This window comes from Malonomonas rubra (assembly GCF_003247215.1).
In the GTDB taxonomy this organism is placed as follows: domain Bacteria; phylum Desulfobacterota; class Desulfuromonadia; order Desulfuromonadales; family Geopsychrobacteraceae; genus Malonomonas; species Malonomonas rubra_A.
Genome location: NZ_QKAP01000073.1, coordinates 111,034 through 165,127, shown reverse-complemented (window position 1 = coordinate 165,127; position 54,094 = coordinate 111,034). Strand labels below are relative to the sequence as shown.

Genomic DNA, 54,094 nt, shown 5'->3' with positions numbered 1-54,094 from the left:
CCTGTCGATTCCGGTGTTAGAAGCGAACTGGGGATGAAATTTTCAAGGAGCTCACCGATCTGTTTGAACGATTTTTGTTTCAGCAGCGTCAGCTTTTCAGCAAGCTTTTGTTGAGTGGAACGTGGTTTACGGCGCAGGGTCTGAAGGTGAAACCCCGGAAACATTGGCGTGGCATTTTTCATACGGCATTATGCCATTTTCAACCAATAATTTTATGTGCTTTTCTCTTGCTAAGACCCCTTAAACTAGTGCCATTCGGGGCTGTCCCCTTTATTGCTTCATCCATATCACCTAATAAAAACAGGGACTCGGCAGTTAAAGCCCAAGTCCCTGTTTTTATTATGGCGGAGAGGGGGAGATTCGAACTCCCGGTGGCTTGATCAGCAAGTTTTTCCCGAACGCACGGCCATCACGGAATAGACACATGGGAAGCAAAAACGGACGCCTTACAAGGGCGCCCGTTTTTTAGTGGCGATCTAGCCATCAATCGAGATGGGTATCATATTCGTGAGGATGTTTTTTCACTTCATCATAGTTCACCTTGAAACCATGTGTGATTTCACTACATATGCTGCGATTCCATTTTTCACGATGATCGCCAACCTCGACTTCAATCATCTCAAATTCGCAGCCAACAACACGTCCCTTGTCGTGACTGTTTTGATTTTCGACCCAGATCAGTTCGCCGTCGTTAAACAGTTCGCACATACCGTTAAATTCGGTCCCATTCATGACATCCTCCTTTGCTTCGGGCAGAACATCCTTCCAGCAAAGGCAGTTGGCAGGGAACACAATGTCTGCCCTTTTATAGTCCCTGCTCTACTTAAATTATATCGGAAAAAAACTATATAACAATGACTTGCCTATTCTAGGAGTGAGTTGCCGATTGCCTTCCCTCTTTGCTTTGTTCGGCGCAGCAAATTTGCTGCCCAAAACGCTACACCATGCCCACCACAAAAATAATAAGGGGTCAGCAAAAAATCGCTAACCCCTTATTATTTTTTGGCGGAGAGGGGGAGATTCGAACTCCCGGTCCCTTGCGGGACAACAGATTTCGAGTCTGTCACCTTCGGCCTCTCGGACACCTCTCCAAACCGTTATATTTAATTCTGTTTTTGTTGCTTTTTCTGCTCGCGCAAACTACGGAAAAAACTAGTCAGTTGTGCGCTGCATTCTTCGCGCAGCACCCCTTCTCGAACCCCCACTTTGTGGTTGAAGCGATCATCGGTTGAGAAGTTGTAGATCGAACCGACAGCACCAACACGGGGATCGCGACAACCATAGACCAAATGAGGGATACGTGCCAATATAATCCCGCCCATACACATCACACAGGGCTCAAGGGTAACGTATAAGGTGCAATCGATCAAGCGCCAAGAGCCCAGAACCTCAGCCGCCTGCCGAATAGCAATCATTTCGGCATGAGCAGTTGGATCCTGTTCTGTTTCGCGCAGGTTGTGCCCTCGGCCGAGAACCTCGCCATCTTTAACGACCAGTGCTCCAATCGGTACTTCGGCCAAAGCCTCGGCCAACGTCGCTTCCTGCATGGCCAACCGCATAAAAAAGCGATCCTGTTCTAAAAGAGAACTCATTTATGCCTCAAGCCTTGCCGAGAAACCGCCCTGCGGGGAACTGTTATTATCACGAAGAGGCTGGAAAAACAAGCGAAAAGTCACACTCAAAACAACCCAAATCCTCCGTAAATATTTAAGAAAATTAGATATTACCTCTTCTGGTTCAACAGTAAGAAATCTACATCCTCAAAATCGCGCCGGAGATAGCCGACAATAAAAAAGGCGACAAGCAATGGCGCGCCGCGGAAGATTCGAACTCCCGACCTTCTGATCCGTAGTCAGACGCTCTATCCAGCTGAGCTAGCGGCGCACAAGAAGGCAGAGTTATCGCCCAATTGGGAAAGATTGTCAACTCTTTTTTTAACGCTCCGGCTGATAATCCAACAAAACGAATTTGTAGCGAGGGTCTTCAAACTGATGCCGGTCCGGATAAAGCCCGAAAACCCACCCCCGATGCAACTCTTTTTCGCCATCTTGCACTACGATCAATATTGCCGGATTAGTTGGCTGGTTTGACATTGAAGTTGCCCGCTCACTATTGGCTGAAAAAGCCGGCATAAAACTCTTGACCATCACCCCTATACTGGTTTCAGGAATCTGAAAGCTGCCACCGATATCGACCTGGTAGATCTCTTTCGTCCCCTTCTCCTGATCGCGCACGGTCATCTTGACCGACTTCCATTTCCCTACAACCGATTCCGGGAAGATGATTTTCATTTCATGCGAAGCCGGTTTCTTGTCAGCCTGTGGTACGGCTTTTTGTTCAGAACAGGCAGTTAAAAAAGAAGCAACAATGTACAGGAACCCACCAAAATATTTATGAACACCAACCGGCTCCCTTGCGTGAAATAACAAAAGCGGAGTAGCAATTATCGCTCACTCCGCTTTTGGTTTGAATGATTTAATATAAAACTGGCGGAGAGGGGGGGATTCGAACCCCCGGTAGCGTACACTACACTCGCTTAGCAGGCGAGCACCATCGGCCTCTCGGTCACCTCTCCGCAATCAAGCTATTCAGTTTTTCGCGTTCAAGTTCGAAACTTTTTAAGTGGCGGAGGAGGTAGGATTCGAACCCACGGTACTTTCGTACAACGGTTTTCAAGACCGCCGCCTTAAACCACTCGGCCACTCCTCCAAAGCCAAACAAAACATTTGTTTTGAAAAACGCGGCGTTTGTTGTATCGAATATTACTTCAAAATGCAAGAGGAAACCACCATCGTTTCCGCTTGCCAATTACTTTTCTATTTTTTCCAGTCCCCCCATGTATGCCCGCAACACTTCCGGCACAATCACCGAACCATCTGCCTGCTGATAATTTTCGAGGATTGACAACCACGTCCGACCGATCGCCAGCCCCGAACCATTTAGAGTGTGGACCAGTTCCGGCTTTTTGGCACCTTCGCGGCGGAACCGAATCGCTGCACGACGCGCCTGAAAATCGGTGAAGGTCGAGCAGGATGAAATCTCGCGATAGCATTGCTGCCCCGGCAGCCAGACCTCGATATCAAAAGTACGGGCGGCAGAGAATCCTATATCGCCGGTACAGAGATCGACGACTCGGTACGGGAGTCCGAGCAGTTGCAACACCTTCTCGGCGTTATCCAGAAGCTTTCCCAATTCCGCGTCGGAGTCTTCCGGACGAACAAACTTGACCAGCTCAACCTTGTTGAATTGATGCTGACGGATCAGGCCGCGGGTATCCCGGCCATGCGAACCGGCCTCCTTACGGAAGCAGGGGGTGTAGGCGGTGTAGCAGAGCGGTAGATCTTTCTCGTTGAGGATCTCATCTCGGTGGATGTTGGTCACCGGCACCTCGGCAGTCGGGATCAGAAACAGGTCCACCTCCTCGGTGTGAAACAGGTCGGCCTCGAACTTCGGCAGCTGGCCGGTGCCGGTCATCGAGGCACGGTTGACCAAAAACGGCGGCAGGGTTTCCGTGTAGCCATGGTGCTCGGTGTGCAGGTCGAGCATAAAGTTGATCAGCGCCCGCTCCAACCGCGCACCCGCCCCAGTATAAAGGGCAAAACGAGCTCCTGACAGTTTGCTGGCGCGCTCGAAATCAAGGATACCGAGCCCTTCACCGATGTCCCAGTGCGCCTTCGGTTCGAAATCAAACTGTGGCTTCTCACCCCAAGTGCGAACTTCAACGTTGTCCTCCTCCGATGCGCCGATCGGAGTCTCAGTATGTGGGATATTCGGCACCCCCATCAGGATCTCGCCGAGCTGTTCCTCGACACTGCGCAATTGGTCGTCCAGTTCTTTGATCTGCACCGAGACTTCCTTCATCCGCTTGATCTCGTCCTGGACCTGACTTTTGTCCTTGGTCTTTCCGATCAGGGCTGAAACCTTATTCTTTTCCGCCTTCAGGGCTTCCCCTTCACCGAGCAATTCACGTCGCTGCTGATCGAGAGCGGTAAAACCGGACAGGTCAATGCCGCCACCGCGGTTGGACAACGCCTTTTCAGCGACCGTGAAATTCTCACGTAAATATTTAATATCGAGCATGTGTTGATTCCTCCATGCAATTTCTTCAATTAGGAACAAAAGTTGATAACACTTATGCTCCAGAGGGTCAAGGATTGCAGGCTTTCACATCAAAAATCTATTTCTCCCCCTTCACCCACCACTCCAGATCATCATCAAACCACCATTTCGTAGAATCGGTTTCCCAGATGACCTCCGCCAACTGTTTGGCGACCTCTGTTTGCAGGCGCAGCAGTGTAGCCGGCAACCATTCATCAGCATAACGGTTGCCCAAATCTTTGTACTCCTTGAGTGCCAAAATCATCTCCAACTGATCGGCATCATGGGCCAGTTGCGCCTCGCGACTTTCCTTTGCCAAAAACTCTTGCAAAGTCACCCGATAATCATCGCCGAACGGCAACTGACAAGCCAGATCTTCGACCGCCTTTTCTTCATCCGCCTTGACATACTTTTTGTTGACGTAGTTCAGATCGCCGGTCCGCGCTTCCGGAATATCGTGAAACAGACAAAGCTGCAGCACCCGTCCGACATCGGCCCTGCCATCCATTTGTGCCAAGCTATAGCCGATCATCGCCGTACGGAAGCTGTGTTCCGCCACCGACTCCGCCCCGGAACCGAGAAATTGGAACCCGGTGCGTGGTGTACGCTTGAGCATGCCGACCTCAAAAAGAAAATTGGCGATATTTTTCATATCAAACTCCTGTTCAAAACCTGCTCAACCATGCCAGACCAGCGCGACACCGGCCAAAATCATGCTTGCTGAAGTCAACCGGATTTTGCCGAACGACTCACCGAGAAACAAGAGCCCGATCAAAACACCGATCAGCAGACTGACCTGCCGCACCGGCACCGCGTAGCTGACCGGCGAGAGCTGCAACCCGTAGCGGAACGACAGAAAGGAGGCCAGCATCACCGGCCCCGACCAGAGCACCAGCAAGCGACTCTGCCGAAATTCCTCTAGAACCCGACCACGATAATTTGGCCGCAGCAGGTTGAGCGACATGATGCAAAGCATGAAAAAAACCAGCACATAGGTAAAGTGATAGGCGGAATAATCATCTACTCCGGTTTTGTCGATAATGGCCCCGATGGAGTAGATAAAACCAGCAAACAGGGCGGCTTGCACGGAGCGGTTGCCGAGTTGCGAAAACGGTCGAACGATCTCTTCCGGCGCCAAGCCACGCAGTTGGATGCAATAGGCCCCGGCGACAATCAAGACAATCCCGACCGCTCCCACCGGGCTCAACTGTTCGCCGAGCAGCATCACCCCCCAGAAGGGCACATAGAGCATTGAGGTTTGCGCTAATGGATAGGTCATCGACAGATCGCCCTCGCGGTAGGCGATACCGGTGAACCAATGATAGAGCACAAAACAGATCGCCGCGGCTAGCGCCAACAGCAGCGAACGTGGCGTAAGTTCGGGCAGACCGAACCCGGAGGTGAACATGAAAATGCTCATCATGCTCCAGGAACAGAGAAACATCCACCAGATGAAGATGGTTTTGTCCTTGCTCTGCTTGACCAGCAGGTTCCAGAGCGCGTGCATCAACGCGGAAAAAACAATCAGCGATAAAGCGATACTATCCATGGCGGGCATCATAGCCTATGGCAGGCGGGAAAGAAAGCGGCTTTGACAGCCGCCGCTGGGGCGCTATTCTTTGAAGATATGAGAACTGAATAACCGGCTTTATTGACAAGAAAGGAACCCGCGATGGATGGATATCGTATCGAACAGGATTCTTTAGGCGAAATGCAGGTTCCGGAAGACGCTCTATACGGAGCCCAGACCGCCCGCGCAATCGAAAATTTCCCCATTTCCGGCATTCCCTTGGATAAATCGATGATCAGTGCCCTGGGGCTGATCAAAAAACATGCCGCGCAAATCAATCTTGAACTGGGGCTGCTTGATGCCGATATTGCCGAAGCCATCATCCGTGCCGCCACCGAGGTGGTGGAAGGAAAATGGAACACGCAGTTCCCGGTCGATACTTTCCAGACCGGATCCGGTACCAGCAGCAACATGAACGCGAACGAGGTGATCGCCAACCGGGCGGCCCGGCTGCTCGGTCACCCGATAGGCAGCAAAGCGGTTCACCCGAACGACCAGGTCAATCTGGGGCAATCGAGCAACGACGTATTCCCCAGCGCTATCCACATTGCCTGCGCCGAACAGCTGCATCATCGGTTGCTCCCAGCCCTGGAGCAGTTATTGCAGCAATTGATGGAAAAGACCGAAGAGTTCAAAAACATCCTCAAAATTGGCCGAACCCACCTACAGGATGCGACTCCCGTCAATATGGGGCAGATTTTTTCCGGTTATGCCCGGCAGGTCGAGCTTGCTCATGAACGCTTATCCGTCAGCAGCAGTTCCCTGTACGAGCTGGCCCTCGGCGGCACCGCAGTCGGTACCGGCATTAACACCCACCCCAAATTCGGTGCAAAAACCATCGCCGCCATCGCTCGGGAGACGTGTCTGCCGTTTCGCGAGGCGAGCAATCATTTCGAAGCACAGGGTGCCAAAGATGCCTTGGTAACCACCAGCAGCAGCCTGAAAGGTTGCGCCATCAGCCTGTTCAAAATTGCCAACGACATTCGTTTTTTGGCCAGCGGTCCCCGCTGCGGGATCGGCGAACTGATCCTGCCGGCGGTACAACCGGGCAGTTCAATCATGCCTGGGAAGATCAACCCAGTGATGGCCGAATCGCTGCTGCAAGTCTGTGCTCAGGTGATCGGCAACGACGCTACCGTCGCGCTGGCCGGACTATCCGGCAACTTTGAGTTGAACGTGATGATGCCAGTGATGGCGCACAACATTCTGCAAAGCATCGAACTACTCGGTAAAGCGATTCGCGCTTTCGAGGAGAAATGCCTCGGTGGCCTACAGGCAGATGAGCAACGCTGTGCCGAACTGCTTGAACAAAGTCTGGCGCTGGTTACAGCCCTGGTCCCGGAGATCGGTTACGACCGAGCGGCAGAGCTGGCCAAGCAGGCCCATAAAACAGGGCAGACGTTAAGAGAACTAGCGCTTAAAGAAGGCGTCGCCGCCGAGGTACTGGATAAACTGCTCGATCCGGCCGCAATGACAGCGCCGAAGCAATAAACAGAGATCAGGAATAAACCAAGTAAAACAGGTGACTTAGGCAGTTCCTGCAACCTTTTCGGGCAGACAAATATAGTCTGCCCGAACTTTTCTACAGTCTCTGTAAACAAATTTCCAAACCCAGACCTTTTGCTTTGCGAATCAACCACCGCCAAGTAAGATCAGGCGTCATGAAAGAAGCCGCTCCTCACAAATCAATGCCACAGAACAAGGGCATTCATTACGGCTGGGTGATCGTCATCGTCGGCACCCTGACCATCGTCGCCTGCCTGGGGCTGGCCCGGTTTGCCTTCGGCATGCTGCTGCCGGCGATGCGCGATGCCTTATCCATGTCTTATGATGACATGGGGCTGCTCGGCACGGCAAACTTCGCCGGTTATCTGGTTGCGGTCGGGGCAACACCGCTGCTGTTGCACCGCTTCAGCCCGCGCCAGCTGATTTCCTGCGGACTGTTTCTGATCAGCGGCTGCATTCTCGCTATCGCCATCAGCCGCAGCTATATTCCGGTGCTGATCCTCTATACTCTGGTCGGCATCGGTAGCGGCTTGGCGAACATCCCGTTGATGGTTCTGGTTTCCTACTGGTTCCGTCGCGAGCGGCGTGGACAAGCGGCCGGGCTGATCGTCATCGGCAGCGGCTTCGCCATTATTTTTTCCGGTTTTGCCATCCCCTACCTCAACAATCGTTTCGGCCCGGACGGCTGGCGGGCGGGCTGGTTGCTGATCGCGTTGATCGTTTTGCTCATTGCCCTGTTTGCTACAGCACTGATCCGCAACAACCCGGCGGAAAAGGGACTGGAACCGGTGGGGAAAAAATCGCTCGACGATTATGACCCGGCGATAACCAAAGGGCGCTTCAGCAGCGTGCAGATTCTCGCCCATCTTGGCGCGCTTTATTTCGTTTTCGGCGCAACCTATGTCATTTACGGCACCTTCATCGTAACCACGATGATCGAGGAATACGCTTTTCCAGAAGCAAGCGCCGGGCATTTCTGGTCATGGGTCGGCTTTTTCAGCCTCTTTTCCGGCACCCTGTTCGGTACGCTTTCCGACCGCGTCGGGCGGAAAGGCGGTTTGATGGTGGTCTTCAGCGTCCAGACGCTGGCCTACCTGCTGGCAGGGTTAAATCTGGGGACAACGGCAGTTTTCGGTTCGGTCGTACTTTACGGTGTGGCAGCCTTCGCTATCCCCGCTATCATGGCCGCTGCGGTTGGCGACTATCTGGGTAAGGCACGGGCGGCGACTGGCTTTTCCCTGATCACCTTCTGTTTCGCCATCGGCCAAACGCTCGGACCGGCGGTAGCGGGGATGGTCGCGGAAAGCAGTGGCACCTTCACCGGCAGCTACCTCAGTTCGGCAGCGCTGACCGGCTGCGCCGTTATCCTGGCATTTTTTCTCCCCCCGCCAGGCAGCCATGGTGACGCTTAATTCAAGATTCGCAGGATCCCTTCGCCCAGCACCTTCCGTTGCCAATTCTTCAACAGATCGATCTGCGGAAAATCACCCTCGCAACGTGGCTGTTTCCGGGCCAGTTCCTCGAGCAGGGCATTGTTGATCAGCACCCCCGGATCGAGGGCCAGCTCGGCCGCAATCTTTTTTCGCCAATCCTTCAACCGGTTCAGGCGTTTATCAACCTGCAGATCTTTCTGGCGCCTCTCGCCGCGCGGGTAGACCGGCAGCTCAGCCTCGGGCAGATCGAGGGCCATGGCGACCTGATGGAGCAGTTTGCCGCCGTAACGCTCGCTCAGGCGCGGGGACAATCCTTCCACCTCTTGCAGCTTTTTCCGTCCGGTCGGTTTCAGTTTGGCCAGATGCAGCAGCGACTTGTTGCCCAGCACCTTGTAGAGCGGGCAGTCGCGCCGCCGCGCCTCCTCATCGCGCCATTGCAGCAGGTTTTCCAGCACCGCCAGCTGTCGCGGCGCGAGAGTCCCGGCCCCTTTGAAGCGGAGGAACAGCGGACCGTCATGAACGGCAAAACGGACCTTTTCCAGCAGCGAGAATTCCTCCTGCACCCATTCAAGCCGCCCCTTTTCGATCAGCTGCTGCTCGAGGATCTCGACCAGCCGGTGCAGGTGGTTGGTATCTTCGGCGGCGTAGCGGATCATTCCCTCGGTAAGGGGGCGTTTCGACCAGTCAGCTCGCTGGTACTGCTTGTCTAGCTCAACTTCGAAATACTTGCGCAACACATCTGCCAGACCGAACTTCTCTTCGCCGAGAAACTGGCAGGAAATCATGGTATCGAACAACCCGTTGATCTCGATGTTGAAATCGCGCGCCAGGCAGCGGATGTCATAATCAGCGGCGTGGAAAATTTTTCGCACTTGGGGATCGGCCAGCAGCTGCTTGAGCGGTTCCAAATTCGCCCCGGCCAAAGGATCGATCAGCACCGTTTCATTGGCCGTGGAAAACTGCAGCAGGCAAACTTTCTCCTGATAGTTGTGCATCGAATCGGCTTCCAGATCAACGGCAATTATCGTGTATTCTGCCAGCTTTTGCGCTAAATCGGCAACCTGTTCGGTACTGGTCAAAATGGGTGGTAGCGACATTTATTCTCCAGTAGCCGGGATTTTCCCGACAGCTTTTTTGTGGGCGCCATGCAGCGCCGCGTGATTAAGTTCTGCAACGGTACGCCAGTCATTTTCCACTTCCGCAACCTGCGGCCAATCGCTAATCGACAACCTATACAGCTGCAACACGAGGCGAAAATGGCTGTAGAGATGCTGGATACTACCAAGCGGTTGCAGTTCGCCACTGACCGCGAACTCATGCATCAGCAGCTGCAACTTTGCCTCTGCCGCATCCCCGTCTGCCAAGCTTACGGTCGGAAACTCCCAGAGTCCACCGAGTAAGCCGTTGGCAGGTCGTCGCCTGATCAGATAGCGACCTTCACGCTCCAGCAGCAGTGCCGTCTCATACCGGATGGGCACCGGCTTGGTTTTCTGCTTCAACGGCAACTGTTGCTCAAGACCGAGTCGCCGCGCCTGACATAGCTCGTGGAGCGGACAGCTGTCACAGAACGGCTTGCGCGGCAAACAAACGGTTGCGCCCAGATCCATAATTGCCTGGGTATAGTCATGCACTCTTGCCTGCGGGGTCAGCTCCTCCGCCCACTGCCAAAGCTGCTTTTCCGCCGCACTCGAACGAGGCGGTTCCTGCCAAGCAAACAGGCGGCAGAGAATTCGCCTCACATTGCCGTCAAGAATCGCTGCCCGTTGCTCAAACGCTAGCGCGGCAATCGCTCCAGCCGTCGATCTGCCCACCCCCGGCAACCGCTGCAGCTCTTCTGGCGATGGCGGGAAAATGCCGCCAAACTGTTCGACCACCAGCTTGGCCGCCGCGTGCAGGTTGCGGGCACGGGCATAGTAACCGAGTCCGGCCCACAGGTCGATGACCGCAGCCTGCGGCGCCGCCGCCAGATGCTCGACGCTGGGAAAGTTTTCCAGAAACCGTTGGTAGTATCCGATTACCGCTTCGACCCGGGTCTGCTGCAGCATGATCTCTGACAGCCAGATCCGGTAGGGGTTGCGGGTCTGCCGCCAAGGCAGCTCGCGTCCTTGCTTAGCGTACCAGGCCAGCAATCGCCCGGCTACGGCATCGGGTGGAAAAGGCCGTTCAACCAATCTCGCGCAACGCTGCTAGGGTTTTCTGCATCTCTTCACGCGTGCCAATCGAGATCCGCAAGCCATGCTGCAATAATGGGTCGGAAAAATAGCGCACCAGGATTTTCCGCTTAAAAAGGGCTTCGTAAACCCGCTTGCCATCCCGGTCAGTCGGCACCGCGAAAACATAGTTGGCATGCGAAGGGATCACTTGGTAGCCGAATGTTCTCAGATCATTGCTGAAGCAGTCCCGTACGTTGCGCACCCTGCCCACGTTCAGCCGCAGATACTCTTGGTCCTTGAGCGCGGCGCTGGCCGCCACCAGCGCCAACCGGTCGAGGTGGTAGTGATCGCGGATCTTGTCGAGTGCCTGAATCACTTCCGGCCGGGCGATCGCCAGGCCGAGCCGCATCCCGGCCAGCGAGTAACTCTTGGAGAAGGTGCGGGTGACGACGACGTTCTCGTACTTCTGTACCAAGCGCATGGCGCTGTCGTCGGCAAAATCAGCGTAAGCCTCATCGACCACCAGGATACCACTGCAGCGCTGGGCCAGCTTCTCAATGTAGCTGTTGTCGAAAACAAAACCGAGCGGCGCATTCGGGCTGGTGAGGAAAAACAGCTTCCCCTCGTAGCGCTCCGGGAAGTCAGCGATCTTGAAATCTTCGGTCAGACCGAAGGTGCGGATCCTGGCGCCCTGAATCTCCGCTAGGGTTGCATAGTAGGAATAGGAGGGATGGATGTAGGCAACCTCCTCCCCTTCGCCGGCAAAGGCGCGGATCAGGTTGTTGAGCAGTTCATCGGAGCCGTTGGCCATAATCACCCACTCCGGGTCGACCCGGTATAGCTCGGCAGCGATCTGACGAGCCTCTTTACTGCCCGCATCCGGATACTTGCGCAGGTTTTCGCCACCGTTGCCCATCTCCGCCACGATCGCCTCGGCCACCATCGGTGAAGGCGGATAGGGGTTCTCATTGGTGTTCAGCTTGATCCAGCCTTCTTCCTGCGGCTGAAAACCGGGTACGTAGCCAGCCATCTCGGCAATATTTTTACGCAGTGGCAACATCTTGATATTCCTCTAAAATTTGATATTCAGTGGTCCGGCGCGCGGGAACAAACCCGGTCCCGCTGGCCAAATCGATAATCTCTTCGCGCGACATGCGAAAGGAAACCCCGGCGGCGGCAACGACATTCTCTTCCAGCATAGTTCCGCCCAGATCGTTAGCGCCAAAAAACAGCGCCACCTGCGCCATCCGCGCACCTTGGGTCACCCAACTAGCCTGGATATTGTCGACGTTGTCGAGCACGATCCTTGAGAGCGCCAACACTTTCAGGTACTCGATGCCACTGGCGGTTTCGCCGCCCAGTTCGGTGTTGTCCGGCTGGAAAGTCCAGGGGATGAAGGCGGTGAAGCCGCCAGTCTTCTGCTGGATATCGCGGATGCGGAACAGGTGCTCGACGATATCCTGCGGCTTTTCCTTGCTGCCGAACATCATGGTCGCGGTGGTGCGCATCCCTAGTCGGTGCGCCTCCTCCATCACCTGCGCCCACTGCCGCCAGCCGATTTTGTTCGGTGAAATCTCCTGGCGCACATCATCTACCAGCACTTCGGCACCGCCGCCCGGCACCGAGGCCAGTCCGGCCGCTTGTAGCCGCAGCAGGCACTCCGGCATCGACAGTCCGGAAAGCTTGGCGATATGGATCACCTCAGCCGGTGACAGCGAATGAATCTGCACCTGCGGAAAGCGCTCTTTGAGCTGCCGAAACAGCTCTTCGAACCAGTCGATCTTTAAGGAGGGGTGCAGCCCACCCTGCATCAGCAGCTGGGTGCCGTCGTGATCGACCAGTTCCTGCACCTTGGCGAAGATGGCTTCATAGTCGAGGGTATAGGCGTCGCTGTCCCCCTCGTTGCGATAAAAGGCGCAAAATTTACATTTCGACTCGCAAACGTTTGTGTAATTGACATTGCGATCGATAACGAAGGTCACCCGGCCATGCGGATGCTTCTGCCGCCGGATTCCATCGGCCAGCTTGCCGATTTCCAGCAGGTCGGCTTCCGTGAGTAGAAACAACGCCTGCGCACGATCAATCCCCTGCCCTTTGGCCAGTTGCTGTTGGATCGTCGGCAGCATCAGTACACCTTCAGTTCGTTGTACAGGGTGTCCCGCTCAACCGGGGATCGCCCCGCCTTGCGGATCAGCTCGATAATTCCGTTTTTGCTGAGCGCCTGCGGCGAATCTGCACCGGCATCATGGCCGATTTTCTCCTCAACCACGGTTCCGTCCAGATCATTGACCCCGAAGCAAAGAGCGGTCTGGGCGATCTTCAAGCCGAGCATCACCCAGTAAGCTTTGACATGCTGGAAATTATCGAGGTAGAGCCGGCTGATTGCCAAGGTCTTCAGGGCATCGACACCGCCGACCCCCTTGGCGCCCGGAACCCTCGTATTGTCCGGCTGAAAGGCAAGCGGGATAAAGGTCTGGAACCCACCGGTCCGATCCTGCAGCTCACGCAGCAGGGACAGATGCTCAACCCGATCACGATACTCCTCAAGATGGCCGAACAGCATGGTGGCATTCGATTTGAGCCCGGCCCGATGGACCATTTCGGTCACTTCCAGCCAACGCACGCCGCTGATTTTTTCCGGACAGATTTTATCGCGCACTTGCTGACCGAGGATTTCCGCACCGCCACCCGGCAAAGAATCGAGTCCCGCAGCCTTAAGCTCTTCGATCACCTGTGGGATAGTCAACTCGGCCAAATGGGTGAAATAGTCAATCTCCACGGCGGTGAAGGCCTTGATGTGCAAATCGCCGGAAACCTCTTTGACGGTGCGCAGCATCTGCAAATAGAAATCGAACGGTAACTCGGGGTGCAAACCGCCGACAATATGGATTTCGGTCGCCCCGACAGCGGCTGCTTCCTGCGCCTTACTGCGCACATCCTTCAGCGCCAGGGTATACTCGCCAGATTCGCCAGATTCCTTGGAAAAGGCGCAGAATTTACATCGATTTACGCAAAGATTGGTGTAGTTGATGTGCCGGTTGACATTGAAGAAAACCCGGTCGCCGTTCTTCTTGCGGTTCGCCAAGGCAGCCAGCTCACCGATCGCCAGCAGCTCGTTCGACTCGAACAGCATCAGGGCCTCGGCATCTGTTATTCTTGTTCCGGCGTCGACTTTTTCCCGCAGACTTCTAAAAAGCTGATTCATGGTTATCCGTAGTTATTTTTCTGCTCCCCAGCGGGAAAACAGCTGATGCTCCACGCCAAGGCTATCGAGGGTTTTGCCGACCACGAAATCTACCAGGTCCTCGACCGATTCCGGTCGCTGGTAGAAAGCGGGCATGGCAGGCAGGATCTGGGCTCCGGATTGGGAGAGGCGCAGCAGGTTTTCCAGATGGATCTGGTGTAAAGGGGTTTCGCGCGGCACTAGCAGAAGCGTTTTCTGTTCCTTGAGAGCAACATCCGCCACCCTTTCGAGCAGGTTATCCGACAAACCGGCAGCAAGCCGCCCGGCGGTGCCCATGGAACAGGGACAGATCACCACCCCATCCGGGGCGCTGGAACCACTTGCCACCGGGGCGAAAAAATCCTTCAGCCCGTAGTGCGTCAGCTCTTCTTCAGCGGAAAAGTGTTGCCGTAGCTGAGCCAGACAATCCTGCGCTTCATTTGCCAACTTCAGACCGGTCTCAAAAGACAAAACCTGCTTTCCGGCATCGCTTAAAAGCAGGCAAACCTGCTTATCGGCCTTAAGCAGTTCCTCGACCAGACGCAGTCCGTAAATCGAGCCGGATGCACCGGTTATGCAAACAACTATTTTCTCCATTGCCTCAGGCTACCGCATCTGCGAGGGTAAAGACAAAGATGGTCATGCTGATGTATCCGTTCATATTGAAAAACGCAGCATCCAGCTTCGACAGATCACCCGGCCTGATCAAGCTGTGTTCGTAAAGCAGCATGCAGGCCACCACCACCACACCGACCAGATATATCGCCCCCAAGCCGCTACCGGGGTAGACCAATAGCAGGAAAAACACCATCAGAAAGTGGAACACCTCAACCAGCCAGAACGATTTTTTCATGCCCAGTTTCGCCGGGATCGAGTGCAGGCCACGCTCGACATCGAATTCATAATCCTGCAAGGCATAGAAAATGTCGAACCCGGCCACCCAGAAGAGTACGGCCAGCGCGAGCGAGACGACCGACCAGCCGAGGTCTCCACGCAGCGCAACCCAGGCACCGATCGGCGCTGCGGCCAGACAGATACCGAGTACCAGATGGGCGTAGTGGGTAAAACGTTTGCTGTAGGCGTAAAGAACAAAAAAACCGATGGCGATCGGCGCCAGATAAAAACAGAGCGGGTTGAGCATCCAGGCCGCAAACAGCAGCACCACCAGCGAAACGACGATGAAGCAGCCCGCTTCGAAAACCGAAACCTTGCCAGCGGGGATATGCCGCTCGGTGGTACGGGGGTTTTCAGCGTCGATTTTTGCATCTATTAGGCGATTTATCCCCATTGCGCCACTGCGTGCGCCGACCATGGCGACGCAGATCCAGAACACCTGCCCGAAACTCGGTAGCTCGCCGCTGGCCAGCGACGCCAACACCACCCCCATCAAGGCGAACGGAAACGCAAAGATGGTGTGAGAAAATTTAATCATTTCCAACAGCGTGGTGATTTTTTCGAAAATTGCCGCCCTGTCCATCAATTTAAAATCCTTTGCGATTGTCATTTTTGAAACGGATACTTTACACCCGGCCGGATCAGGGAACAAGGGCTTTTCCGTCATTTCCATCCGCCAGAGGCTCTGCTATCATGCAGCATGCCAGAACTACTGACCGAATACGGATTACTGTCACTGTTGCTGCTCAGCTTCTGCGCTTCGACCCTGTTGCCGCTTGGCTCGGAATGGCTGTTGGTCGCGCTGTTGCTCGATGGCTCAAGTCCACTCAACACCGTTGCAGTGGCGACCCTCGGCAACTCGCTTGGTGCCCTTTCCAGCTACCTGATCGGCCGTGGCGGCAGCGAATGGTTGATCAGCAAACTTCTGCGTATAGAACCATCCCAGCAGCAAGCGGCAGGGCGTTGGTTCAATCGCTACGGAAGCTGGACGCTGCTACTCTCCTGGCTGCCGGTTGTGGGTGATCCCCTTTGCCTGGTCAGCGGCAGTCTGAAAACACCCCTGCTGCACTTTCTACTGCTGGTAACAACCGGTAAGGGACTGCGCTACCTCAGCGTCGCTCTGCTGACCTTGCAGGGCAGCAAGATCCTTGCTTAGTTGATACGGAGCCCCGATGCTTTATACCCCGGCTTTTGCTGTTCTTTATATCGCCAATCTGTCGCTGGTTTCCAGCTACTCTGCTTTTTTCCTGTTTCCATTGTTCATCACGACTAACGGGGGCAGCAAGCAGGATATCGGTATCATTATGGGAATCTTCGCCCTGGCATCGGCTTTGTGCCGCCCCTGGGTTGCGGAAATGATCGACCGCCTTGGGCGCAAGCGCAGCTTCAGTCTCGGCTGCCTGATCATGACCTTGCTCCCGCTTCTGCACCTGCTATTGAGCGGCCCCTTGAAAAACTATTACCTGCCGCTACTGACAATGCGGATTGTACACGGCATCGGTCTGGCGATCTGTTTTACAGCGGTGTTCACCTTTATTGTCGATCTCATTCCTCATGACCGGTTAAATGAGGGAATCGGCATGTTCGGCACCTCCGGGTTGATCGGCCTGGCGGTTGGTCCTGCTGTGGCTGAGCCAGTTCTGGAAACGTTCGGCTTTCAGGCTTTTTTTCTGACCGCCACGGCGATGGCCGCGCTGGGCCTGCTGATCCATCTGCCGATCAATGACCGACACCAGTTAATTACGGACCAAGCAACTCCATCATTTTTTTCCCTGCTAAAACAGCGGAAACAACTGGTCTGTGGCGGGTTGGCAATGCTGTTCGGCTTCGGCTTGGCAGCAACCGGAAATTTTATTGCACCGCTCGCAGAAGATCGTCAGTTAAGTTACATCTCATTCTATTACCTAGCTTATTCCTGCGCTGCCGTTGGGGTTCGTTTCAGTGCAGGTCGGCTGGCGGATCGGATTGGCGAGAACCAAATTATTCCCTGGGGCTTGATCCTGGCCGCCAGCGGCTTGCTGCTGATCCCTTTAGTACATGGAGATTTGTTGCTGATCGCTGTCGGTTTTATCTTCGGCATCGGCCACGGCCTGCTGTTTCCGGCCTTAAATGCAATGGCGGTTCGCGACGAACCGTACAGCATCCGTGGCAAAGTGACAGGTATTTTTACCGGGGGAATTGACTCAGGGGCATTTTTGGGAGCCTTGATACTGGGCCAAGTTGGTGAACTGGCAGGCTATACGCCCCTGTTTATTTGTGCGGGGCTGGTTGTATCAACCGGATTAGTGCTCTTTCGAGTTCGTCCTGGTTAAGCGGAGTAGGACAATCTCACGCTAAAAACTCAGGTTGACCAACACCATGGCAAACGCCATGACTAGCATGAGCAGCGTAATCGGCAGTACATGAACCAGCAGGTTACGACGAAAATTTTTCATCAGACACCTCTTGTAGCCAAATCACGTCATATATCTACAAATGACCCTGCATCAAAGATGCCAGCCACCTAAAGTATCCAATTATCAAGGGGTTACCTGCGACAAGCCAACCCATGTTGTATTTTGTCAACTTTTTTTCATTTCCAGCGTAGCAAAAGTACCGCAGTTCCACCTTCTTACAGATCGAAAGTGGCCCATATCGGGCAGTGATCGGACGGTTGTTCCATGCCGCGGATCTGATAATCGATCCCACTATCCAGGCACAGGTCGTAGAGCGGCTGGCTGACCATGATCTGGTCGATCCGCAAACCACGCTTCGGCTCGACGCTGAAGCCTCGAGAACGATAATCGAACCAGCTGAATCGATCATCGGCAGTCGGATGATGTTTGCGGAAGGTGTCATGTAACCCCCAGGTGTACAGGTTCTCCAGCCATTCCCGCTCCTCCGGCAGAAAACTGCACTTGCCGGTGCGTAACCAACGCTTGGCATTTTCCACTCCGATGCCGACATCGGCATCGCGATGCGAGACATTGATATCGCCCAGCACCACCAGCAACTCGTCCGGGTTCGCCTTTTTTTGCAGCCAACCCCGTAGGTTGGCGTAAAAATTCCGTTTATTGGGAAACTTTTCTGGATGCTCCCGGTTTTCCCCTTGCGGGAAATATCCGTTAACCACACGCATGATCCGGCCATCGGCTAATTTATATTTGCAGATGAGCAAACGTCGCTGATGCTTCGGGTCTTCGCCAGGAAACCCCTTTTCCACATCCAGCGGTTCAAGCTTCGAGAGGGTGGCGACACCGTAATGAGCCTTCTGCCCATGATAGACAACCTGATAACCGAACGATTCAATCATCTCCAGCGGGAATTCGCTGTCATGCACTTTAGTTTCCTGAAGGCCGATGATATCAGGCTGATGCTGCTCGATTAGCGCCTGCATCTGGTGCGGCCGGGCACGTAGTCCATTAACATTGAACGAAATGATTTTCACCTGCAACTCCTTATTTCAGCGGCACAAAAAGCCGATAATTTCTTCGATGAATTCAGCACCGTAGCGATGTAACTTGGTCTGGCCAACCCCGTTAATCTGCAAAAAGCTACCTTCATCGGTCGGCAGCCTTGCCGCCATCTCGGCAAGGCTGGCGTCACCAAAAACCACGTATGGGGGCACCCCGTCGCGGTCGGCGATTTGCTTGCGCAAGACGCGCAACAGGTTGAACAGCTCCTGATCATATTCCAAACCGACGATTTTGCGCTCCGGTTTCTTTTTTTTCTCCGCTCTCAGCCGCGGCTCGGTAATCGTCAATTCAAGTTCACCGCGCAGCAGCGGACGAGCAGCCTCAGTCAGCTTCAACACCGAATAATTAGCAATATCCTGTTCGAGATACCCATGGTGGATCAGTTGCCGCAGCAGGTGTCCCCAACTTTCTTGATTTTGCTCCCGACCGATGCCATAGGTCGATAACTTATCATGCCGAAGAGACAAAATCCGCTCAGTTTTGGCTCCGCGTAACACGTCGATGACATGCGCCATTCCGAACCGCTGTCCGACCCGATAAACACAAGAAAGAGCTTTTTGCGCATCTTCTGTGGCATCGTACCGTTGTGGCGGATTCAGGCAGATGTCGCAATTGCCGCAATCGTCTCTTAATGTTTCACCGAAATACCCCAGCAGCGCCCGCCGTCGGCAGGTACCCGATTCGGCAAAGGCAACCATGGCATTGAGTTTGTGAATTTCAATCCGCTTCTGTGCAGCGTTATCACTCTTTTCAATCAGTCCACGACTGATGGCAATATCGCCGTAACCGAACAACAGCAATGCCTCTGCTGGCAAACCGTCACGACCGGCCCGTCCGGTCTCCTGATAGTAGCTTTCGATATTTTTCGGCAGGTCATAATGAACCACAAAACGGACATTCGGCTTATCGATCCCCATGCCGAAAGCAACGGTTGCCACCACAACCTGTAGATCATCGCGCAAAAAGTCTTCCTGTACCCGCTGGCGCACTTCAGCAGGGAGTCCGGCATGGTATGCCGCCGCCTCAACACCATCCTCACGCAATTTGCGCGCTACCTCTTCGACCCGCTTACGGCTTAGGCAATAAACGATTCCAGCCTCCTGCTGACGATTTTCGAGAAATGCGCTCAGTTGCTGATAAGGTTTTGCTTTATTGATCACTGTGTAACGAATATTGGGCCGGTCAAAGCTGGCGATGACCTGAAGGGGAGCATTTAACTGCAAACGTTGCAGGATATCAATACGGGTCTGCTTTTCTGCTGTTGCCGTCAAGGCCACCATCGGGACGGCAGGAAATAGCTGTCGCAGTAGACCGAGCTGTACATATTCGGGACGAAAATCATGTCCCCACTGCGAAACGCAATGCGCCTCATCAACGGCAAACAAGGCAATCGAGAGGTCTTGAAGCCGTTCAATAAAGCCATCCGAAAGCAGACGCTCCGGTGCAACATAAAGCAGGTCCAGCTCTTCAGCATGCAGCTTGGCCAACACTTGCCGTGCCTCAGCAGCAACGAGAGATGAATTGTAACAAGCGGCGCTAACACCATTAGCCCGTAACGCGTCGACTTGATCCTTCATCAGAGATATCAAAGGAGAGACAACGATCGCTATCCCCTGACGGTGCAGCGCCGGGATCTGGTAACAAAGTGACTTTCCACCACCGGTCGGCATCAACACAAAGGCATCTTTTCCGTTTATCAAATGCTCGATCACTTCTTTTTGAAAAGGTCGATAGGATTGATAACCGAAAACATTGGCCAGCGTTGTCAGGGGCGTATTTGAGGTTATTGCGGCAGACATCATCGTTTGGAGGTCAGAAGTTATATTCGCGCATACGATTTTTAAGCAGTTCCTTGGTGTGCCGATCTTCCCTTACCAAAGACTTCAGGTCGACCCCTGTAGCGTCGATGGCAATCCGCCCACGGTCCTGATAAATCTTGCTGCCATTGAGCAGATTAATGCAGCGCCACCAGCATTGTGATCTATCACCAAGTTCAATATCCTCATCCAGCAGCACTAGCAATCTGGCTTGTTTAAGCGGACTGTTATGCCATAAAGCATCAATCAGTTCTCGATTTGCGTTCTGCTCTGGATGGCGGACCGATATCAGACTAACTCCATGAAAAATTGTCTCAAGCGGCATCTGCAGATCGATAATTTGCGGGTAATCGATTTTCAGCATTTCCCCAACCAGAATTTCATTCGCTTTACCAAGATTGACATTCTCGCTCGGTGGCGGCCCGACAACGGTAATCGGCAAAATCGGTTCAGATTTTTTGGCTATCGCAGTCACCTGCAATAGTGGACAGTCCTTACGGGAAACGTATTGCCCTGTATGATTACCGAACGGACCTTCCTGGCAACGCTGACTGGGATCGATATACCCCTCAATAACAAGCTCGGCAGTGACAGGAACGACTAAGTTCTGGCTATAACAGCTGACAAATCGATTTTCTGTCCCGAATGCCGCTGCACTGAAATCGAATTCAGAATATTCAGCTGGCAGCGGTGCCGCAGCAGAGTAAAGGTAAGCCGGATCTCCACCAAGAAATAATGCCACCGGTAGATTTTTGCCCAACTTGCTTGCTGCCTGCAAATGCCTACCGGCTCCTGATTTAGGAGCAAAATTCAACGCAATCTTGTTATCAGCAACAATTTCGGCGCGATACAAACCGAGGTTTATTGCACCGCCTTCCGGATCAGCAGTTACTGTCAGCGCAAGGGTCAGGTAACGTCCCTTCTCACCTGGCCAGCTCCTTATTGCCGGCAGGTCAGTCAGTTTGATCTTATGCACCAGTGACAATTCACTCTGTGAGGCACAAACAATTTCTCTTTTACTGCCAAGCCTTACGGGAACTTGTAAGAGAGCAGATTTAAAGCGTGCAGCCAACTGGTTCGTCGATTTGCAACGAAGGATATTCAACAGACGTTTCTGCGAACCGAATAAATTAGTTACTCCAGAGATATCTGTATTCTGCAATTGTGAAAATAAAAGTGCTTTGCCACCTCCTGGTTTGCTAAATTCCAGTCGGCTGAGCGCTGCAAGTTCCAGATCACAGCTAACTGTTGCCGTAATTTGATGCAGCTCATTCTGCTGTTGAAGCAGTTCAAGAAATGCAGACAGATCCATTTTCGCAGTCTAACCGATTCTTCATTTTAAAAGACAAAAAAAGCCCTTCGGATATTCCGAAGGGCTTTTTCTACTTATCAATCTACTCGATTAGAAACCGGCCAATTTCGCCATCTCCATAAACGGCCCAGGAACCATACCCATTACCAAGACACCGACAATAGCGATGACAATGGAAATAGCGGTTGCTGCATTCATCGATACCCAACCGAAATCTTCTTCAGCATCCTTAAAGTACATGGAAACCATGACTTTCAGATAGTAGTAGAGGGACACCGCAGAGTTCAGGACACCGAGAACAGCCAGCCAAATGTAACCAGCCTTTACAGCACCAGCAAAAATGTAGAATTTACCAGCAAAACCAGCTGTTGGCGGCATACCCATCAGAGAGAAAAGGAAAATGCTGAGAGCAATTGCAAGCACTGGGCGCTTATAACCCATCCCTGCAACACCGTCAATGGTCAGGTTTTCCTCCCCTTTCTTACCAATCAGCACCAGCACAGCGAAGGCCCCCATGTTCATAAAGGTGTAGACCAACATATAGAACATGATGCCGGTCAACCCGATCTCATTCCAAGCCACAAGACCAACCAGAGCATAGCCGGCATGAGAAATTGAAGAGTAGGCAAGCATCCGCTTGATATCTTTTTGTCCTAAAGCGACAAAGTTACCAATGGTCATGGTCAGGACAGCGAGAATCCAGAACACTGCCGAAATGTCAGCCTGCATGCTATCCAGACCAATGATGGTGACGCGGATAAAAGCGGCAAAAGCTGCTGCCTTCGGTCCAGCACTCATAAAAGCGGTGATCGGAGTTGGAGCCCCCTGGTAGACATCTGGTGTCCACATATGGAACGGAGCGGCAGCAACCTTGAACAGAAATCCAGTCAACAGCAACAAGCCACCAGCAACAAACATGATGTTAGTGGTTGTTGCCGGGTTAGCCTGAACATACTCTGCAATACCAGCAATCTTGGTGGTTCCGGTCACACCGTAGAGCAGTGCGACACCATAGAGCAGGAAACCGGTCGAGAAGGCGCCAAGGAAGAAATACTTGAGACCTGCCTCGTTGGAGCGGGTTTGATCACGGAAGAAACCGGCAAGAACATACAAGGATACCGACAAAACCTCAAGACCGAGGAATATTGTCATCAGATCAGTGCCGGAGGCCATCCACATCGCACCAGCGGTGGTAAACAGAACCAAGGTATAGTATTCACCGACCGGGTAACCTTCACGCTTCAGATAGCCATCCGACATCAGAATGGTCAAACCAGCAGCGATAATACATGTCATGCTGAAGAAGGTCGCGAAGTTATCCAGCACTACGCTTCCGGCAAAGCCGGCCTGAGGGTTATTCCAGGAACCCAGCGAGACTAAAGCAGTGACGATCAGAGCAATAAAGCTCAACCAAGCAACATGAGTCGTCTTTCCACGCGGTGAAAAGACCGACACCAGCAGCAGGACCATGCCAAACCCGCTGAGAACCAGAGACGGCATGATCGCCGATAAGTTCACGTTCTGGATGGCTTCTTGTACTAGATTTGCGTCCATCAAACAGCTCCTTGGGAACCAGTGTTTACTTCCGTTAATCAGATATTAATTGTGACCATGTGCTGCCGGGGCATGCTCTACAGCATGGGCCGCCGGAATAGCAGCAGGATGGTGCACTTCAACAATTGCCGGCTTATGTCCCATTTGGGTGAGCAACTGCTCCATCGCCGGGTTCATCTTATCGAAGAAGGTGTTCGGGTAAACACCAATCCAGAAGACAAATACCAGCAGCGGCAGCATAACAACAACCTCACGAGCTGAGAGATCTTTCAAACTCTCGTTCGCCGGGTTGGTCACTGTACCCATCATGACACGTTGGTACATCCAGAGCATATACACTGCCGCAAAGATGACACCAGTTGTTGCTACAACCGCATACCAGCGCAAGCCACCCTCAAATGCACCCATTAAGGCGAGAAATTCGCCAACGAAACCGTTGGTGCCCGGCAAGCCAATGGAAGAGAAGGTAACAATCAGGAAAATGGTCGCGAAGACGGGCATCTTGTGTGCCAACCCGCCGAACTCGGTGATCATCCGTGTGTGGCGACGCTCGTAGATGAAACCGACGATAAGGAACAGCGCGCCGGTCGAAACCCCGTGGTTGATCATTTGAATCATGCCGCCGGCCATACCCTGCATATTCATTGCGAAGACACCGAGCATAACGAAGCCAAGGTGCGCAACGGAAGAGTAGGCGACCAGCTTCTTTACATCTTCCTGCATCATGGCAACCAGTGAACCATAGATGATGCCGACTACCGACAGGGTCGCCAGCAACGGGATAAAGGTCGGCAGCGCATCGGGGAACAGCGGCATGGCAAAACGCACGTAACCGTAAGTGCCCATTTTCAGCAAGACTGCAGCCAAGATGACGGAACCGGCAGTCGGTGCCTCGGTGTGTGCATCCGGTAACCAAGTGTGCAGCGGAAACATCGGCACCTTAATGGCAAAGCTGAAACCGAACGCTAGGAACAGCCAGTATTGGGCGTGGTATGGAAGATTTAGTTTATAAAATTCCTGGATACCGAAGCCGTTGATCAGCGCGCCGCTCTGCACCGCATAGTAGTAGACGAAGATAATCGCCACCAGCATCAGCAGAGAACCGACTGCGGTGTAGATGAAGAACTTAACTGCAGCGTAGATGCGGTTCTTACCGCCCCAAATACCGATCAGGAAGTACATCGGGATCAGCATTAGTTCCCAGAAAATATAGAACAGGAACAGGTCGAGAGAAACAAAAGCACCAAGCATACCGGTTTCGAGCAGCAGCAGCAACGCCATGAAACCCTTGCTGTTCTTCTCTACGGCTTTCCAAGTCGAAAGAACGGCAATCGGCATGATGAACGTGGTCAGCATCACCAGCCAGAGGCTGATGCCGTCGACACCCAAATTGTAGTTCATCTGGAAAAAGCCACCGATATTGATCCATTCATGGAATTCACGGTAGTGCATGCCGCCAGAAGTGGCAAAAACATTGTCAAATGCCAGCGGCAGACTGATTACAAAGGTAATCAGGGTGACCACCAAGGTAAAACCCTTCAGCAGTCCATCATTATCCCGGGGAATGAAGAGGACAAACAACATCCCCAACAACGGGAAGAAGGTCATTAAACTAAGTAGATTATCGGCCATGTTGAATCGCTCCTTGTAACTTTATCGTATTCTGTTAACCGAAGACGTAGTAACCGACGATCACAACGACGCCGACAACCATGGCCACTGCGTAGTTATGCAGGTAACCGGACTGAGTGTACCTGAGACCGGCCCCGATCCCCTTCGTCACCCAAGCAACACCATTGACAACGCCATCAACAACCTTCACATCGAATCCTCTCCAGAGGAAAGTACCGATTCTCTTGCACGGGTTGACAAACAGGAAGTCGTACAGCTCATCAATGAACCATTTATTGAAGATCAAGCGGTAAGCACCTGCAAACTTGGCAGTGAACTTCGCTGGCAATTCCGGGTTCTTGATGTACATCGTCCATGCTACGAAGATACCGATAATAGCGATAGCAACCGAGATCCCCATCAAGGCATATTCAGTCGCATGAGCGCCATGCGCTGCAATGTGGTGCATTTCCAGGGCCTCACCGAAAACCGGCTCAAGCCAATGCTCAAAACGATTGGAACCGCCTAGAATAGCCGGGATACCAATGTAACCACCAATGACGGCCAGAAGACCTAGAATCATCAGTGGAATGGTGATCGTTAACGGAGACTCTGGGATATGATCCTTTGCCCGTGCATCGGTCTTCTGTTCGCCAAAAAAGGTCATGAAAACCAGACGGAACATATAGAATGCAGTCATTCCTGCTGCCACTGCGCCAATAATCCAGAGCAACCAGTGACCACGGTTAGAGCCGAATGACCACCAAAGAATTTCGTCTTTGGAGAAGAAACCGGAGAACAATGGAATCCCGGAAATCGCGATGGTCGAAACCAGGAAAGTGATGAATGTAATCGGCATCTTCTTGCGCAGACCGCCCATATTACGCATGTCCTGTGGGTCATCATGCAGGTGCGCGTGATGGTATGCGTGATGCATCCCGTGAATCACCGAACCGGAACCGAGGAACAGACAGGCCTTGAAGAAGGCATGGGTCATCAGATGGAAGATACCGGCGGAAAAAGCACCAACACCCATCGCCAAAAACATGTAACCGAGCTGAGAAACAGTAGAGTATGCCAGCACCCGCTTGATGTCGTTCTGAGCCAGACCGATGGTCGCAGCGAAGAACGCCGTCGCCGCACCGACAATGGCAACGGTCATCATGGTGGTCGGCGCCATGGCGAACAGAATGTTCATCCGACCAATCATGTAGACACCAGCTGTAACCATGGTTGCAGCATGGATCAGAGCGGAGACCGGAGTCGGGCCCTCCATCGCGTCAGGCAACCAAGTATAGAGAGGAATCTGGGCCGACTTACCACAAGCACCAAGGAAGAAGCAGAGAGTTACAACCGTGACAAGCAAGCCACCAGTCTGAAGCAGATGAGCATTTTCGGTAATCTCGACGAAATTAACCGTCCAGACACCCTTGCTCCCGAGAGCCCAGAAGAGCGTAAACAAACCACAGAGGAAACCGAAGTCACCCACCCGGTTGACAACGAAAGCCTTTTTCGCAGCGTCGCCAGCACTCTTCTTTTCAAAATAGTAACCGATCAGCAGGTAAGAGCAAAGACCCACGCCTTCCCAACCGATAAACATGACCAGTGCGTTGTTCCCGAGAACCAACATCAGCATTGCACATGCAAACAGGTTCAGGTAGCTGAAGAAACGGTAGAAACCGACCTCACCATGCATATAGCCGATCGAATAGAGGTGAATCAGAGTACCAACACCGGTAACGATCATGATCATGACAGCTGACAGCGGATCGAGCAGAAAACCCCAATCGATCTGCAGATTGCCAACCGACATCCAAGAGCCGATCACTACCTGGTGGGTTTTTACGCTGTCACCCATCAGCCGGAAGAAGTTCTGACAAGCGACCAAGAATGAGCAGAACATCATCAGCGTTGCAAGTCCGCCGATCACCTTCTCATTTTTGATCTTCTTACCGAGCAGGCCATTGATAATCGACCCCACTAGCGGGAAGAACGGAATGAGCCACAGATTACTGTACATCAAACTCTCCTATTAGCTGAAATATCCGTTAAGGCGGATAACATCACCACTTAAGCATGTTGAAGTCGTCAACATCGATCGATTCTTTATTCTTAAAGAATGCGATCATCAACGCCAACCCAACAGCAGCTTCAGCTGCAGCAACCGTCATAACAAAGAACACAAACACCTGACCATCCATATTGCCAACATGCTTCGACAAGGCGATAAAAGTCAGATTGACCGAGTTGAGCATCACCTCAATGCACATGAAGATAACAATGGCATTTCTCCGGGTCAGTACCCCAAGGGTGCCGATGGAAAAGAGGATGGCGCTCAAGAGCAGGTAATGATGTACGCTAATCATGATCTATCTCCCAACCTAATACTCGGTTAAATTTTCCGCTTAGAGAGGACAACGGCGCCGATGATTGCTACTAACAGCAAAATCGAGGCGATCTCAAACGGTAGCAGGAAGTCTGTAAACATCGCTCTACCGATCAACTCAGTGTGTCCAACACTCTTGATGACTTCGCTGGTAATCTCTCCACCAGTGCCTGTAGCCTGACCATTTGCCACAAACCGATTAGTCAGGAACAGCATCAGCACTGCCAGAACCCCACCACCTGCAAGACCATGGACATAGTTACCCTTTACCGAGGTGCCAAGATTCAGCAGCATGATAACGAAGATGATCAAGACCATTATCGCACCGGCATATACCATAATCTGGATTGCTGCCATGAAAGGAGCTTCCAACATCACGTAAAGCACCGCCAGACATAAAAAGTTCGTAACCAGGCAGAGCGCACTGTTTACAGGATTTCGGCACTTGGTGACGAAGAAAGCGGCGATCACCGCGACAAACGCTGTCAAATAAAAAAGCAGTATTCCCATGGTCGCAGCTCCCTCTTAGTTCTTCAGTAGACGTTCTTTATCGAACATGAACTGCCCACGCTTGTAATTAGCCAACTCGTAAGCATCAGTCATTTCGATCGCTTCAATCGGGCAGGCCTCTACACAGTAGCCACAGAAAATGCAGCGGAGCAGATCAATTTTATAAACCTTTGGATACTTCTCCCCTTTTTCATTCTCAGCCGATTCTACGGTGATGCATTTTGCTGGGCAAACCGTCGGGCAGAGATAGCAAGCTACGCATTTCTCACGATCCGCAGTGGGAACGAGACGATGCAACCCACGGAAGCGGGGGGACATCTGGAGCTTCTCTTTCGGGTACTGTACCGTCGTGGTATTCCCCGGCAACAGATGCTTCAGTGTAATACTCAGGCCTTTGGCGAACTCTTTAAACATAACTATCCTCTACGCAACGTGTGTTTACTGCCAGAGAAGGACCGCAACACCAGTAACCACGATGTTGGCCAGTGCCAGGGGAAGCATAACTTTCCAACCCAGCGCCATCAGCTGGTCGTAACGCAGGCGGGGGAAAGTAGCCCGAATCCAGATAAAGAAGAACATGAACGCGAACACCTTAATCAGGAAGTTCATCCAACCCAGGAAAGGGCCACCCCAGCCACCGAGGAACAGGGTTGCACCAATCGCGGAGACGGTAATCATGTTCGCATATTCAGCCATGAAGAAAAGGGCGTACTTCATGGAGGAGTATTCGGTACAGAAACCAGATACCAACTCAGTTTCCGCTTCCGGCAAGTCGAACGGGGTCCGGTTAACTTCAGCCATTGAACCAACAACGAACAGCCCGAACGCCAGCGGCTGAGTGAAAATATACCAGTTGGGCAGGAAGCTGATGCTGCCCCACAACGCACCCTGCTGTGCTTCGACGATGCCCCGCATGCTCAGGGTTTCGGAAAGCATGAAGACCGCGATAATAGACAGACCGGCAGCAAGTTCGTAGGAAATCATCTGTGCTGAGGAACGGATACCACCGAGCAGAGAGTATTTGCTGTTGGAGGCCAGACCCGCCAAAACAATTCCGTAGACACCGAGGCCGGCCATAGCCAGAATGTACAGGATACCGATGTTAAGGTCAGTAATCTGTAACGGCACAATGTAGCTCACGCCATCCCAGGTCACAGTGATGTCGTTACCGAACGGGATAACAGCAACGGAAATCAAGGCCGGTGCGAGAATCATCATCGGCGCCAGAATAAATGCCGTCTTATACGCTTCCGACGGTATGATGTCCTCCTTAAAGAACAGCTTCAAACCATCCGCAATCGGCTGTAATAACCCTTTGGGGCCGGTCATTGTAGGTCCCATGCGGGTCTGCATTCCACCGATAATTTTCCGCTCACACCAAGTAGCGTAAGCAACAATCAGCATCGTCACCGCGAAAGCCACCAGAATCTTCACCAGCATAGCGATGGTGAAAAGAAGCGGGCTGTTTGAGAGTGTCAGAACTTCTGGCGTCATGACCATCCTCTTCCTTAATGTCTAAGGCATTTCTGCCGAATTTAGTCGGCTAGCTTCACCGACAAACCACAACAATAAATTACTTGACCGGCTCGACAGCGATCACAGGCTGACCACTGTAAACTCGATTCAGTTCCATATCTGAAAAATGGTACGGGGCAAAGAAAACACCCTTCGGCAAACGACGGTCGACTTTTACTTTGGCCTTCAATTCGCCACCTTCAGCCTTCAGCTTGAGCAGGTCACCCTCTTCCAGACCCAGTTCAGCGGCATCCTCACGGCAGACCTCAATGTAAGCCTCTGCAACTACTGCCGAAGGTCCCTTCGCTTTAGTAGACACAGTGCCGCTGTGATATAGGGCACTTCCAGTAAGCAACTGATATTTGCTGTCAACTGCTTTTCCACCTGCAACCGGGATTAGATTGGCTGTCTCAGGCTTAAGAATATCACCACCCCACACGTACCCTTGCGGGCCAACCATCTCGAGAGAAACCCCTTCGTAGCCCGGTGTCGCAGCAGCTAGCGCTGCAAAAGCTGCAGCCTCATCAACCGGCACATCTTTACCAGCGGCCTTTAGCAACTGCTGAAGAATCGCAAAGTCGGTCTTGGCCTCACCTTTTGACTGAATCCCCTTGCGCACCTTTTGAATGCGTCTTTCGGCATTGGTGAAAGTGCCATTCTTCTCAGCAAAGGACACCGCCGGCAACACAACGTCAGCCTTCTTCGCTGTCTCCGTCAAGAACATGTCCTGTACCACCAGGAAGGTATTCTCCAGAGCCTGCTCAACCAAACTACGGTCAGGATAAGACACAACTGGATCCTCGCCAACCATGTAGAGGGCTTTTAGCTTGCCACCTGCGGCATCCGTCAGCATCTGCTGAGCACCAAGCCCATTCGCTCCAGGCAGGATTCCGAGATCTATAGCTCCTTGGCTGTTGGCTTTTTCACCACAAAGGTAAAGACCGGAACCCTGACGTCCCGCAATACCGGTCAACAGCGACAGATTAGCAGCTGCTATCCCGAGCTCTTTGCTATATGCGGTGTAAGGCAGACCATACGCTAACAAAATCGCAGCATTTTCAGCGGCAGCCAGTTCACGTGCGGTCTGTTTGATCGCCTCGGCATCAACGCCAGTCGCTGCAGCGACTGCATCAGCCGAATAATCTTTGAGGGCATCTTTCAACGCATCGAGCCCTTCAACACCTTCAGTTTTTGCCAAACCCTCTTCGATCAAGACCGCGCTTATGGCATTGAGAAGATTCAATTCAAGACCCGGCTTATGCAGGAGAGTGCGTGCATTAGGCAGTTTGGTAAACTTGCCGAGCTTGTCCGCAATAACCGTCAGCTTGCCCTCGTTACGACGAACCGACTGGTTAACAACCATGCCAAACACCGGATGGGTCTCGTAGAAATCTGAACGGATCGAGAGGATGGCGTCACAGTTTTCGACCTGCGGGAAGGTCCCGGTCGAAGCCTGAATCCCGAGGGTTTCTTTCAATCCCTCTGTAACTCCCTTGTAGCACTCGCCACCGGAATGATCGAGATTTTCGGTGCCAAGCGCTTTACCGTAGTTCTTCAACAGGAACAGTTCCTCGTTCGTCAGCCGTGCCCCACTGATGATACCGACACTGTCACCAGCCGAGTTGAAGCCATCGGTAACGGCTTGCATCGCACCTTCCCAACTGGTCTCAACCAACTGACCGTCTCGACGTACCAACGGCTTCGTCAGCTTCTGATCACTGTTAACATAGGAGTAGCCGAAACGGCCCCGAATACAGAGGTTCCCGTCGTTTACGCCAGTCTTATCGTTGAAACGGATGGTCTGCACTTCATTATCTTTGGTACCGAGGGTAATGGTACAGCCGTTACCGCAGTAGCCACAAACGGAATCGATTTCCTTAAGCTGCCAAGGACGAGCCTTGAATTTGAAGGGGCGAGGCAAAATCGCACCTACCGGACACATCGAAACGCACTGACCACAAAACTCACAATTCAGACCACGATCGAAAGCAGTTGCGATCTTGGTTTCGAAGCCACGGTTGATGAAAGAGTAGGAACCGTAACCGACCACCTCGTCGCAAACCCGAACACACTTACCGCAAAGTACACAACGGTTCATATTTCGTTCGATCAAAGGGTTGATCTCATCTTTAGGGAGATCGAACTTTTCGCCTTCGAAGCGATTTGAGACAACTTCGTACTCGTAAGACAGATCTTGAAGATCACATTCACCGCCCTTGTCGCAAACCGGGCAATCCAAAACATGGTTGACCAGCAGGAACTCCATCACAGTCTTACGAACTTTTCTGATTTCATCAGACATGGTCGTGACGACCATCCCTTCGGTGACCGGAGTGGTGCAGGATGGGATTAAACGCCCCTTCATCTGCTCGACTTCAACCAGACAAACACGACAGGCGCCATAGGGAAGCAGCTTCTTGGCATAGCAAAGGACGGGAATATAGATGCCAGCTTCCTTAGCAGCCTCATAGATTGTGGCTGTTTTGCTGACCGTTACCTGTTTTCCGTCAATCGTAAGATTAACCATCTTAACCTCGTATCAACTCAAATCAGTGAGTGCGACTATTGGATCGCCATGAAGCGGCAAGCATCGTAACAAGATGTACACTTGGTACATTTTTCCAAATCAATCTTGGCCACTTGTCCCTTTTCCCATTCGATAGCGTCAACCGGACAGACACGCGGGCAGATACCGCATTTCTTACACTTGTCTTCGACAACCTCAAAGTGCAGCAGCGGCTTGCAGGAGTGCGCAGGACACTCGCCTTCCTTGATGTGGGTCTCGTACTCTTCACGGAAGTAACGAATGGTCGAGAGGACCGGGTTTGGAGCAGTCTGGCCGAGACCACAGAGAGAACTCTTCTTGATATCGTAGGCCATATCCTGAAGCAGCTCTATATCACCTTCGCGCCCCTTACCCTCAGTGATCCGCTCAAGGATTTCGAGCATGATTTTCAGTCCAATCCGACAGGGAATGCACTTTCCGCAAGATTCAACCCGGGTAAAGTTCAGGAAGAAGCGGGCGATATCGACCATACAGGTAGTTTCATCCATAACGACAAGACCACCGGAACCCATCATTGCACCGGCCTTGATCAAGGAGTCGTAATCTACTTCTGCATCGATTGCCTCTCCGGGAAGACAACCACCGGACGGGCCACCCGCCTGTACCGCCTTGAACTTGCGGTTATTCAGGATACCACCGCAAACGTCATAGATGACTTCCCGCATGGTGATACCGGCTGGAACTTCGACTAGACCGGTGTGCTTGACCTTACCGGTCAAAGCAAAGATCTTGGTCCCCTTGGTCCCTTCGGTACCAATGGAACTGTACCAGTCAGCGCCATTATAGAAAATGTATGAAACGTTGGCATAGGTCTCGACGTTGTTGATGTTGGTCGGCTTACCCCAAAGACCACGTACAGCTGGAAAAGGCGGACGCGGACGGGACATCCCACGTTGGCCTTCGATAGAAGCCATCAGGGCTGTTTCCTCACCGCAAACAAAGGCGCCGGCACCAGCCTTAATACGCATATCGAGCGGCATCGGCAGACCCAAAATGTTCTTTTCGCCAAGGTACCCTTTTTCATAGCAGGTATCGATCGCCAGCTGCAAACGCTTGATTGCCAGCGGATATTCGGCCCGTACATAGACATAGGCAAACTTACAACCAATGGCGTAAGCGGCGATCATCATTCCTTCGATCAGGCCATAAGGGTCACCTTCGAGGATCGAGCGGTCCATGAAAGCACCTGGATCACCCTCATCAGCATTACAGATCAGATATTTATGATTGCCAGGAGAGCCCTTGGCAAAAGACCATTTCATACCGGTCGGGAAACCACCGCCACCACGGCCTCGAAGGCCGGATTTCTTGACCTCCTCGATAACCTCATCCTGAGTCATCGAGACAGCTTTTTTGACGCCATTAAAGCCACCTGTTTCTAGGAACTGGTCCAAGCTTTCGGCGTCGATGGTACCGCAGCGAGAGAAGACAACCCGCTTCTGTTTGTCAAGGAACTCGTGGTAATACTTGCCGGCCACCTTCTTCTCAACCGGCTCACCACCAAGAATATGCTCATCGACAATCTGCGGAACCAGCTCCGGAGTCACAAAATCATAGGTGATCGGATCTTTCCCGGGCAGACAAACATCAACCAGCACGTCGTTTGCACAGAGTCCTCTACAACCAGTACCGTTAACCTCGCAACGGTCCGCAACCTTGCCAGCAACACCCTTCTTGTCAAACTCTTCCTCGAAGGCGGCTTTGACACTTGCAGCACCGGACGCCAGACCACCAGTCCCCGTACAGATCAGAATTTTTAACTTTTCAGCAGTTTCGGACATAAATCAATCCTCAATACCAGCATGGTGTATGGCAGAATTAGCCCATTGCCTTATATTTTTTGATGACCTCGTCCGTCTTCTGGACTGTGATGCTACCATAGGTCGCGTCATTAACCATGATGACCGGCGCCATACCGCAGGCCCCTATGCAGGCCACATATTCTGCGGTAAACAAAAGGTCCTCAGTCGTCTCAGCATGCCCGATCCCGAGCCTTTCCTTGATAGTGTCGCCGATCCGCCCAGCACCCTTTACGTGACAGGCCGTCCCCATACAGACTCGGATGATGTACTTGCCACGCGGTTCCAGATGAAACTGTGCGTAGAAAGTAAGGACACCATAAATCTGGCTGGGATAGACATTGAGACGCTCTGCAGTCAGATGCACGGTTTCTTCCGGAATATAACCATATTCCTCTTGAATCCCCTGCAACACCGGCATCAGGTTTCCCGACATATCGATATACTTATCGATAACCTTGTTGGCCGGCCCTAGATCGATTTCTTCTACTGTATTTTCTGCTACCTGCTCTGCGGTTTCCGTCATGATGGCCTCTTATCCGATCACTACTTGAGGGTTAACGGTCGATTTCACCGAGAACGATGTCCAAAGTTCCGATAACAGCCACAACGTCGGCCAGCATCTTCCCTTCAACCATCTGCGGCAACGCCTGCAAATTGACGAAGGAAGGCGGACGGATCTTCATCCGCAAAGGCCGAGGCGAACCGTCAGAAACCAGATAGTAGCCAAGCTCACCTTTCGGTGCCTCGACACCCTGATATATCTCACCAGGTTCCGGCTTAAAGCCTTCAGTAATGATCTTGAAGTGATGGATCAGACCCTCGATGGTGTTAACAACATCCTGCTTCGGTGGCAGACAGATTTGCGGGCAATCCGCAAGTATCGGAGCCCCCTGAAGCCCCTGAAGCTTGTCGAGTGCCTGCAGCACAAGGCGGGCCGACTGACGCATTTCTTCGAGGCGCACGTGGTAACGTGCCCAGGTATCACACTCTTCGCGAACTGGAACAACGAAATCGTAGTCTTCGTAGCCACTGTACGGATTATCGCGACGCAGGTCCCAGTCGACGCCGGAAGCGCGTAGCGAAGCACCAGTCAATCCGATGTCAATAGCAGCTTCCTTACTGATGATACCGACTCCCTGAGTCCGCTTCTGCCAGATCTTATTTCCGGTCAGCAGACCTTCGTAGGTCTCAACATGGCCATGCATAGACTCCGCAAAAGCACGAATCTCCGCCTCAATACCTTCTGGGAGATCAGCCGAGAGGCCACCAACCCGGAAATAGTTGGAGGTCATCCGGGCACCGGAAATCTTCTCATAAAAATCCATGATGTTTTCACGCTCACGGAAACAATACAAAAAGACAGTCATGGCACCGATATCGAGAGCGTGACATGCCAGCCAAACCAGGTGACTCTTCAAACGGGTCAACTCAGCCATCATGACCCGGATCACTTTTGCCCGTTCGGGAATCTGGTCGGTAATCCCAAGCAGCTTTTCAACCGCAAGGACATAACCGAGATTGTTGCTCATCGGTGCCAGGTAGTCGAGACGGTCTGTCAGCGGGATTACCTGATGATAGGTACGGTGTTCCGACAGCTTCTCTGTCCCGCGATGCAGAAAACCGATGTGCGGAGTCGCTTTTTGAACGACCTCGCCATCAAGCTCCAGGATCAGCTGCAGCACACCGTGTGTCGACGGGTGCTGGGGCCCCATGTTGATGGTCATTGTTTCGGTGTTAAAAGCCATTTTATGCCTCGTCCAGTAAAGGAATTGGTTAACGCGTCAATCAGGAAACACGACCCTGATAGGGCTCGCGATCAGGACCTTGCACCGGATAATCCTTGCGCAGCGGGTGCCCTTCCCAGTCAGCAGGCATCAGGATACGACGCAGGTCGGGATGGTTATTAAAACTGATCCCCATCAGATCCCAACACTCCCGCTCGTGCCAGTTCGCAGTCCCCCAAACACCACTAACGGTATCGACTTTCGCATCCTGCTCCTCCACCGGAACCTTGAGCCGGAAACGCTGCTTGGCATCGATGTTGTACATGTTATAAACAACCATGAAGCGCGGAGCCTGTCCCAAATAGTCAACACCACAGAGATCGGTCAGCAGGTTGTATCCACACTCATCGCGCATAAAGGTGCAAATTTCTACAATCCGCTCCTTTTCAACAGTCACGGTGGTTTCACCACGATGCTCAACAACATTCAGCACGGCCGACGAAAACTTTGCCTTTAATTTTTCAACAATTGCTTGATCGCTCATTGTCTTAATCCCTGTCCTCACCACTGAAGGCGATTAAACAACCTCGTTGTGGACTACTTCACCGACACCGATAGCAGCGCCGAAAGTATTCCGCTCAGCCCGCATTTTGTCCTGCAGCTTCATCAACCCATAGAGAAGGCCTTCTGGACGGGGCGGACAACCAGGAATATAAACATCAACCGGCAGCGCCTCATCAATCCCCTGGACAACACTGTAGGTGTCGAAAATACCGCCCGACGAAGCACAAGCGCCCATAGCGATAACGTAGCGCGGCTCTGGCATCTGCTCGTAAACGGTCTTGATAACCGGCAGCATTTTTTTGGTAACCGTCCCGGCAATGATAATAACGTCAGCTTGACGCGGCGAAGCACGGAACAGAATCCCCATACGGTCAAGGTCAAAACGGGCCGCACCAGTCGCCATCATCTCGATCGCACAGCAAGCCAGACCAAATGTCATCGGCCAGATTGAGCTGGCACGCGACCAGTTGACCAACTTGTCCAGGCTAGTGGTGATAAAACCGCTACCGAGGGTCTTGTTTTGCTCTACTCCCATTCCAGAGCTCCTTTTTTCCAAACATAGATAAAGCCGACGAGCAGGATCAGAATAAAGACGCCCATCTCGACGAAACCAAAAATCCCCAGACGCTTAAACATGACCGCCCAGGGATACAGGAACACACACTCAATATCGAAAAGGATAAACAGCATCGCGATGATGTAGAATTTGACCGAGAAACGCTCTTGAACCGAACTGAGCAACGGCATACCACACTCGTAAGGGGCCAGCTTGACCTCACTCGGCTTCTTAACACCAATCAAACCGGAGAAAATAACCGAACCGAGCGCAAAAGCGAAGGCGATGCCGATGAGAATAAGAATCGGCAAATAATTTTCCAACATAAAACCCGCTCCTTCCATTGAAGAAATTGGACCGTTTGACGTAGGTATGGCGATAATGTTTACGCCACAGCGTGTCGAAAATTAGGATAAATGGCCCTGACATGTCAAGGAAAAAATACAGTATACTGTATGCAATCAATTTGACCTAGACTGTCTTCTTTTTTATCGAAATTACTGTAGTTTTTGAATGTTACGATGAAGGCGGTGAAGCGAAATTTGTACGATATGGCATCTTTCTGAATGTACCATTATGCAATCAAACATCGTTTGATTGCATAATGGTTGAATACCTCAAGGTTTTTTGTTTTTCCCTAGCCCAAAAGTCATGTTTGATTCAAAGTTGATCGTCAGTTTAACACGTATACAGGATTGTTTATCATCAGTGCAAGAGGCAACCTTTTCGACGGTTTTTTATTAGCAATAAATAATTTTATCGATGCTGTTCCGACAAGAGCTTAATTCAATTTATCAGTCAAGGGACTCGTTCAGCCAAAAGTTGATTCGGGCAGAGTCAAACTGATACCGACTGCGGCAATATTCACAGACGACCTCGACCTGTTCCTGCTCTTTAACGAGTTGCTTGAGCTCACCAGCCCCCATCGCACGCAACATCGCTTCAATTTGCTCTTCATGGCATGGGCAATAAAATTCCAACGGCACCCGCTGTTGAATTCCAAAATCAACCTCACCAAAGACCTGAGACAGGATCTGCTCCGGAAAAGTCCCGTTGCGCAGCAAACTGGTCACTGGCGGCAGCTGTTGAAGACGCCTAATAATATGCTCCACCTGTTGCTCATCCCCGGGCGGCAACGACTGTACCAATAGGCCGCCGGCAGCGGCAACCTGCGCTTCGTTGTCCAGTTCGACCCCCAAAGAGACACTCGAAGGGATCTGCTCGGAACTGGTCAGATACCAGGCAAGGTCTTCTGCAATCTCACTGGTTTGCAGCTGCACCATGCTTTGGTAAGGGTCCTTCAGGCCCAAATCTTTCCAGACATGCAGAAAACCGGCCCGCCCGATCGCACCGGCGACATCAAAACGACCATCCTTAGGCGGCAGGCCAGCAATCGGATTACGGATTGTTCCCCGCACGCGACCGGCAGCGTCGGTCTCGACACTTAACTTACCGAGCGGACCGTTCCCTTCCACCATCACTGCCAGACGTTGCTTGCCTTTGAGCAAGCAACCGAGCAGCACACCACCGGTCAGCAGACGCCCAAGCGCAACGGTCGCGGTGATATCGGTCTGCTGCTTTTGACATACTTCTGCAACTATGCCGGTAGTAACCGCTGCCATACCGCGCAAAAGACCATCCTTACTGGTAACCCGTACTAAGTAATCCTGCATAAACCGATTATCCACCTTTTACTCATTTGTCTGTTGTGTTTCTATCGCCTTAATCTGCGCATCAATCAGCCCGGCCAAAACCTCCATACATTTCCCCTACACAGATTCGATCATCATCCGGCTCAATCCCATGCCCCTTGGTAGCGCCAAGGCAGTACTCGACTCATGAGGCACAACCGGCAGTCAGCGCAGGCCAGCCAGATCAGGATTGTGGTTTTCCTGTCCAGAACCTATTTGTCGCGTACCGCATCGTAAATCACACAGAATGCTTTGCCATTCTTCACCGACAGCATACAACAAACCGCCTTATGTTATGTCCTCAGACGGTAACCTTTGCCGATCAGCCAAGCTGCCCAGCAAAAAAGAAACAGAGCGATACTGCCACTGACGCCAAAGGCCAGCAGATAGCTGGTATCCCCAACCCCCAGAATGGCGTGCCGGAAACCGTCAATCAGATAAAACAGGGGATTCAAATAGGAAAGGGTCTCCCAGGGGGCCGGCAAAATCGATATGGGGTAAAATACTCCGCCCAGATAAATCAACGGCAGAATCAGGAAATTGTTATACATCGACAATGTATCGAAATTATGCGCAAAGATCGCCGCAATCAAACCGAACTGGGCAAACAGAAAGCTCGCCAATAGTGCCATCAGAACTGCCAGCAATGGCGCCTCCCAAGGAAGTTCGGCAAACAGGGTTGAAATCACCCAAACCACGGTACCGACCAGCGATCCCCGTAACATGGCCGCCAAAGTATAGGCAAGAATAAACTGCGGAGGGGTCACCGGGGTGACCAGCAGATCGACGATCCCTCCCAAGTAGCGCGACATGAACAGCGACGATGAGGTGTTGGAGAAAGAGTTATTGATGACCCCCATCAGGATCAATCCCGGAATAACAAACTGCGCGTAGCTGAAACCCTCCAGCACGCTGAGCCGCTCCCCCAGAGTGGCCCCGAACACGAACAGATAGAGCGAAGCAGTGATGATCGGCGTCAACAGGGTCTGCGAAGCTACGCGCATAAAACGCAGAATTTCCTTGCGCAGCAAAGTCATAAACGGCAGCCAGGAGTAGAATCTGACAGAGAGATCCTTATCGTTCACCGTTTTTCTCCTTCATCCCCGTCAACTGCAGAAACACCTCTTCCAGACCACTCTGATCAGTTTCGATATCGCGGATCTGCAGACCCAGTCCGCAAATGGTTTTCAATAAGTTACCGGCACTTTCCCCGGCGGGCAGGCAGAGCAGCAACTCTCGGCCGCCATCTTTAAGCTTCGGTCGAAATGACTCCAGACCGACCGGTAACTCCCGCAACGGATCCTCCAGCCAGAGGCGAAGTTGCCGGTTCGACAGCCTCCGGACCAGTTCATGGGTCCGCTCCAGCGCGATCAACTCACCATGATGCATAATGGCTATCCGATCACACATCTGCTCAGCCTCTTCCAGATAATGAGTGGTCAACAGTATGGTTGTTCCCTGCTGGTTGATCTCGCGGACGAAATCCCACAGCCCATGACGCAACTCGACGTCTACCCCTGCTGTCGGTTCATCGAGAATCAGGAGCTGCGGCCGGTGAATCAACGCCTTGGCGATCATGAAGCGGCGCTTCAACCCGCCAGACAGCTTTAGCATCACCTTGTTCAGATGGAGAGTTAAACCAAGACGTTCGATCAACAGCTGACGCCAGTCCGGGTCGTCCTTAACACCGTAATATCCTGCATGCAGCTTCAACGCCTGATCGATGGTAAAAAAATTATCGATGACGATTTCCTGATGCACCACCCCCAGCATTCGCCGGGTGTAGCGGTAGTCACGCTGGTTGTCGTACCCGAAAGCTCTGATCCGCCCTGTTCCAACCCGGCAAACCCCGGCGATCATATTGATCGTGGTACTTTTCCCGGCACCGTTCGGGCCGAGAAGACCAAAGATTTCTCCTTTCTCAATGGCAAAAGAGATATCTTTGACTGCCTGAACCCCGGCAAACGATTTGGAAAGATTTTCAATCTGTAGTGCCTTAGTCATTCGGCGACTATACACCGCACAACTGCTACCTGACAAGATCGTGACGAAAGCCTTTCCGGCCAGCTGACTTTAGCTGCAACAAATCGTTATAATGACAATATAAATGTGCAACTCTTCGTTAGAGTGAAAGGAGTGCATAATGGATAAAGACAGATATACTTATGTTTGCTCGGAAGCCGAGGCTGGGCGCGATACCTTTGTCATTCATCCCGCCAGCTTGGAAGAAGGGGTGGTCAGTGAATGTATTTTACCTTCGAATCATCTGGTGGTTAAGACCCCCGAAGGCAAGAAGCGCTGCTGGGACTATCACACGTGCGAAGAACTTTCCCGGTTAAAAAATGAATGGCCAAGACATTAACAGATCGGGGTGCCTTTTCGGCACCCCGAAAACTAAAGCAAACCGCAGTAAGTTACTTTCGATCCTTGACAAACTCAGAGCTTGTCTATTAGGACATTCGTTGAGCTGTCTCGCGGAACGTCCTGCGGCGAGGCTCCATCATAAAATCAAAACGGAGGGATATTTTATGCATAGATTATGGATCGGGCTGGCGCTTTTCTGCTTTCTGGCTGCAATGCCGGCAAGCGCCGCTGACAGCGATACGGCTGAACTGATTGCACTAGAAATCCGTAATCTCTCCACCTCTGTCGATCGCCTGACGCAACTGCTCTACGATCAAAACCAGCAGGACCAGCAAGACACGGTTCTGCGCAAACTTGATATAGCAGTCGCCTATCTCAATTTCCGCTCCCGACGTATCGAAATGCTTGAGCGCGACAAACAGAGCAGCCAATCGGTGAAAAATAGGTTGGAAGATATCATTCAACAACTGGAGAACCGGCAATCGCAAATGGCGGATGAGGAGCTAAATGATCCCACGACTAAGGAAACGAACGAAGCCGCGCGCGAGGAAACACTTGAACAGATCAAAATGATGAAACAGCGGCTGGCCAGGGTGAATGACTCGCTCATCGATTACGATAACCAGATCGTCGAATTGCGTAATCAGCTCGACACTGTCGAAGGTTTCGTCGAGCGACATTTGGAGCTTTGAACCAATAACGTTGTCACGAAAATGGGACTTTATTCCTGGCTGATGGCCCAGTGTTACGATATGGCCATGGCCAACACTGAACAACTCTGCCTGAACGGATGGCGCCGTGATCTGCTCGCCTGCGCAACCGGAGACGTACTGGAAATTGGCGCTGGTACCGGTGTGAACCTGCAACACTTTCCCGCACATTGCCGGTTAATAATTAGCGAGCCTGACGCGCAGATGCGCAAGAAGTTGCAAGACAGGCTGCAAACGACCGAGCTGCCAGCCCAACTTGTCGATTGGCCAGCAGAACAGTTGAAGCTTCCAAACCACTCCATTGATACCGTCGTTACCACCCTGGTTCTCTGCTCGGTCGCAGATCAGCAGCAAGCGTTAAAAGAAATCTACCGAGTGCTGCGTCCTGGCGGGCAACTGCTGTTTATTGAGCATGTCCGTTCAGGCAACCGTAAAACGGAGCGCTGGCAACGTTTTTGCGAGCCAGTCTGGCGTTGTGCCTGCGGTAACTGTCACTTGACCAGGGACACCGCAGAACGAATTACGGAAACGGGGCTGGAGATAGAAAAGCTGCTCGAAGCGGAACTGCTCGGGGCTCCTGCCATCGTTCGCCGCACCCTGCGTGGCAGGGCGATAAAAGCTCCTGCATCGACTGGAGTTAATGACCCGCAACCGATCGACCCGAACAATTTCCCGTCGTGCCCACATTGCGGCGCAGCCGACGTCGCCAAAGTAATTTACGGCAAACCGCCCCTGACCAGGCAGATTCTTGCAGCACTGGAATCAGGTCAGATCATTTCCGGTGGCTGCATGATCCATGGCGGGGCACCCGAATGGCATTGCCTGCGCTGCAGGCAAGATTTCGGTCACAGATCACTACCAATGGATACCACCGTGGAACAGACATAATTGCGGAGGGCAAAGCTTGCCATTGTTGCAATTCCGAGCTTAAATAGCCCAACTAAATCTATTATCAGAGCCAAAAAGGAGAATATTCATGGCTAAAGCAACTGCCCGTCACATTCTGGTTCCGAGTGAAACCGACTGTAATACCCTAAAAAAAATGATCGAAGGTGGTGAAGACTTCGGCGAGATCGCCAAAATACACTCCAAATGCCCTTCCGGCCAGCAAGGCGGGAACCTCGGTGAATTCGGGCCGGGTCAGATGGTCAAAGAATTCGACAAAGTAGTCTTCTCCGGCGAGATCGGCAAGGTACTCGGTCCGGTCAAAACGCAGTTCGGCTACCACCTGATAGAAATCACCAGCCGCAGCTGATAACTTCCTTAAACAGCAGCGCCCGGCTGTTTCCGGCCGAGCGCTAGCATTAAATCATTTCAGATTCTACTCCTCATAAACCAGTACCCGGATCAGGCCGATGGTCGAACCGTCCTCGTGGGTGACACTGTCACTAACGGAAATAACCTTTTTAATGCCATTCTCGCTGATAAACTGATTGATGCGGCTATCCAACTCGTCCAGTTCTTTGCGAGCCCGGAAAGGCTCCAGCGGCTCACCAAATGTTTTTACCTTGATCATCGCATCCTCCTGTGCCAGTTCAGTTTTATCTCTGTGTCAAGTATACCCCAGCCGGAAAAACAAGTGGCCATAGCACGGCTACAAATCAGTGCTTGGCGGGAAAAAGCCTATTTTTCTTCAATCAGCTTGTTGAGTTCGGCAAGAATTTCCTGCTCTTCGCGGACCTTGTCTTTGTAATAGTTCCAGACATGGTAACCCTGCAGGCTGAGAATGGTCATTCCGACGGTGAAAATGGCCCAGAGGTTCTCGTGAAGATCGCCGGAAAAATGATAAAAAGTGTAGAATGCGCTCAAATAAAAGAAATGCGAAATGGCCCCACGCGGTTTCTTACCGCCCGTCATCTGCGTCAACACCATGATGATGGCAGAGAAACCGTACAACACCAGAGCCCAGTTGATAAAATTGGTCGGTGGAGCAGAACCTAGCATCTCATGAATTTCGGGGCTGAGGCTGGGTAGAAAATCGAAATCCCGCGAGGCACCGATGCTCATCGCTGTAAACAGCGCGAGAATCCACAAGCCGCTGCTCGACAGCAACTCAAACTTACGAATTTTGGCTTGGACCTGCAGCCGCAGCGGTTCGATGTCCGGCATCGTCGGTTCCGATTCTGGAGTCAAAGGCGGTGCCATTCTCTGTGTCAAATGGTGAACTACCAGTAGTTTGCCAACCCTGCAACGCATCGTCGCGCTGCTGAACCAGCTGTCGGAAGTCTTTCTCCAGACGGCCCAGCTTATTGTCCGCTTTCGGCAGTTCTTTGACGGTCGCCCCGGCAACGGCCTGCTTGGCGCAATACGTCAAACGAAAGATCGGGAGAAACAGGTTCATCCTCAGCAACGCGGCCACCCCGCCAATGCTTAAGAAAAGGACCATCAAGCAGAAAACTATCATTCGGCTTCTTAACAAATCAAGAGTTTTTTCCAGTGGTTCGCTCGAGATCCCAAGGGTCAAAAACCCGAGCACAGGTTCGTTTGCCGAATGAAAATGACAGTCCGCTGTTGAGCATTTCGACTCGTTCAGAATCGGTATCGAAACAGAGATCAAACCGCTGTCTCCACCAATATTGTGATTTGTTTTGGTACGTTCCGGGTAATCGGGCTGCATCATTTTACTGGCCCAGGGATCATCTGCCTGCTGCCCCGCCCCCGGAGCGGTTTCCTGGGGATCGCCGGAGAAACGGATTCCCCCCTCCTGGTCATAAATTCTGATCTGCCCAACCTGAGCCAAGGTGCCAACGTTGCCGACAATATTGCGCAGCGATTCGCGATCATCCTGCATCATGGCGTAGCGAGCCGATTTCGACACTGTTTCCGCCAGGTTGTCGACATGCAGAATCGCTTCATCGGTCATGTCCGATTTAATGAAGGTGTATAGCAATAGACAGCCGAACACGACAAAACCGGTGACAGCGATGGTAATCGGGACGATAGCTCTGGCAATCAGATTATTGAACATTGTCACTCCACAGTAGGAAGCTCCGGTTGCTTTCAGCAAATATCGCAGAAAAAAATGGTCGGCGGAAACCCGGCTTCTCCGCCGACCATAAACGCCATGCTTATCAAGCCCGAGCAGGAATCTCCTGCTCTCGCTCAGGGCTTGCCGTCACGGCAACTGATACTTCAGCCTCTTGTGTTTGCGCTTTCCACTGATAGAGGATCGGCAAGCGATTGAGGATGAAGCGATAGGTTGCGATATAGATTGCGAAGATCGTAATGCTGATGATGATCTCGGCAATATGAGGAATCTCCTGATAGAGCTTCCAGTTGAAGGCGATCAAAGCAGTGTTCAACCGGTTCAACAGGATTCCGGCGATGGTCACGAAAGCGCCGATACGCACCATGGTAACCATCTTGTGCCGGATACCGTAGGCAAACAGTACCAGCGGCAGCACTACCCCGCCGAGGATTTCCAGCATCCACCAAACTCCCCAACCTGTGGCGAGGTAAACCCATTCGTTATCATGAGCAACGGCGATCAGTTTGATCACCAAATATGTGATCAGACCCATGCTGGCACCTTTGGCCAATTTGATAGTCAGATCATCAAGGTTGTCTTTGAAACGATCGTCGCAGCGCCATGCCATGGTCATAATTACAATGGTGCTGACAGCGATAACCATACAGAGGCCGCCCGGAATCGAAGAGGTAAAGTAGTGAATCCACTGGAATTCGGACGAGTACCACAAAGGATGAACCTTGCCCGGTGCGTAAGTAAACAGGGCTCCTAGCGCACCTTGATGCAGGGTTGAAAGGATGATCCCGGAAACGGTCAGTCCGATCGTGCCTTTACGGATAAATTTTTTCGCATTCGGCCAGCCAATCCACTCGAAAAACGAGACCGAAACCTCGGCTACCTGCACCGACAAATAAGTAGCAACGTGCCAACCGACCAGGAACAGAACCGCTGCCGGTCCCCAAGCATAGACCATCGGGTAAGCAAGGCGCCAAGGCTGACCGAGGTCGACCAACAGGTAGACGACAGCGAAGAAATAGCCGAGCAAACCGTTTAGCAACGCCAACCGCTCAATCGGCTCAAAATCATGTCGACCGAATATCTCAACCGTGGTTCCCAGCATAAAACCGGAGGCAGACAGCGGCACCATACAGAAGAGGCCAAACCCGAGGAACAAGCCCCAAGGATATTCGTAGGAGGAATGGGTCACCGACCCCAAGCCGAAAATGAAGCGATAGATGATAAAGGGGATACCAACAGCCATAATTGCGGTGAGGATCCAGTTGAACTTGTTACGCACAACCTGATTGAGATACTGATCGAGGGTGAGACCGAGGAACAGTTTCTCCATTACGTTCCACCGCTTTCCTTCCCGGCTCTCTGCCCCATCCAGCGGCTTAATTCCAAATCTCTCTAACGTCTTCATTATTCTTCTCCCTCCTCGGCATCGCTGTCGTGGTGGTCATCATGACCTTTATTTTTAGTCGCCAGCAGGTGGAATCCAGTAAACAGGGCCGGCCAGATCGCCAGCACCATTGGTACCGTACCGAGGAATCCCTTAACATTATTGATGATCGGCTCTTTCTGCAGGGTGGTGTCGAAACCGAGCTGCTCAAACGGTTCGCCCGAGAGATACAGCCAACCGGTACCACCGACTGTTTTTTCACCGTAGATTTCAGCCTGGTATTTGCCCGGGTTCTTTTTGATGCGTGCGCGAGCAATCTTGAGCAGATCTTTACGCTTCCCGAAAGTCAGTACCTGAGCAGGGCAGATTTCGACACATGCCGGTGGCTTGCCGTATTTGACTCGGGTGTCGTAGCAGAAGATGCATTTCTTGACCACCGGGTCAATCACCTTTGAATAGCTGTAGCCCGGAATATGGAACGGGCAGGCGATCATGCAGTTCCGGCAACCGACACAGACACTACCATCATAAACTACCGCGCCTTCGTTGGTTTTAGTGTAGGCGTTAACGAAGCAGGAGGTCAGGCAGGCTGGCTCGTTACAGTGGTTGCACTGAATCTTCCGGTAAACCGGCTTATCACTACCTTCCGGCTCGTAGCGGTTGACCACGGTATAAGCCTTCTCGGTTGGGCGGCGCTTCTGGGTGCCGTGGTGGAAGGTCTGATCGAATACCGAGTAATCATCGAATGGCTGATCAGGAGCTGGCAGTTTCTGCTCTTTATTACAGGCAGCTTCACAGCTACGGCAACCGACACAGCGGGTCATATCTACCAAAACGCCCATCCCTTCTGGGAACCCGGCAAAACTACCCGCGGCCATGGCGTTTTTGGCAGGCGACAACATCACCGCAGCCCCCCCGGCCAAGCTTCCGGCTAAAAACTTTCTTCGACTAACTTTACTCATGACGATATCTCCTTGAAAAATTGCTCAACGAAATCGGATCAATGGCCAGCTGTGGCATGCTCTGCAGTTGTAGGTGCATACTTGCCTGCGTGATAGAACTCATCACCCGCTTCAGTTCTGGCATGGCAATCTTCGCAACCAGTCGGACCACCCACTTCCTGGTGACAGCCCATGCAGTTCTGATGATAGGCACCGACCAGACCGTTCATATCCGCATGGAAAATGTCCTGCTGGCTCTGAAGGTTAACCACTTCGGCCGAAAACGGCTGAGTGGGATGGCAATCCTGGCAGGCCACCTTGACCAATTCCTTGTATTCGCTATGGCATTTGGAGCAATACTGGTCGGCAGTACCGGTACCGGTCGTGTGGTGATGACAGGAAGAACAATCTTCTGAAACATCGACATGCATTTCGTGATCGAATTCGACCGGCTCATAATATTTAGCCAGCGCATCGATCGTTACGCTTTCAGGGGCATCCATGGCATATGCCGGCAAGGTCAGGAACAAGCCCGACAGTAAAATCAACAAACTCTTCATGTGCCACTTTGAATCCACAAACATAGCACTCACATCTCCTTGTCAAAGTTCAGGCTGCCCGATCCTAAGATCTCTCCGAAAACAGGCAGCCTGAAAATAAATGGGACGAACCTTCTGTTTATCTACCCCTTGAACCCTTATTTCTTTTCGCCGTGGATATAGCGATAGAAAATCGGGAAAGTGCAGAAGAAAGCGACACAGATCAAATATTCAACACCTTTGATATAGGTGTAGTAATCGACCAGGGTAAAAACCTCTGTAACCTTGCCTAGACTGGTAAATAATTCGATCATCTTTCTCACCTTTTCCTATTTGAGGTTTATATTTACTTCTTCGCCGAAACGGTTGCTTTGTACTTAGAGCTTTTCTTCGCTGCGTCTTTGGTCATCCCAAACAGATTCATCAGCGCCGGCAGTAATTGCGCAACAACCAGCAGGGCGCAGAAACCGACAAACAGCAAAACCAGGATGCCGCTGGTGTAGACCTTGCTGGTATCGGCAGCCATTGCCGGTCCGACCACCAACAAGACAAGCGACAGAGACGTCAGAATAGTCTTAATCCGTTGCATAGAAACCTCCTTAGATTGGGTAAGTTTTGGCTCATTCCTACGTGCGTGATAATTTCTAAAAGCACATAGAACTGCCTGTCTTATTTCTTCCCGGCCTTCAGCTCCGGCCGGTTTTAACGCGTGATAAAAGATTCCCTCTTTGCGAATCCGGCGCAGCAGGTTGAGGGAAATCTCGTCCGAAATAAGAATGATCGAAAGATAGCGATTACATTTCTTCAGCAGCGGGACCAGCTTGGCGACATGCGCTTCGTCAAAGCTGCCTCCCAGGACCACAACCTGAATCGTTTTATTGAGAATCCCCTCTAAGCCGCTGAAAACAGAATCGGATGTTTCAACCTGGACATCATCACCGCTAAAAAGTTCAGCCAGCTGTTCGCGCGCCTTACTATCTTCGTTGGCAATGAGCAGTCCTTGCATAGTGATTCCCTTTCCGTTCATAAAGTCCCGGTCAATCGCAAATAAATCTAATTCAAATGCTTTTCCACTTTGTGGTCGCGGACAAACAGTCCCTTGAGCATGCCGATGAACAGAATGGTCGCCGGGACCAACTGGAAAACAATGATCAGGGCAAAGAAACCGATGAACAGGGTCAACAGAAAGCTGCCACCTTCGCTACCAGCGTCCGCTGCAGCGAGTGCCGAAGTTGAGAAACCAAACAGGGCAACCAAGGTATTGCGAATGACGTTTTTCATGACCACCTCCAGAACAAAGCGTTATTTTCCTTTGTCCAACTATAAGAGCAGCAGTTGTGCCAGATTGTTTAACCAGTGCCAAAGAACCACGTAACTAGCTGTTTTTAAATGAGGTAATTTTTTTTATTGGTGGGAAAAAGTGAGTTTGACCAGACAAACTGTATACAATCGACATACAGTATCGAGTGTCAGGATTTACTCGAAAACAGATTAAAAACTGGATAACCCATTGAAATAATGTAGATTTACATGTCCCCAATGGATAGAACAAAAAAAATGTGCGCTGAATGTAAACTTCATTTTCGGTGGATTTTTCGGACCTAAAGCGGTTCCCTAAGGATTGATGAAGACTTGGCGACAGACAGACAATGAGTCTACTAAAAATTCCTGCTACGCAGGAATTTTTAGTAGACCAGATTCGGTAAAAAACACCCGATGGCGCTAATTTGCATTGTTTGACTCTGCAATTAAAAACTAGTACTTAGGTGGTAAAAATATTGTGGGAAAAACCTCTAGATCGTTACTTTGTTTACAGCTTTTAGAATCTGTATATAAATAATATACTGTTAAATTTGTAGGTGCTCTCCCGGTACCTTGTACCTTCACTTCCCCATCCGTTAAGACAACTTATCTTGTCATCTATCCTAAGATAATTTGTTAAGATCTATATATTTATCTTACAATCAATGCGCTCGCGCCCCTTCTCTTTTTATAATTCTGCTCACCGTCTTGTGTTTCCTCTTCAGTAAAAACTTAGCGCTTGACTCAAATGCCCGCTAAAACTATCATTTATTAGATAATGTTATATGAATAACATTTTGCACTAGCCTGACAGCCAGTGTTTTTCGCCCCAGAGATCATCGACTCTCTCGGTGCCTAAAGCAGCTAAATAAAAGGTAGTGCAGAGGGGTACTTGTGAAAATGGGCGAGGGAAAAGGGAACAAAATTCTGGTTATCGATGACGAGGCAGTCATTCGGGAAGGCATCAGGCAAACCATGTGTCTTGAGGGATACGAGGTTGAAGTCGCCCCGAACGGAAAAATTGGTCTGGAAAAACTCCAGAAAAGCAGTTTTCAGGTCGTGGTTTCCGACCTGAAGATGCCCGGCATGCACGGCATAGAGGTCCTCAAAGCGATCCGCGTTTTGCAGCCTGATGTTCCCGTCATTATCATTACCGGCTACGCCACCGTGGACTCTGCCGTCGAAGCAATGAAAAATGGCGCCTTCGACTATTTGACCAAACCTTTTCTTCCGGAACAGATTGCGGAAAAAATCAATTCCGCTGCAAGACAGCGGGAACTAGAGCTCTCCAGCCTGCCGGGAGAGGAAGATAACTTAGAAGATCATGCTTGTGACGCCTTTGTCGGGCGGAGCAAACAGATGCAGAAAGTCTATCAGCGAATTCTACAGGTAGCTCCGACCAACAGTACGGTACTGATCACCGGTGAAAGTGGCACCGGAAAAGAGTTGGCGGCCCGGGCCATCCACAACAACAGTCACCGTAAAGACCAGCCGTTTGTAGCTGTTGATTGCAACTCCTTACCAGAAAACCTACTGGAGAGCGAACTGTTCGGACACGTCAAGGGTTCCTTTACCGGCGCGACCCAAACAAAACCCGGACTGTTCTCGGTCGCCAACGGCGGCACCCTGTTTCTGGATGAAATTTCCAACCTCAGCATGACCACCCAGGCCAAGTTGCTTCGGGTACTGCAACAGCGTGAAGTCACCCCGATCGGCGGAACCAAGGCGACCTCGATCGATATCCGCCTGATTGCCGCAACCAATAAAGGACTTGAGGAAATGGTTGAAGCAGGAACCTTCCGGGACGATCTATACTTCCGCCTCAATATCATCCCGGTCGACCTGCCACCGCTTCGTGACCGACAGGGCGACGCAACATTACTGATCACCCACTTTATGAAAAAATTCTCCGAGGAGATTGGCAAGGAAATCAAAGGCCTCTCCGCCGAGGCACGCATCGCACTGGAAAGCTACCATTTTCCCGGCAACGTCCGTGAACTGGAAAATATCATTGAGCGGGCCGTGGTTCTCGCCCAAGGAGAAGCCATCGTCCGAGACGATCTGGAATTGCGTTCGGCTGACGACGATATCATCAGCGAAATAGGCATCCCGCTGAATACTGAAGAACTAAAGGAAAATAAAAGGATCGCCCGCGAACGGGCGGTCGAACCAGTGGAAAAAGCATTCGTCTATGCCGCGCTGGAAAGAAACAACTGGAACGTCACCAAAGCAGCGGAAGAGACAGGCATGTTGCGCCCCAACTTCCAGGCGATGTTGAAAAAACTTGGGGTTTCGGTAAAAAACCACAACACCGGCTAAGCGCCACCACTTCCTTTTCCCTCCCCTCCCAGCAAGAGCAATTTTGACTCCGCCTCGACAAGAGAGACATTTTCGTCGACCGGCAGCAAGATGGTAAACGTCGTTCCCTTGCCGACTTCGCTCTGCACACTGATTTTCCCGCCGTGATTCTTGATAATCCCGTAAGTAATCGACAGCCCGAGGCCAAATCCCTTTTTGCTTTTGGTCGAAAAGAATGGATCAAAGATCTTGTTCAAATCCTCTTTATGGATTCCCAACCCGTTATCCGCCACCACCGCCTTCACCGCAGCAACCTCCACATCAAAGGATGTAGTGATAGCTAAGATCCCGCCGCCTTCATGTATTGCCTGGGCAGCATTGATGAACATATTGAAAAAGACCTGTTGCAGCTGATCCGGATCAAGGTACAGGTCGGGCAAGTCCTCATCATAATGACACTGCAACTCAATATCCTGGAAAATGGTCTGTTGCGTTACCAACCTCAAGGTTTGCCTGATGATCCGATTGATCGAATCCCGGCGTTTCTCCGGAATCGATTCGCGCGAAAAATCCAGCAAACCGCGAACGATCTTTGCGCAGCGCCGGGTTTCGGAAACCACGACTTCCAGATTCTCCTTTACCTGAGGTGGCAATTCCGGCGTTTTTGCGGCTAAAGAAGAAAACATCAGAATGCCGCCAAGGGGATTATTGATCTCATGGGCGATACCAGCAACCAGCTCGCCCATCGACGCGAGTTTGGCCGATTGCACCAGCTGCGCCTGCATCTCATGAATCTCTTCTGTACGCTCGGCAACCTTGTGCTCCAGAGTATTGCCCCAATCGCGCAACTCAAGCTGTGCCTGTGCCAGGCTACTGGCCATTGAGTTGAACGCCTGCCCCAGCTCACCGAACTCGTCAGTCGGAACATTCTCAATCCGTGCGTCCAGATCTCCGCGGGCCAGACACTCGGTATGACGCACCAAACGGTTAACCGGCTCACAAACATATTTCTGGGTAAAAACGAACTGGCCGATCGACATCAGCACCAGCATCACCGCGGTCGAAACAAAAATGTCAGCGTGATGGTTAAAGGTCACTGCCTTCATCTGATCAAGGGAAATTACCACATCCATGATGCCAAGTTTCTGCTCATCCGCCGAATGAAAATGACAGTTCGCCGTATAGCAGCTCTCTTCGTTGTAAATCGCCCGGGTCATACCGAGAAAATCGTTACCGTAAGCGTCGGTAAACGTTCGGCTGCGGATTTCAACCGGCGCCTCGAGCAGTGCCTTGCTGGTACCGACATGACAGAAAGAACAACCTTCATCACGATCGCTCAGCGCCGTGCCGACTTCGGTTTTATTGGTAGAGAAACTGACCACCCCTTCCCGCCCAAAAATCCGGATCTGCTTGATCCGGTCCATGGTCCCCGCCTCGTCGATCATCTGTTGCAGCCGGACCCGATCGTCCTCCATCATCAAATAATAGGAATTATGGAGAATCATCTCACTGAGAGTATCCGCCTCGTACATCGATTCGGCCAGAAAGGATTCCCGGAGCGTACTGACGTTGAAAAACGCGAAGGTAAACATGATGACCAGCAGGGCGGTACAGGAAATCGCGGTATATTTAGATGCCAGCTTTAACTGCATCCATGCCTCCCCTATAGCAACAATAAAAACCGTTTCTCGTGAAAGGGCTCATGAGATAAAGATATATACTGAACCAAACACCGATATTTTTGAACTGAATTCATGCGTCCATTGTGGTCACACAAACAGGTTTTTTCGGCTATAAAGTAATGCCCGACCGTCCTGATCAGGCATTTTCATTGCCTTTCATCCCTCAGTGGAGTATACAGGTTGCGTTCTCCTGATCACATTCTTGAGTAGAGATGTAGCGATGGGTTATCGAAATCTGCGCGAAGCGATTCGCGATTTGGAAGCCAGCAATCAGCTGATTCGCATCAGCCAGTCGATCGATCCGAACATTGAGGCAGGGGCAATCCAGCGCCGCGTTTACCAAGTTGGCGGCCCGGCATTACTGTTCAGCAATCTGAAGGGTTGCGCATTTCCTGCTGTGGGCAACCTGTTTGGCACCCTGGAACGGACCCGCTACCTGTTTCGCGACACCCTGAAGCATGTAGAAGCCTTGGTTCAATTGAAATTAGAACCAAAGAGCATGATTAAAAATCCATCCGCCCTGTTTTCTGCTCCCTCTGCTGCGTTTCACCTATTGCCGAAAAAACAAAAAACGGGACCGATCCTCCACTCACAAACCAGCTTGTCGAAACTACCACAGATCAAAAGCTGGCCAGATGACGGCGGCGCCTTCATCACCCTGCCACAGGTCTACTCGGAAAGCACCCTGAAACCAGGAATCCACTCCTCAAACCTCGGCATGTACCGCGTGCAGATTTCTGGTAACGACTACGCTCCTGACCTGGAAGCAGGCTTGCATTACCAGATCCACCGCGGCATTGGCATCCATCATCGCGAAGCCCTCGAGCTGAACAAACCATTTCGCGTCAATATTTTCGTAGGCGGCCCCCCGAGCATGACCGTAGCTGCTGTAATGCCGTTACCGGAGGGGATGCCGGAACTAGCCTTTGCCGGTCTACTGGCCGGCCATCGAATCCCGATGGTCCAGCCGTTCGGCCTGCTGCCTATGCCGGCCGAAGCCGATTTCGTTATCTGCGGCACCATCGACCCGCAGCATCAAAAACCGGAGGGGCCCTTCGGCGATCACCTCGGCTATTACAGTCTGGCCCACGATTTTCCGCTGGTAAAGGTCGAGCGGATCTATCATCGCCCCGACGCCATCTGGCCGTTCACTACCGTCGGTCGTCCTCCGCAGGAAGACACCAGCTTCGGTGCCTTTATCCATGAACTGACCGGAGAACTGATCCCCGAGGTTCTGCCAGGCATCAAAGGGGTCCACGCGGTCGACGCCGCTGGCGTCCACCCGCTGTTGCTGGCGGTCGGCAGTGAGCGCTACACCCCCTACAACGACCTGACTGAGCCGCAGGAAATTCTCACACAGGCAAATGCGATTCTCGGCCAGGGCCAGCTATCTTTGGCCAAATACCTGTTGATCGTGGCGGAAAACGACAACCCGCAGCTCGATATTCACGACATTCCTGCCTTTTTCCAGCATCTCCTGGAGCGTATCGACTGGCGCCGCGACCTGCACTTCCAGACCCGCACTACCATCGACACCCTCGATTACAGCGGCCATGGTCTAAATCAGGGGTCAAAGGTGGTCATGGCCGCAGTCGGAGCAAAACGACGCGAACTGCCGCACAAGCTCCCGGAGAACCTGAAGTTGCCCCGCGGCTATAAAAGCCCACAGCTCGCCATGCCAGGGATTTTGCTGCTCGAAGGGCCACAATGCAAAGAATATCGCCCAGGGCAGGATCGTGACCTGGAACGACTGGCCAAGAAATACCGTGCCGACGACCCGATCAATCAATTTCCGTTAATCCTGATTGTCGATGATAGCGAATTTTGTTCGAAGCAACTGAACAACTGGCTTTGGGTCTGTTTCACTCGCTCCAACCCGGCGGCCGACATTTACGGCATTGAAGCAGTCGTTTCCGCCAAGCATTGGGGCTGCGAGGGCAGTTTGATT

At 52.0% G+C, this 54,094-nt stretch carries 53 protein-coding genes, 4 tRNA genes and 1 pseudogene (1 of these 58 cut by a window edge); 10 read left to right on the top strand and 48 right to left on the bottom strand.

All coding sequences use genetic code 11. The features are described 5' to 3' along the window. The 11 genes and pseudogenes from Q7J88_RS07810 to Q7J88_RS07760 form a co-directional block, all read right to left on the bottom strand. Positions 1-182 (bottom strand): annotated as a pseudogene (locus Q7J88_RS07810) (IS4/IS5 family transposase); the annotation flags it as partial. A 301-nt stretch (positions 183-483) separates the two neighbouring features. Further along, positions 484-732: a hypothetical protein gene (locus tag Q7J88_RS07805; protein WP_303721609.1), complete on the bottom strand. Its 249-nt coding sequence runs from the start codon at positions 730-732 to the stop codon at positions 484-486. Positions 733-1,003: 271 nt separating this feature from the next. Beyond that, positions 1,004-1,091 (bottom strand) — tRNA-Ser (locus Q7J88_RS07800). Between the two features lie 12 nt (positions 1,092-1,103). After that, on the bottom strand, positions 1,104-1,592 hold the full coding sequence (gene tadA, locus Q7J88_RS07795) for a tRNA adenosine(34) deaminase TadA (RefSeq protein ID WP_303721608.1): 489 nt from the start codon (positions 1,590-1,592) through the stop codon (positions 1,104-1,106). Between the two features lie 215 nt (positions 1,593-1,807). Beyond that, positions 1,808-1,884: transfer RNA gene (locus Q7J88_RS07790), tRNA-Arg, on the bottom strand. 50 nt (positions 1,885-1,934) lie between these two features. Next, positions 1,935-2,291: a hypothetical protein gene (locus tag Q7J88_RS07785; RefSeq protein ID WP_303721607.1), complete on the bottom strand. Its 357-nt coding sequence runs from the start codon at positions 2,289-2,291 to the stop codon at positions 1,935-1,937. 196 nt (positions 2,292-2,487) lie between these two features. Continuing rightward, a tRNA-Ser gene (locus Q7J88_RS07780) sits at positions 2,488-2,575 on the bottom strand. A gap of 48 nt (positions 2,576-2,623) precedes the next feature. Further along, positions 2,624-2,709 (bottom strand) — tRNA-Ser (locus Q7J88_RS07775). A gap of 99 nt (positions 2,710-2,808) precedes the next feature. Then, complete coding sequence (gene serS, locus Q7J88_RS07770) at positions 2,809-4,080, bottom strand: serine--tRNA ligase (RefSeq protein WP_303721606.1); 1,272 nt, start codon at positions 4,078-4,080, stop codon at positions 2,809-2,811. Positions 4,081-4,177: 97 nt separating this feature from the next. Further along, entirely contained in the window at positions 4,178-4,750 is a 573-nt protein-coding gene (locus tag Q7J88_RS07765; protein WP_303721605.1) for an HD domain-containing protein, read from the bottom strand. A 24-nt stretch (positions 4,751-4,774) separates the two neighbouring features. Continuing rightward, complete coding sequence (locus Q7J88_RS07760; RefSeq protein ID WP_303721604.1) at positions 4,775-5,647, bottom strand: EamA family transporter; 873 nt, start codon at positions 5,645-5,647, stop codon at positions 4,775-4,777. A gap of 123 nt (positions 5,648-5,770) precedes the next feature. Here Q7J88_RS07760 and Q7J88_RS07755 point away from each other — a divergent pair, with 123 nt between their 5' ends. Both Q7J88_RS07755 and Q7J88_RS07750 read left to right on the top strand, forming a co-directional pair. Then, positions 5,771-7,159, top strand: a complete 1,389-nt coding sequence (locus Q7J88_RS07755; protein ID WP_303721603.1) for an aspartate ammonia-lyase — start codon at positions 5,771-5,773, stop codon at positions 7,157-7,159. Between the two features lie 170 nt (positions 7,160-7,329). Continuing rightward, positions 7,330-8,586 (top strand): MFS transporter, encoded by a 1,257-nt coding sequence (locus Q7J88_RS07750; RefSeq protein ID WP_303721602.1) that lies wholly within the window; start codon positions 7,330-7,332, stop codon positions 8,584-8,586. On the opposite strand, the gene Q7J88_RS07745 is transcribed toward Q7J88_RS07750, so the two are convergent. The 7 genes from Q7J88_RS07745 to Q7J88_RS07715 are packed head-to-tail and all read right to left on the bottom strand — an operon-like array spanning position 8,583 to position 15,460. Continuing rightward, positions 8,583-9,704 (bottom strand): HRDC domain-containing protein, encoded by a 1,122-nt coding sequence (locus tag Q7J88_RS07745; protein WP_303721601.1) that lies wholly within the window; start codon positions 9,702-9,704, stop codon positions 8,583-8,585. The two genes, Q7J88_RS07750 and Q7J88_RS07745, sit on opposite strands and share 4 nt — an antisense overlap. Beyond that, positions 9,705-10,778 carry an A/G-specific adenine glycosylase gene (gene mutY / locus Q7J88_RS07740; RefSeq protein ID WP_303721600.1) on the bottom strand — a complete coding sequence of 358 codons (1,074 nt, stop codon included), beginning with the start codon at positions 10,776-10,778 and terminating at the stop codon, positions 9,705-9,707. It abuts the gene before it with no gap. Beyond that, positions 10,771-11,820 (bottom strand): histidinol-phosphate transaminase, encoded by a 1,050-nt coding sequence (gene hisC, locus Q7J88_RS07735; protein ID WP_303721599.1) that lies wholly within the window; start codon positions 11,818-11,820, stop codon positions 10,771-10,773. The genes mutY and hisC overlap by 8 nt, the downstream gene beginning before the upstream one ends. Further along, entirely contained in the window at positions 11,804-12,886 is a 1,083-nt protein-coding gene (mqnC, locus tag Q7J88_RS07730; protein WP_303721598.1) for a cyclic dehypoxanthinyl futalosine synthase, read from the bottom strand. Before mqnC ends, hisC begins: the two co-directional genes overlap by 17 nt. Continuing rightward, positions 12,886-13,965 (bottom strand): aminofutalosine synthase MqnE, encoded by a 1,080-nt coding sequence (gene mqnE / locus Q7J88_RS07725; RefSeq protein WP_303721597.1) that lies wholly within the window; start codon positions 13,963-13,965, stop codon positions 12,886-12,888. Before mqnE ends, mqnC begins: the two co-directional genes overlap by 1 nt. Before the next feature lie 12 nt (positions 13,966-13,977). Further along, positions 13,978-14,580, bottom strand: a complete 603-nt coding sequence (locus tag Q7J88_RS07720) for a UbiX family flavin prenyltransferase (protein ID WP_303721596.1) — start codon at positions 14,578-14,580, stop codon at positions 13,978-13,980. 4 nt (positions 14,581-14,584) lie between these two features. After that, positions 14,585-15,460, bottom strand: coding sequence for a UbiA-like polyprenyltransferase (locus tag Q7J88_RS07715; RefSeq protein WP_303721595.1), 876 nt, complete (start codon positions 15,458-15,460; stop codon positions 14,585-14,587). Positions 15,461-15,577: 117 nt separating this feature from the next. Here Q7J88_RS07715 and Q7J88_RS07710 point away from each other — a divergent pair, with 117 nt between their 5' ends. After that, entirely contained in the window at positions 15,578-16,033 is a 456-nt protein-coding gene (locus Q7J88_RS07710) for a YqaA family protein (RefSeq protein ID WP_303721594.1), read from the top strand. Between the two features lie 16 nt (positions 16,034-16,049). Then, positions 16,050-17,189: an MFS transporter gene (locus Q7J88_RS07705; protein WP_303721593.1), complete on the top strand. Its 1,140-nt coding sequence runs from the start codon at positions 16,050-16,052 to the stop codon at positions 17,187-17,189. A 299-nt stretch (positions 17,190-17,488) separates the two neighbouring features. Here the strand turns inward: Q7J88_RS07705 and xthA are convergent, their stop codons facing one another. The 20 genes from xthA to Q7J88_RS07605 all read right to left on the bottom strand — a co-directional run bounded on the left by xthA (position 17,489) and on the right by Q7J88_RS07605 (position 39,959). Continuing rightward, a complete protein-coding gene (gene xthA / locus Q7J88_RS07700; RefSeq protein ID WP_303721592.1) occupies positions 17,489-18,304 on the bottom strand; it encodes an exodeoxyribonuclease III in 816 nt (271 codons plus the stop codon). Between the two features lie 15 nt (positions 18,305-18,319). Next, on the bottom strand, positions 18,320-20,131 hold the full coding sequence (gene recQ, locus Q7J88_RS07695) for a DNA helicase RecQ (RefSeq protein WP_303721613.1): 1,812 nt from the start codon (positions 20,129-20,131) through the stop codon (positions 18,320-18,322). Positions 20,132-20,144: 13 nt separating this feature from the next. Then, on the bottom strand, positions 20,145-21,461 hold the full coding sequence (locus tag Q7J88_RS07690; protein ID WP_303721591.1) for a UbiD family decarboxylase: 1,317 nt from the start codon (positions 21,459-21,461) through the stop codon (positions 20,145-20,147). A 90-nt stretch (positions 21,462-21,551) separates the two neighbouring features. Next, positions 21,552-23,015, bottom strand: coding sequence for an NADH-quinone oxidoreductase subunit N (locus Q7J88_RS07685; protein ID WP_303721590.1), 1,464 nt, complete (start codon positions 23,013-23,015; stop codon positions 21,552-21,554). Positions 23,016-23,060: 45 nt separating this feature from the next. Further along, positions 23,061-24,647: an NADH-quinone oxidoreductase subunit M gene (locus Q7J88_RS07680; RefSeq protein WP_303721589.1), complete on the bottom strand. Its 1,587-nt coding sequence runs from the start codon at positions 24,645-24,647 to the stop codon at positions 23,061-23,063. 34 nt (positions 24,648-24,681) lie between these two features. Further along, complete coding sequence (nuoL, locus tag Q7J88_RS07675; RefSeq protein ID WP_303721588.1) at positions 24,682-26,646, bottom strand: NADH-quinone oxidoreductase subunit L; 1,965 nt, start codon at positions 26,644-26,646, stop codon at positions 24,682-24,684. A 43-nt stretch (positions 26,647-26,689) separates the two neighbouring features. Then, on the bottom strand, positions 26,690-26,992 hold the full coding sequence (gene nuoK / locus Q7J88_RS07670; protein WP_303721587.1) for an NADH-quinone oxidoreductase subunit NuoK: 303 nt from the start codon (positions 26,990-26,992) through the stop codon (positions 26,690-26,692). Between the two features lie 26 nt (positions 26,993-27,018). Beyond that, entirely contained in the window at positions 27,019-27,522 is a 504-nt protein-coding gene (locus Q7J88_RS07665; protein ID WP_303721586.1) for an NADH-quinone oxidoreductase subunit J, read from the bottom strand. A gap of 15 nt (positions 27,523-27,537) precedes the next feature. Beyond that, on the bottom strand, positions 27,538-27,936 hold the full coding sequence (gene nuoI / locus Q7J88_RS07660; protein ID WP_303721585.1) for an NADH-quinone oxidoreductase subunit NuoI: 399 nt from the start codon (positions 27,934-27,936) through the stop codon (positions 27,538-27,540). A gap of 24 nt (positions 27,937-27,960) precedes the next feature. Then, positions 27,961-29,016, bottom strand: a complete 1,056-nt coding sequence (nuoH, locus tag Q7J88_RS07655; protein ID WP_303721584.1) for an NADH-quinone oxidoreductase subunit NuoH — start codon at positions 29,014-29,016, stop codon at positions 27,961-27,963. A gap of 79 nt (positions 29,017-29,095) precedes the next feature. Continuing rightward, positions 29,096-31,564 (bottom strand): NADH-quinone oxidoreductase subunit NuoG, encoded by a 2,469-nt coding sequence (gene nuoG, locus Q7J88_RS07650; protein ID WP_303721583.1) that lies wholly within the window; start codon positions 31,562-31,564, stop codon positions 29,096-29,098. 35 nt (positions 31,565-31,599) lie between these two features. Then, on the bottom strand, positions 31,600-33,384 hold the full coding sequence (gene nuoF, locus Q7J88_RS07645) for an NADH-quinone oxidoreductase subunit NuoF (RefSeq protein ID WP_303721582.1): 1,785 nt from the start codon (positions 33,382-33,384) through the stop codon (positions 31,600-31,602). Positions 33,385-33,421: 37 nt separating this feature from the next. Continuing rightward, positions 33,422-33,928: an NADH-quinone oxidoreductase subunit NuoE gene (gene nuoE / locus Q7J88_RS07640; RefSeq protein WP_303721581.1), complete on the bottom strand. Its 507-nt coding sequence runs from the start codon at positions 33,926-33,928 to the stop codon at positions 33,422-33,424. A 31-nt stretch (positions 33,929-33,959) separates the two neighbouring features. Further along, positions 33,960-35,150 (bottom strand): NADH dehydrogenase (quinone) subunit D, encoded by a 1,191-nt coding sequence (gene nuoD / locus Q7J88_RS07635; protein ID WP_303721580.1) that lies wholly within the window; start codon positions 35,148-35,150, stop codon positions 33,960-33,962. Positions 35,151-35,190: 40 nt separating this feature from the next. Next, positions 35,191-35,673 carry an NADH-quinone oxidoreductase subunit C gene (locus Q7J88_RS07630; protein ID WP_303721579.1) on the bottom strand — a complete coding sequence of 161 codons (483 nt, stop codon included), beginning with the start codon at positions 35,671-35,673 and terminating at the stop codon, positions 35,191-35,193. A gap of 33 nt (positions 35,674-35,706) precedes the next feature. Further along, complete coding sequence (locus Q7J88_RS07625; protein ID WP_303721578.1) at positions 35,707-36,228, bottom strand: NADH-quinone oxidoreductase subunit B; 522 nt, start codon at positions 36,226-36,228, stop codon at positions 35,707-35,709. Beyond that, positions 36,219-36,575, bottom strand: coding sequence for an NADH-quinone oxidoreductase subunit A (locus Q7J88_RS07620; protein ID WP_303721577.1), 357 nt, complete (start codon positions 36,573-36,575; stop codon positions 36,219-36,221). Before Q7J88_RS07620 ends, Q7J88_RS07625 begins: the two co-directional genes overlap by 10 nt. A 468-nt stretch (positions 36,576-37,043) precedes the next feature. Beyond that, the gene (gene hslO / locus Q7J88_RS07615; RefSeq protein WP_303721576.1) at positions 37,044-37,937 is read right to left on the bottom strand and encodes an Hsp33 family molecular chaperone HslO; all 894 of its coding nucleotides are present in this window, start codon (positions 37,935-37,937) and stop codon (positions 37,044-37,046) included. 296 nt (positions 37,938-38,233) lie between these two features. Then, entirely contained in the window at positions 38,234-39,025 is a 792-nt protein-coding gene (locus Q7J88_RS07610) for an ABC transporter permease (RefSeq protein WP_303721575.1), read from the bottom strand. Continuing rightward, positions 39,015-39,959 (bottom strand): ABC transporter ATP-binding protein, encoded by a 945-nt coding sequence (locus tag Q7J88_RS07605; protein WP_303721574.1) that lies wholly within the window; start codon positions 39,957-39,959, stop codon positions 39,015-39,017. Before Q7J88_RS07605 ends, Q7J88_RS07610 begins: the two co-directional genes overlap by 11 nt. A 124-nt stretch (positions 39,960-40,083) precedes the next feature. Here Q7J88_RS07605 and Q7J88_RS07600 point away from each other — a divergent pair, with 124 nt between their 5' ends. The 4 genes from Q7J88_RS07600 (at position 40,084) to Q7J88_RS07585 (ending at position 42,269) form a co-directional block, all read left to right on the top strand. After that, positions 40,084-40,302 carry a hypothetical protein gene (locus Q7J88_RS07600; protein ID WP_303721573.1) on the top strand — a complete coding sequence of 73 codons (219 nt, stop codon included), beginning with the start codon at positions 40,084-40,086 and terminating at the stop codon, positions 40,300-40,302. Positions 40,303-40,468: 166 nt separating this feature from the next. After that, positions 40,469-40,996: a hypothetical protein gene (locus Q7J88_RS07595; protein ID WP_303721572.1), complete on the top strand. Its 528-nt coding sequence runs from the start codon at positions 40,469-40,471 to the stop codon at positions 40,994-40,996. Between the two features lie 66 nt (positions 40,997-41,062). Then, entirely contained in the window at positions 41,063-41,902 is an 840-nt protein-coding gene (locus Q7J88_RS07590; protein ID WP_303721571.1) for a class I SAM-dependent methyltransferase, read from the top strand. A gap of 88 nt (positions 41,903-41,990) precedes the next feature. Continuing rightward, the gene (locus Q7J88_RS07585; protein WP_303721570.1) at positions 41,991-42,269 is read left to right on the top strand and encodes a peptidylprolyl isomerase; all 279 of its coding nucleotides are present in this window, start codon (positions 41,991-41,993) and stop codon (positions 42,267-42,269) included. Between the two features lie 66 nt (positions 42,270-42,335). On the opposite strand, the gene Q7J88_RS07580 is transcribed toward Q7J88_RS07585, so the two are convergent. From Q7J88_RS07580 to Q7J88_RS07540, 9 genes are all read right to left on the bottom strand, one after another. Further along, entirely contained in the window at positions 42,336-42,530 is a 195-nt protein-coding gene (locus Q7J88_RS07580; protein ID WP_303721569.1) for a hypothetical protein, read from the bottom strand. A gap of 107 nt (positions 42,531-42,637) precedes the next feature. After that, entirely contained in the window at positions 42,638-43,123 is a 486-nt protein-coding gene (locus Q7J88_RS07575) for a menaquinol oxidoreductase (protein WP_303721568.1), read from the bottom strand. Beyond that, positions 43,074-43,982: a hypothetical protein gene (locus tag Q7J88_RS07570; protein ID WP_303721567.1), complete on the bottom strand. Its 909-nt coding sequence runs from the start codon at positions 43,980-43,982 to the stop codon at positions 43,074-43,076. The genes Q7J88_RS07575 and Q7J88_RS07570 overlap by 50 nt, the downstream gene beginning before the upstream one ends. A gap of 103 nt (positions 43,983-44,085) precedes the next feature. Then, complete coding sequence (locus tag Q7J88_RS07565; RefSeq protein ID WP_303721566.1) at positions 44,086-45,405, bottom strand: polysulfide reductase; 1,320 nt, start codon at positions 45,403-45,405, stop codon at positions 44,086-44,088. Then, positions 45,405-46,346, bottom strand: coding sequence for a 4Fe-4S dicluster domain-containing protein (locus Q7J88_RS07560; protein WP_303721565.1), 942 nt, complete (start codon positions 46,344-46,346; stop codon positions 45,405-45,407). Before Q7J88_RS07560 ends, Q7J88_RS07565 begins: the two co-directional genes overlap by 1 nt. Before the next feature lie 38 nt (positions 46,347-46,384). Beyond that, the gene (locus Q7J88_RS07555) at positions 46,385-46,909 is read right to left on the bottom strand and encodes a cytochrome c3 family protein (RefSeq protein ID WP_303721564.1); all 525 of its coding nucleotides are present in this window, start codon (positions 46,907-46,909) and stop codon (positions 46,385-46,387) included. Positions 46,910-47,022: 113 nt separating this feature from the next. Further along, positions 47,023-47,178, bottom strand: coding sequence for a hypothetical protein (locus Q7J88_RS07550; protein WP_303721563.1), 156 nt, complete (start codon positions 47,176-47,178; stop codon positions 47,023-47,025). Positions 47,179-47,210: 32 nt separating this feature from the next. Then, entirely contained in the window at positions 47,211-47,870 is a 660-nt protein-coding gene (locus Q7J88_RS07545; protein ID WP_303721562.1) for a hypothetical protein, read from the bottom strand. Positions 47,871-47,917: 47 nt separating this feature from the next. Further along, complete coding sequence (locus Q7J88_RS07540) at positions 47,918-48,145, bottom strand: hypothetical protein (protein ID WP_303721561.1); 228 nt, start codon at positions 48,143-48,145, stop codon at positions 47,918-47,920. Positions 48,146-49,066: 921 nt separating this feature from the next. On the opposite strand from Q7J88_RS07540, the gene Q7J88_RS07535 reads away from it, so the two are divergent. Further along, on the top strand, positions 49,067-50,485 hold the full coding sequence (locus tag Q7J88_RS07535) for a sigma-54 dependent transcriptional regulator (RefSeq protein WP_303721560.1): 1,419 nt from the start codon (positions 49,067-49,069) through the stop codon (positions 50,483-50,485). Here Q7J88_RS07535 and Q7J88_RS07530 read toward each other — a convergent pair. Further along, a complete protein-coding gene (locus Q7J88_RS07530) occupies positions 50,482-52,116 on the bottom strand; it encodes an ATP-binding protein (RefSeq protein WP_303721559.1) in 1,635 nt (544 codons plus the stop codon). The genes Q7J88_RS07535 and Q7J88_RS07530 overlap by 4 nt on opposite strands. 250 nt (positions 52,117-52,366) lie before the next feature. Here Q7J88_RS07530 and Q7J88_RS07525 point away from each other — a divergent pair, with 250 nt between their 5' ends. Beyond that, on the top strand, positions 52,367-54,094 hold the 5' portion of the coding sequence (locus Q7J88_RS07525) for a UbiD family decarboxylase (protein ID WP_303721558.1). It continues 114 nt past the right edge of the window; the window shows 1,728 of its 1,842 coding nt (coding positions 1-1,728); it begins with the start codon at positions 52,367-52,369; its stop codon lies off the right edge, out of view.

Bases quoted from the DNA above. Each gene is read 5' to 3' on its own strand.
- Q7J88_RS07765 (WP_303721605.1), bottom strand. From the start codon at position 4,750: ATGAAAAATATCGCCAATTTTCTTTTTGAGGTCGGCATGCTCAAGCGT.
- recQ (WP_303721613.1), bottom strand. From the start codon at position 20,131: ATGTCTGCCGCAATAACCTCAAATACGCCCCTGACAACGCTGGCCAAT.
- Q7J88_RS07540 (WP_303721561.1), bottom strand. From the start codon at position 48,145: ATGAAAAACGTCATTCGCAATACCTTGGTTGCCCTGTTTGGTTTCTCA.
- Q7J88_RS07805 (WP_303721609.1), bottom strand. From the start codon at position 732: ATGAATGGGACCGAATTTAACGGTATGTGCGAACTGTTTAACGACGGC.
- Q7J88_RS07600 (WP_303721573.1), top strand. From the start codon at position 40,084: ATGGATAAAGACAGATATACTTATGTTTGCTCGGAAGCCGAGGCTGGG.
- Q7J88_RS07630 (WP_303721579.1), bottom strand. From the start codon at position 35,673: ATGAGCGATCAAGCAATTGTTGAAAAATTAAAGGCAAAGTTTTCGTCG.
- Q7J88_RS07785 (WP_303721607.1), bottom strand. From the start codon at position 2,291: ATGAAAATCATCTTCCCGGAATCGGTTGTAGGGAAATGGAAGTCGGTC.
- Q7J88_RS07750 (WP_303721602.1), top strand. From the start codon at position 7,330: ATGAAAGAAGCCGCTCCTCACAAATCAATGCCACAGAACAAGGGCATT.
- mqnE (WP_303721597.1), bottom strand. From the start codon at position 13,965: ATGAATCAGCTTTTTAGAAGTCTGCGGGAAAAAGTCGACGCCGGAACA.
- hisC (WP_303721599.1), bottom strand. From the start codon at position 11,820: ATGTTGCCACTGCGTAAAAATATTGCCGAGATGGCTGGCTACGTACCC.
- Q7J88_RS07595 (WP_303721572.1), top strand. From the start codon at position 40,469: ATGCATAGATTATGGATCGGGCTGGCGCTTTTCTGCTTTCTGGCTGCA.
- Q7J88_RS07590 (WP_303721571.1), top strand. From the start codon at position 41,063: ATGGCCAACACTGAACAACTCTGCCTGAACGGATGGCGCCGTGATCTG.
- Q7J88_RS07760 (WP_303721604.1), bottom strand. From the start codon at position 5,647: ATGGATAGTATCGCTTTATCGCTGATTGTTTTTTCCGCGTTGATGCAC.
- Q7J88_RS07545 (WP_303721562.1), bottom strand. From the start codon at position 47,870: ATGCAAGGACTGCTCATTGCCAACGAAGATAGTAAGGCGCGCGAACAG.
- Q7J88_RS07585 (WP_303721570.1), top strand. From the start codon at position 41,991: ATGGCTAAAGCAACTGCCCGTCACATTCTGGTTCCGAGTGAAACCGAC.
- Q7J88_RS07535 (WP_303721560.1), top strand. From the start codon at position 49,067: ATGGGCGAGGGAAAAGGGAACAAAATTCTGGTTATCGATGACGAGGCA.
- Q7J88_RS07570 (WP_303721567.1), bottom strand. From the start codon at position 43,982: ATGTTCAATAATCTGATTGCCAGAGCTATCGTCCCGATTACCATCGCT.
- nuoI (WP_303721585.1), bottom strand. From the start codon at position 27,936: ATGTTTAAAGAGTTCGCCAAAGGCCTGAGTATTACACTGAAGCATCTG.
- Q7J88_RS07705 (WP_303721593.1), top strand. From the start codon at position 16,050: ATGCTTTATACCCCGGCTTTTGCTGTTCTTTATATCGCCAATCTGTCG.
- mqnC (WP_303721598.1), bottom strand. From the start codon at position 12,886: ATGCTGCCGACGATCCAACAGCAACTGGCCAAAGGGCAGGGGATTGAT.
- Q7J88_RS07745 (WP_303721601.1), bottom strand. From the start codon at position 9,704: ATGTCGCTACCACCCATTTTGACCAGTACCGAACAGGTTGCCGATTTA.
- Q7J88_RS07755 (WP_303721603.1), top strand. From the start codon at position 5,771: ATGGATGGATATCGTATCGAACAGGATTCTTTAGGCGAAATGCAGGTT.
- Q7J88_RS07555 (WP_303721564.1), bottom strand. From the start codon at position 46,909: ATGTTTGTGGATTCAAAGTGGCACATGAAGAGTTTGTTGATTTTACTG.
- Q7J88_RS07715 (WP_303721595.1), bottom strand. From the start codon at position 15,460: ATGGACAGGGCGGCAATTTTCGAAAAAATCACCACGCTGTTGGAAATG.
- nuoG (WP_303721583.1), bottom strand. From the start codon at position 31,564: ATGGTTAATCTTACGATTGACGGAAAACAGGTAACGGTCAGCAAAACA.
- nuoD (WP_303721580.1), bottom strand. From the start codon at position 35,150: ATGGCTTTTAACACCGAAACAATGACCATCAACATGGGGCCCCAGCAC.
- nuoF (WP_303721582.1), bottom strand. From the start codon at position 33,384: ATGTCCGAAACTGCTGAAAAGTTAAAAATTCTGATCTGTACGGGGACT.
- Q7J88_RS07710 (WP_303721594.1), top strand. From the start codon at position 15,578: ATGCCAGAACTACTGACCGAATACGGATTACTGTCACTGTTGCTGCTC.
- Q7J88_RS07680 (WP_303721589.1), bottom strand. From the start codon at position 24,647: ATGGCCGATAATCTACTTAGTTTAATGACCTTCTTCCCGTTGTTGGGG.
- tadA (WP_303721608.1), bottom strand. From the start codon at position 1,592: ATGAGTTCTCTTTTAGAACAGGATCGCTTTTTTATGCGGTTGGCCATG.
- nuoH (WP_303721584.1), bottom strand. From the start codon at position 29,016: ATGACGCCAGAAGTTCTGACACTCTCAAACAGCCCGCTTCTTTTCACC.
- nuoL (WP_303721588.1), bottom strand. From the start codon at position 26,646: ATGTACAGTAATCTGTGGCTCATTCCGTTCTTCCCGCTAGTGGGGTCG.
- Q7J88_RS07720 (WP_303721596.1), bottom strand. From the start codon at position 14,580: ATGGAGAAAATAGTTGTTTGCATAACCGGTGCATCCGGCTCGATTTAC.
- serS (WP_303721606.1), bottom strand. From the start codon at position 4,080: ATGCTCGATATTAAATATTTACGTGAGAATTTCACGGTCGCTGAAAAG.
- Q7J88_RS07560 (WP_303721565.1), bottom strand. From the start codon at position 46,346: ATGAGTAAAGTTAGTCGAAGAAAGTTTTTAGCCGGAAGCTTGGCCGGG.
- Q7J88_RS07565 (WP_303721566.1), bottom strand. From the start codon at position 45,405: ATGAAGACGTTAGAGAGATTTGGAATTAAGCCGCTGGATGGGGCAGAG.
- nuoE (WP_303721581.1), bottom strand. From the start codon at position 33,928: ATGACGGAAACCGCAGAGCAGGTAGCAGAAAATACAGTAGAAGAAATC.
- Q7J88_RS07550 (WP_303721563.1), bottom strand. From the start codon at position 47,178: ATGATCGAATTATTTACCAGTCTAGGCAAGGTTACAGAGGTTTTTACC.
- Q7J88_RS07580 (WP_303721569.1), bottom strand. From the start codon at position 42,530: ATGATCAAGGTAAAAACATTTGGTGAGCCGCTGGAGCCTTTCCGGGCT.
- Q7J88_RS07690 (WP_303721591.1), bottom strand. From the start codon at position 21,461: ATGGATCTGTCTGCATTTCTTGAACTGCTTCAACAGCAGAATGAGCTG.
- Q7J88_RS07665 (WP_303721586.1), bottom strand. From the start codon at position 27,522: ATGGGAATACTGCTTTTTTATTTGACAGCGTTTGTCGCGGTGATCGCC.
- Q7J88_RS07575 (WP_303721568.1), bottom strand. From the start codon at position 43,123: ATGCCGGACATCGAACCGCTGCGGCTGCAGGTCCAAGCCAAAATTCGT.
- nuoK (WP_303721587.1), bottom strand. From the start codon at position 26,992: ATGATTAGCGTACATCATTACCTGCTCTTGAGCGCCATCCTCTTTTCC.
- Q7J88_RS07625 (WP_303721578.1), bottom strand. From the start codon at position 36,228: ATGGGAGTAGAGCAAAACAAGACCCTCGGTAGCGGTTTTATCACCACT.
- Q7J88_RS07620 (WP_303721577.1), bottom strand. From the start codon at position 36,575: ATGTTGGAAAATTATTTGCCGATTCTTATTCTCATCGGCATCGCCTTC.
- Q7J88_RS07685 (WP_303721590.1), bottom strand. From the start codon at position 23,015: ATGGACGCAAATCTAGTACAAGAAGCCATCCAGAACGTGAACTTATCG.
- Q7J88_RS07530 (WP_303721559.1), bottom strand. From the start codon at position 52,116: ATGCAGTTAAAGCTGGCATCTAAATATACCGCGATTTCCTGTACCGCC.